Raw genomic sequence first — 55,698 nt, 5'->3', positions numbered from 1 at the left:
TTCTCGTCGATGGTGACGATCACGAGCCGCGGTACCGGCAGTTCGTCGAGGTCAAGGCCTTCGCCGAGCCAGGGTTCGAGCAGGCGGGCGGTGGCGGCGCGATCGACGATCTTGCCATCGGTGGTGCCGTTGAAGGTCAGCGCCAGATCGCGGGCGTCGGCGAGCGCCTTTTCCATGTCGAGATTGTCGTCAGGCTTGATCTGGATGGTGATCTCGCGGGAGATCTGCGACTGCCAGCTCTGGGCCGTGGCCCTCACCATGCTGACGCCACCAAGCGTGAGGCAGGCGAGGAACGACATGATGGCAATGACGCACATCAGCGCATGGCCGGAAACATTGCTCGAGGGCACGATCGGGCCGGTCGGCCGAACACGCATCTCGGTGCGGCGCTGCTGCTGTTCCGGCTTCTGCTCGGGGGCGGCATTTGGAGCCTTGCTGCGGCTGTCACTCATAGATGTCGAGCCGCCCCTGCGAAAGGATCATGCGCCGCGCCTCGACCTGATCCATCAACGACAGATCGTGCGTGGCGATCACCACCGCCGTGCCGAGCCGGTTGAGCTCGAGGAAGAGATTGAGAAGCCGTCGTGCCATCGGCGGATCGACGTTGCCAGTCGGTTCGTCGGCAAGCAGGATCTCCGGCCGATCGATCAACGCGCGCGCGATCGCGGCGCGCTGTTTCTCACCGCCCGATAGCACAGGTGGCAGGACATTGATGCGTTCGCCGAGGCCGACCCATTTCAAAAGTTCGAGCACGTCGGCGCGGTAGCTCGTTTCCTCCTTGCCGCGCACGCGCAGCGGCAGGGCGACGTTCTCATAGGTGGTGAGATGGTCGAGCAGGCGAAAATCCTGGAAAACGATGCCGACACGCCGGCGCAGCATCGGGAATTCGTCGCGCGGGATCGACGAAATGTTGCGGTCGAACATGCGGATCAATCCGCGCGTCGGCTGCAACGACAGGAAGAGCAGCCTCAAAAGCGTGGTCTTGCCGGCACCGGACGGTCCGGTCAGGAACTGAAACGACCGGCGCGGAATATCGAAGGTCAGGTCCCGGAGAATTTCCGGGCCCATGCCATAACGCAGTCCGACGTTCTCAAAATGAATCAAGGGGCAGCCCAGTCTCTCTCTCGGCCCTGACAAGTCTACAGACGGGCCGGCCCTTCGCGCATAGGACGACCGGCCCGAAAGGCAAAACCGGCAGCAGAATCATGGTTAAGCGACGATTAAATTTCCATGAAAAGACGCCGCTTTCGCGACGTCTTTCCGAAACATTAACCATTCCGGTTTACGTGTCGGAAAGATTTGATGCAATGCCTAGATTCTTGCACGTCCGAGGGGTCGAGCAGGGGCGAGCATTGCCCGATGGTTTCGCGGATGACAGACGGGTCCAGCGCCTGCGGCGTCCTCTTGCGGGACAGGAGGAAATGATCATGCAGGCTTTCCGCACCAAAACCGCCGGCGCTCCCGCCCGTCCCGACTTCCTGCCGCCCGAGCGCGGCGGCCGCAGCGGCACGCAGGCGCCAAGGCGCGCCGACTATGTCGACGCGGAGTTCGAGGTGATTACCGCTGCCGCGCGCCGCGCGCCTTATCCGGTGTTCAACGACAATGGGAAGACAGGCAGCAGGAAACGACCGACGCTGACGGTCGTGGCAGCCGCGCCATCCTTCGCCCAGCGCGTCCTGTCCCTTGCCGAAACGCGGCTACGCGATATGCCGGCACGCCGTTTCGCCGGGCTGGTTGCGGGCTTTGCGCTTGCGTCCTTCCTCACGATCGTCGGATTTGCCGGCGACGGGCAGGCCGATGTCCAGCCGCTGGCGATATCGGGCATCACCACGGCGTTCGACTATTCCGGCGGCATGCGGGTGTTGTCGGTCTACGGCTCGATCGACAACCGCTCCGACGTCGAGCAGAGATTGCCGCTCGTCGTGGTCGAGGTCGCGGCCAACGGTCGCAAGGTCACGGCCACCCGTGTGATGCCGGAGGGCGTCGTGATCGCACCCGGCGAGAGCCGCCATTTCATGACCAGACTGCCTTATGCAGGTGGAAAAATGCCTGATGTAACGGTTTCCTTCACTGAAAACGGTGTTTCGCCGCGCTGATTGTGCTAAGCGGCGCGCATGGGAAGGCGCGTGTCTTCCGGATGAAACGCTGGAGAAACCGCATGCCCGTCGTTCGCGGAAAGAATATCGAGCCCCTCTATACGGCAGAGACGATCGCTGCGCGCAACAACGAGCTTGCCGACATGATCGTCAACGGTCCGCATAAGGACCTGCTGGTGATCGCGGTGCTGAAGGGCTCGTTCATTTTTGCTGCCGACCTGATCCGCGCCATGCATTCGGCTGGCCTTGCGCCGGAAGTGGAGTTCATCACCCTGTCGAGCTACGGCACCGGCACGGTGTCGCAGGGCGTGAAAATCACCAAGGATATCGACAGCGACGTGCACGGGCGCGACGTGCTTCTGATCGACGACATTCTGGAGTCGGGCCGCACGCTGCGCTTCGCCAAGGAACTGATGTATGAGCGCGGCGCCCGCAACGTGACGATCGCGGTGCTGCTCGACAAGCGCGTCAAGCGCAAGGTCGAACTGGAGGCCGACTATGTCGGCTTCGAATGCCCGGACCACTTCGTCGTCGGCTATGGCATGGACGTCGCCTATGCATTCCGCGAGCTGCCCTTCGTCGGCGTGGTAACCGGCGACGCCGAATAGTCGTGCCATGTTGGGACGACTGACGTGAAATCCGGTCGTTCCACGTTTACCGAACACAAACGAAAAACTGGTTGGTTGGGGATGCACCGCGTGGTGATTCCCTATCGGATTCGCGGTGCTGCAGCGCCGCGCGTCTCCCTCTACGACCGACGCCCGCTGTAAGCTTTTGGATCAGGTGCGGGTGCCGGCGTGAAAGCCGCGCCCTGGAAGCGAACGCGGAGGCCATGATGGCGAAAATCCTGATTACCGAGGACGAGGATGCGTTGCGTTCCTTCGTCGCACGGGCGCTGAAACTCGACGGACATGAGACCGTCGAGGCGGGCGATGGGGCCGACGGCCTTGCCTGCCTGCAGACCGAGGCTTTCGATCTTCTGCTCTCCGACATTCGCATGCCTGTCATGGACGGCATCGAGCTGACGCACCAGGCGTCGGCAGCCTTTCCTGCCATGAAGATCCTGCTGATGACCGGCTATGCCGAGCAGCGCGAACGGGCCGACGACCTGGCCGACAAGATCGTCGACGTCATCTCCAAACCCTTCTCACTTCCCGATATCCGCAAGGCGGTCGCCTTGGCGCTTGCCGCCTGACGGAGCTTCGATACATCGCTGATCGCCACAGGTGACGGGCCGACGGTGACGGGCCGACGCAAGGGCCGGGTCGCACCGGCGTGCGGTCATGCGTCTGCCGCGTGCGGGCGTACCTATCGGTCGGCGCAACTCTGGCCACGCTGGAAAGTGCGCTCAGCGGATATCCAGCAGTCGCTCGAGATACTGCCGCTCGGCCTCCGGCGACAGGGCATCGCCAAGCCGGCGGCGGATTTCCTCCAGGATCTGCCGGGTGCGCTGCGTGTCGATCTGATCGGGGACCTCGACGGTGCTGTCAAAATTCTGACCCATGTTCTGCTGGCGGCGGCCGAGGATATCGCGGCCGTCCTGGCCATATTGCGGAACGCCCTGGCCCTGACCCGGCCCTTGGCCCTGCATCTGGTTCATCATTTCCTGGGCGCCCTGACGCAGCGCCTGCAGGGCGCGTCCCTGGCTGCCGACCGCCTGTTCGCCCTGGCCTTTGCCGAGTGAGCCGGAGGCGCTATCCATTTCGCGCTTGGCGTCGTCGAAGCCCTTGCCCGGCTTGACGCCCATGCTTTCGAGCCCCTTGTTGAGCTCTTCGAGCTGCTTGCCAAGCGCATCCTGTTGCTGCTTCAGCTGCTTCAGAGCGTCCTTCAACTGCTCGGCGGTCATCTCGTCGAGTGGGCTGGGCTCGCCGTTCGGGTCGCCGCGCTGTCCGGGTTCCTGCGGCATTTCCTGACCGAACAATTCGTTGTCCTCGCCCTGCAGCGGGTCGCCGCGCTGCATGCGGTCACGCAAGGCCTGATCGAGCTTGAACGTCTCGTCCATGAGCTTCTGTTGCTGCTGCAGCAACTTGCCGAGCTTGTCGATCTGTTGGCGCATGGCGTCGTTCTGTTCGCCCATCTGCTGCTGACCGCGACCGGCCTGCAGGTTGTTGATCATGCGCTGCAGCTCCGACAGCATTTGCCGCGCCTGATCGCGCGCGCCTGACCGCGCGAGGTTCTCGATCTCGTTCATCATCCTGTCGAGATCCTGCTGCCGCAGAATGTTGTTCGGGTCGAGATTGCGCGCCACGCGCGGGTCCTTCATCGCCTGCTGCGCCAGCGCCTGCATGTATTCGCGCATCGCCTCGCGCAGTTCCTGCATCAGCTTGGCGATCTCCTGGTCGGAAGCATTGCGATCCAGCGCATCGGCGAGTGCCTGTTGGGCATCGCGCAGGCGTCTTTCGGCGAGCGACAGATCACCGTCTTCGATACCGAGCGCGATCTCCCACAGGTATCCGGCTGCGTCCCGCAACATGTCGTCGTTGTGGGCGAGCGCCATTCGCGTGCGCGCCGATTTCAGCAGCAGGAAATGCGTGAGGTTCGGGATCCAGTCTTCAGCAAGAGCGGTGACCGCATCGTTGAGGTCGATCGCACGCGGCAGGTCGTTGGCGTTGAGGGCGAAGACCTGACGTTGCTCCGCGACTGCGGCGGCAAGCGGCTTGGTGAACTGGCGTGCGGGCAGGATCATGTCCTGCGGCGGGCTGCGGCCTTCCTGGCCGGCGGCATCGCGGGCGACGAGGGTGATCCGCACCCGCTTGCCGGCGAGCGGGTGCTCGCTGAGGTTCCGGCTGGTCGTTCCCTTGGCCTCCCGCGGGTTGCGGCGTGGCAGGTCGAGCCGGTACTCCGGCAGGGGATAGAGTGCACGGGCGTCCTTGGCTGGCTCCTCGAGCGGTTGGATGGCGGCCCAGGCACGAGCGATCCCGTAGTCGTCCGACGCCTTGAAGGTGATTTCCAAGGCGGCATTGATCGATGGGTGCGGAATGCCGTCGAAGGAGATTTGCGGGACGCTGTCGGGCGTGATCTTGAAGGCCCAGCGCTGATCGCCGACGACGAGTTCACCATCCCTAACGATCTTGTAGACATGGTTGCGCACGGCGTTCGGATTGGGGGCGGTCTCTGGCGTTGCCATTTCGGCGACTTTCGGTCCGGCCTCGCCAGGTTTCGGTTCGCCTTGTGGTTCCTTTGCCTTTTCGCCCACGGCCGGAATGGCAACCGGTTCAGCATCACCGGTCTGCACATAGCGAACGATCTCGTCGGGGCCCGCACCCGTGACCCGGACGGTCAGGTCGCTGAATTGAGGGATCGTGATGACACCGGCCTCGCCGGCCACGGATGCGACGTCCTGCTTGCCGGTCAAGAAGATCGGCGCGCGGCCAGTATAGGATGGGGGCGTCACCCAGGCGTCGACACGAATGTTGGCGGTTTCGACGGCAGCCTGGGGCAGCCTGAAGGCATCGCTGAGCAGGCCGGCACGATTGGAGTAGGAATAGGCGAAGGCAAGGCAGGCCAGGAGCACCGGCACGGCGCGCAAGGCTAAGGGGTCATGCCGGGCAATGTCGGGCCGCGGCAGGCCCGTATCGAGGGCGCCGATCATCCGCGCCATGCGCGCCTGGTGTTCGCGCCACAGGGCGTCGCTTAGGGGGCTTTCGGTCGCCGGGCGGTCGTGCTGGACGCGGATTGCCTGATGCGGCAGGGCGTTGCGCTCTTCCAACATCCGGTCGGCGTCGGCATTCGTGGGTAGGTGGATCCGCGTCAGCGAAGCGAGCGATGCGAGAAAGCCGACGGCAAAAGCGAAGAGTGCCGCTGCGTGCAGCCAAAACGGTGCGCTACGAAAGAAGCCGAGCCAGGTGAACGACAGGAACAGAAGGACGATGGAACCGGGCAGCAGGATACGTGGCAGCAGTTGTTCGGCGACCAATACTGCGCGCGCCAGCAATCGCTTCAGCGCGAGCGTTCTCGCAAACCTCGGTTGTGGCGTGTCATCCTGCCGGAATTGCGTCATCCGCCCTAGTTTCCTTTCGGCCGCTCATCACCGCTGGTGATCGACACATATAGTAACGCGAAGTGACTCCGGAAAAGGCGCAGAGTTTCGCAGGCCCTACTGGCTGTTCAGGATACCATCGTTTGTGGCGAAGACGAGGGCGCAAACACAATCGTGATCGCCCGGAAGGGCGATCCACAGATTGTCGATACTCCTCGCGCGCGTGCGGCTCGCGAGCTCCGTGCGCGATCCGAGAGTGGGAACAGACCGCAATTCAAAGTCTTAGACCAGCCGAGCGCATCTGATGCGACGCACCTTACGTCAGCCGAGCCAGTCCGGAACCGAATCGAGGCCGATCAGGGCTTCGTAGTCCTGGCGCGGGCGAACGACATGGAACCGGTCGCCCTTGACCAGCACCTCGGGGATCAACAGGCGAGAATTGTAGGTGCTGGCCTGCACGGCGCCATAGGCCCCGGCCGAGCTGATGGCGAAGAGATCGCCGGGCTTCGGCATCGCCATTTCGCGGTCGAGCGCCAGATAGTCGCCGGTTTCGCAGACCGGGCCGACGACGTCGGCGCGGATGCGCGGAGCGTTGGCGGCGGAGATGCGAACGGGGCGGATCTCGTGATAGGCTTCGTAGAGGGTCGGGCGGATGAGATCGTTCATCGCGCCGTCGACGATCACGAAGGTCTTGTCGCCACCGTCCTTCACGTAAATGACTTCGGTCACCAGAACGCCGGCATTGCCGACGATCAGACGGCCGGGCTCGGTGACGATCTTGCAGCCGAGCGATTGCAGCTGGCTCTTGACGATTTCGGCATAGGCGTCGGGCAGCGGCGGCGGGTTGTTGTCGTCCTTGTAGGGAATGCCCAGGCCCCCGCCGATATCGACGTGGTCGATCGAATGGCCGTCGGAGCGGAGCGTGTCGACGAGTTCGCGCAGGAGCTTGAAGGCGTCGTCGAAGGGCTGCAGCTCGGTGATCTGGCTGCCGATGTGCATGTCGATGCCGGTCACCTGGATGCCGGGCAGCGTGGCGGCATGCGCATAGACGGCGCGGGCGCGTTCCCAGGAAATGCCGAACTTGTTTTCCTTCTTGCCCGTCGAGATCTTCGAGTGCGTCTTGGCGTCGACATCGGGGTTGATGCGGAAGGACACATGAGCGCGCTTGCCGGCGCGCACCGCGCGCTGGTTCAGCACTTCGAGTTCCGGCTCGGATTCAACGTTGAAGCAATAGATGCCCGCTTCCAGCGCCAAGTCCATTTCCTGCGGCGTCTTGCCGACACCGGAGAACATGATCCGGCTGGCCGGTATGCCGGCCGCAAGCGCGCGACGCAGTTCGCCGCCGGAGACGACGTCGACGCCAGCGCCAAGGTTGCCGAGCGTCTTCAGCACCGCCTGGTTGGAATTGGCCTTCATGGCGTAACAGACCATCGCGTCCACGTCGGCAAAGGCCTGGGAAAAGACCGTGTAGTGACGCTCGAGCGTGGCGGTCGAATAGCAGTAGAAGGGGGTACCGACGGCGCGGGCGATGTCGGTCACCGGCACGTCTTCGGCGTAGAGAATTCCGTCGCGGTACTGGAAGTGGTTCACGGCAACAAGCTCGGTTTAGAGCAATCCCAGGAAAAGTGTGAAGCGGTTTTCCGTGCGGATTGCGTCGTTACTAGAGAAGGGGATCGAGCAGGAACGGACGATCGTCCGCTTTTTCCTTCTGCTCGACGGTTCCGGCCGGCGTCTTGGTGTTGATCGGCGCGGTCGAGCCGGGGCGGTCGAGATCGCCTTTGCGTCCGCAGCCGACAAGAACCAGCCCGGGGATCGCCAGCAGAAGCGCAAGCCGGGCCGCCTTCGTGAATGTCATCGTGATTTTCCTTCGCGGGAACTGATGCAGGTGCGATGTCTTACCGATTTTTCAGGCGCTTGTGCACCCTGTTTCTGCGGGCGAAAACCGCCCGCAGATGTCCGCGTTTCGCCTAGTTGCGGGCGCGCCACCAGGCGATCTGCTTGCGGACTTCGTTGGGTGCGGTGCCGCCGAAGGAGGTGCGGCTGGCAACGGAGGCTTCGACCGTCAGAACGTCGAAAACCTTGTCGGTGATGTCGGCATGAATCGACTGCAGGTCGGCGAGCGAAAGGTCAGCGAGGTCACAACCCTTCTGTTCTGCGAGCGCCACGGCGCGGCCGGTCACATGGTGGGCGTCGCGGAAGGGCAGGCCCGCCTCGCGCACCAGCCAATCGGCAAGGTCCGTTGCAGTCGAATAGCCGGAACCGGCGGCCGCCTTCATGCGGTCCGCACGGATCGTCATGTCGCGCACCATGCCGGTCATCGCCGCGATCGCCAGCTCGAGGCTTTCGGCCGCGTCGAAGACCTGTTCCTTGTCTTCCTGCATGTCCTTGGAATAGGCGAGCGGCAGACCCTTCATGACCGTCAGCAGGGCGATCAGCGAGCCGTTGATGCGGCCGGTCTTGGCGCGCACCAGTTCGGCAGCGTCCGGGTTCTTCTTCTGCGGCATGATCGACGAGCCGGTGGAGAAGGCGTCCGACAGGCGGATGAAGCCGAATTGCGGTGTCGACCAGATGACGATCTCTTCGGCAAGGCGCGACAGGTGCGTGGCGGTGATCGAGGCCATCGACAGGAACTCGAGCGCAAAGTCGCGGTCCGACACGGTATCGATCGAGTTGCGGGTGGGGCCGGCAAATCCGAGCGCCTTGGCGGTCATGTGCCGGTCGATCGGGAAACCGGTGCCGGCGAGCGCTGCGGCGCCGATCGGGCTTTCGTCCATGTGCTCGATGGCGTGGCGCACGCGCGAGCGGTCGCGGCCGAACATTTCCACATAGGCCATGCAATGGTGGCCGAAGGTGACGGGCTGCGCCGTCTGCAGGTGGGTGAAGCCGGGCATGACCGTGTCGGCATGCTCCTCGGCACGGTCGAGGAAGGCGGCGATGAGGCCGGTCAACGCCTTTTCGGTGCGCTGCAGTTCTTCCTTCACCCAGAGGCGGAAGTCGAGCGCCACCTGGTCGTTGCGCGAGCGGGCGGTGTGGAGGCGGCCGGCCGAAGGACCGATCAACGTCGCAAGCCGCGCCTCGATGTTCATGTGGATGTCTTCGAGGCGGCGCGAGAACTCGAACTGACCGCTTTCGATCTCTGACAGGATCGTGCTCAGACCGTGAACGATCTTGTCTTTGTCGCCAGCCGAAATGATGCCTTGATGCGCCAGCATCGTGGCATGCGCTATTGAGCCGCGGATGTCCTGGGCATAGAGCTTCTTGTCGAAGCCGATCGAGGCATTTATTTCCTCCATGATCGCGTCCGGACCCGAGGCAAAGCGACCGCCCCACATCTGGTTGGAGGATTTCGTCTCGGAATTGCCGTCAGCCATGAAGAATGCCCGCCTTGGAGAATGAAATGCCCGACCAGAAGAAATCCCCCCCGGCCATGAAACTGTTCGCGCTCGCCGCCCTTTTCGGCGTGATCGTCGGTGCGGCAGCGGTATACGTGAAGGAGACCGGGTCTGGCAATGGCGGGGCGGCTGAAACGGCGAGCGCGAGCTGCCCGCTGACATCGGCCAAGGTCGCAACGTTGACGCCCTTGATGAAGGGGCAGGTGGCGGCCATGTCACCGGCGGCGTCGCCGCGGCCAATCGCGCTCGACTTCAATGGGCCGGACGGCAAACCGACCAATGTCTCGGCCTTTGACGGAAAAACGCTGCTCGTCAACCTGTGGGCCACCTGGTGCGTGCCTTGCCGCGAGGAGATGCCGGCGCTCAACGCGCTGCAGAAGTCGCTCGGAAGCGAAAAGTTCGAAGTGGTGGCGATCAACATCGACGTCGGCGACGACGAGAAGCCGAAGGCGTTTCTCGACGAAACCGCGGTGCACGATCTCGCCTATTACCGCGACGCCTCCATGGGCGTGTTCAACAACATGAAGAAGGAAGGGCTCGCCTTCGGCCTGCCGGCGACCCTGCTGCTCGACGACAAGGGCTGCCTGATCGGCTCGATGAACGGCCCGGCCGCCTGGGACAGCGACGATGCCAAGGCGTTGATCAGCGCTGCTGTCGCGCCTGCGGCCGGCAGCTGACTGCAGCTTGCGGGAGCGCAAAAAACAAAACCCGGCGGATCGCCGGGTTTTTGATGCCAGAAGCGTACAGATTTAGCGGGTGGGAACCGGCACTTCGCCGCGGTAGTCGTAGAAACCTCGGCCGGACTTGCGGCCGAGCCAGCCGGCCTCGACATATTTCACCAAGAGCGGGCAGGGGCGATACTTCGAGTCCGCTAGGCCGTCATAGAGCACCTGCATGATCGACAGGCAGGTGTCCAGCCCGATGAAGTCGGCCAGTTGCAGCGGGCCCATCGGATGGTTGGCGCCGAGCTTCATGGCGGTGTCGATCGCCTCGACGCTGCCGACGCCTTCGTAAAGCGTGTAGATCGCCTCGTTGATCATCGGCAGCAGGATGCGGTTGACGATGAAGGCCGGGAAGTCTTCGGCGACGGTGACAGTCTTGTCGAGCGTGGCGACGAATTCCTTGGCGGTCTTGAAGGTCTGCTCGTCGGTGGCGATACCGCGCACGAGTTCGACCAGCTTCATCACCGGCACCGGGTTCATGAAGTGGATGCCCATGAAATGCTCAGGGCGATCGGTCGCCGATGCCAGGCGGGTGATCGACAGGGAAGAGGTGTTGGTCGCGAGGATCGCTTCCGGCTTCAGGATCGGACATACCTGGCCGTAGATCTTGCGCTTGATCGTCTCATCTTCGGTGACAGCTTCGATCACCAGGTCGGCCTGCGACAGGTCGTTGATGTCGGACGAGCCCTTGATCAGGGCCAGCGCCGCCTTGCGGGCCTCGTCGGTCATCTTGCCGGAGGATACCTGGCGCGCGAGGTTGCCGTTGATGGTGGCAAGGCCCGCTTCGATCCGTTCAGCGGCCAGATCATAGATCTGCACCTTGTATCCGGCGATTGCCGAAACATGCGCGATGCCACAGCCCATTTGCCCGGCACCAATAATTCCGACAGTCTTGATCATCGCGGCGAACATCCATCTTCAGAGGTTGGCGGTGAGGCCGCCATCAGATACGCAAACCGGGCCGGTTTGGCCGGCCCGGTAGATTGTTAATGCCAAGTCCGCGCTTTTGCCAGCCCTTTTCAGGCAGCGCAGCGACTGACCGTGCGAACGCTTACAGGGCCTTCTGCAACTCTGGCAACACCTCGAAGAGATCGGCAACCAGGCCGTAATCGGCGACCTGGAAGATCGGTGCCTCTTCGTCCTTGTTGATCGCGACGATCACCTTCGAATCCTTCATGCCGGCCAGATGCTGGATGGCACCGGAGATGCCGCAGGCGATGTAGAGATCGGGGGCGACGACCTTGCCGGTCTGGCCAACCTGCCAGTCGTTCGGGGCGTAGCCGGCGTCGACCGCAGCGCGCGATGCGCCGACGGCGGCACCGAGCTTGTCGGCCACCGGCAGGATGACCTCCTGGAATTTTTCCGACGAGCCGAGCGCGCGGCCACCGGAGATGATGATCTTCGCAGAGGTCAGTTCCGGACGGTCGGACGACGACAGGGCATCGGCGACGAAGGAGGAAACGCCCGGGTTGGCGGCAGCCGCAACGCTTTCGATCGCCGCCGAACCGCCTTCCGCGGCCGAGGCGAAGGAGGCGGTGCGCACGGTGATGACGCGCTTGGCCTCGGTCGTCTGCACCGTCTGGATGGCGTTGCCGGCATAGATCGGGCGCTTGAAGGTATCGGACGAGACAACTTCGATGATTTCCGAGACTTGGGAAACGTCGAGCATGGCTGCAACGCGCGGCATGACGTTCTTGCCGACCGAGGTCGCGGCCGCAATGATGGTGTCGTAGTTGCCGGCGAGCGAAACGATCAGCGCTGCCAGCGGCTCTGCCAGGTTGTTGGCAAGCGAGGCGTCGTCAGCGACGAGCACCTTGGCAACGCCGGCAAGCTTGGATGCCTGCTCGGCGGCTTGCTTGGCGCCGGCACCGGCGACGAGGATGTGCACATCGCCGCCGATCTTGGAGGCAGCGCTCAGAGCCTTGGCGGTCTGGTCGGAAAGGTGGTTGCTGTCGTGGTCAGCCAGAAGAAGAATGGCCATGATGTAATCTCCCTTTCCTGAACTTAGAGGACGCCGGCTTCGGTCTTGAGCTTTTCGACCAGCTCGGCGACCGACTTGACCTTGATGCCGGCCTTGCGGCCCGACGGTTCCTCGGTCTTCAACACCTTGAGGCGGGCGGCCGTGTCGACGCCGAAGTCGGCCGGCGACTTCTTGTCGAGCGGCTTCTTCTTTGCCTTCATGATGTTCGGCAGCGAGGCGTAGCGCGGCTCGTTCAGACGCAGATCGGTGGTGACGACGGCCGGCAGCTTGATGTCGATGGTCTGCAGGCCGCCGTCGACTTCGCGGGTCACGGTCGCCTTGCCATCGCCGATCTCGACCTTGGAGGCAAAGGTGCCCTGCGCCCAGCCGAGCAGCGCCGACAGCATCTGGCCGGTCTGGTTACTATCGTCATCGATCGCCTGCTTGCCGACGATGATCAGGCCCGGCTGTTCGGCGTCGGCGACGCCCTTGACGATCTTGGCGACGGCGAGCGGCTCGACCTGGTCTTCGGTCTCGACCAGGATGGCGCGGTCAGCACCCATGGCGAGTGCGGTGCGCAGCGTCTCTTCGGCCTTGGCCGGACCGACGGAGACGACGACGACTTCCTCCGCCTTGCCGGCTTCCTTCAGCCGCAGCGCCTCTTCGACCGAGATTTCGTCGAACGGGTTCATCGACATCTTCACGTTGGCAAGCTCGACGCCCGAACCGTCTGCCTTCACGCGGATCTTGACGTTGTAGTCAACCACCCGCTTCACCGTCACAAGTATTTTCATGGATTCTTCCCTCCAAGAGCTTTCGCAGGAAAATGCGCCTTAACGGAGCCGCCTGATTGTCGGTTGGCGACATCGATACGCGTTTTTTCTCCAATTACAATCGCTGTGCATGGCGCTAAATCGATATAACCCCGAGAATTGGAATGACGTTTACGTACACGTAAGAATGATCACTTGCAAGAGCCTAGGCGCATAACGGCGTGGTGAGCGATGTGGACAGAGGCGTCGGCTTGCAAGCCCTTGAAATCCCATCCAATCCACGCCGCCTGTCGACCGCTGGAGCCCGCAGGATCAGGTCTGGCGTCCCCAGGGCATCGGCGGTTTTGTCGCATCCGCTTGTGACGGCTGCCCCGCCGTGACCGGCTCCGCCTTGTGCTGGACGGCGCGCGGCGTGACGATCGTACGGTCGAAAAGCGGCACGTCGCGGCGTCGCAAAATGACCACCAGGATGAGGCCCGCGACGATGCCGCCGACATGGGCGCTCCAGGAGACGCCGCTGCCCGGATCAACCACCAGCATGAAGAACTGCTGGCCGATCCAGAAAGCGAGCGGAATGGCGGCCGGCAGTGGCAGGGGAATGCGGAAAAACACCAGAACCCAGACACGCACCTTCGGATGCAAGAGGAAATAGGCCGCGACCACCCCTGAGATGGCGCCGGACGCACCAATCAGCGGTGCTTCGGACGCCGGGTCGAGGAGCCCGTGCGCCAGTGCTCCGGCCGCAGCACACAGCAGGTAGAAGACGAGGTAGCGGAAATGCCCAAGCGCGTCCTCGACATTGTCGCCGAACACCCAGAGAAACAGCATGTTCATGGCGAGGTGCATGAAATCGCCATGCAGGAAAGAATAGGTGACGAAGGTGAAGCCGTCGGGAACGATGACCAGCGACGGATCGAGTTGGGCATAGTCGAAGATCAGCGCCGGAATGTAGCCGAAACCGAGAAGCGTGGCGTTGGCGAACTCCTCCGTGGCAATTGGCCCGGTGATCAGCCAGACGATGACGTTGATGGCGATCAGGCTGATCGTGACGTACTGAACCTTGATGTGCTTCAGGGTGTTCGCATCGTGCAGCGGTATGAACATGCTCTCTCCCGAAGCGTCGTTCCATGCCACGCTGCCTCAGGCCGAATCCGGCTTGAGGAGGGCTGTGGCGGCGGACGTTATCTGTTTTTTCCGGGAATCCAAAGGACGTCGGCTTGACCTTTGTCATTTGCATGGCGGGCCGCGACGAAGAGGAAATCGGAGAGGCGGTTGATGTAGGCGATCGCCTCGGAACTGACGATCTCACTTTCGACATTGGCAAGCGCCACCATCTGTCGTTCGGCGCGCCGCGCGACGGTGCGGGCGACGTGCAGGGCGGCGGAGGCCGGGCTTCCGGCCGGGAGCACGAATGATCGCAGAGGCTCGAGATCGGCGTTCAGTCGGTCGATTTCGGTTTCGAGCCACGTCACCTGTGCCGCCACGATCCTGAGCGGCTCATAGTGCGGCGGTTCGCCGGTATCGGGGGTGGCGAGATCGGCGCCGAGATCGAAAAGATCGTTCTGGATCCGCATCAACGTTTGATCGAGATCGGCGATGCTGGCGGTGTGCTGGCGTGCGAGCCCGACAAAGGCATTGGTTTCGTCGACCGCGCCATAGGCATCGACCCGCAGGTCGCTCTTCAGCCGGCGCGGACCTGACACGAGCCCGGTGGTGCCGTTGTCACCCGTCCGGGTGTAGATCTTGTTGAGCTTCACCATCTGTCGTCACGGTCCTCTAGAGCAATTCCAGGAAAGGTGTGGAACGGCTTTCCGTCCGGAATTGCGTCATTCAGCTCGGGCGGCCGCCGCCGGTGATCCACAGGGTCAGCATGATCAGCGCGATCGCGATCGCCTGCAGGACCACACGGGCCTGCATCAGCTTGTTGGATGTGTTGCCGCTTCCGCCCTTCGCCATGTTGACCAAGCCGCGGATCAGCACGATCACGACCAGGCCCATGACGAACAGGGTCAGGCCGGTAAAGAAGCTGGACATCGAACTCTTCCTTGCAATTCTGTTTCAGCCTAGTCGGCCGATGATGCGATAAAACAGAGCTGCCGGCAGGAGCTTCTTCAGAAGCGCGCCCTGCCTGGCGGGCCTTGTTACAATATAGTGCGGTTTTGGTTTCTTTGCCGTCAGCGCATGCTTCAAAACCGCGTAGACCGCATCCGGTCCGAGCTTTCCGGGGGCGGGTTTGCTTTCGCCCCTGAGACGCCGCATCTGCCGTTCATATTCGACGCGGTGCACGGAATTCTTGAGGTCGATGAAGCGCTCGATATAGGTGACCGCATTGGCGGTGAACCTCGAGGCGATCGGCCCCGGTTCAATGAGGCTGACCTCGATGCCGCTGCCGGCAAGTTCCATCTTGAGGGTCAGGGACAGGCCCTCTATCGCAAATTTTGAGGCATTGTAGGCGCCGCGCCAGCGATAGGGCACGATGCCGAGAATGGAGGAGCATTGCACGATACGGCCGTGCCCGCGCGCCCGCATCGATGGGATCACCCGCCGCGTCAGGTCGTGCCAGCCGATGACATTGGTTTCGAGTTGAAGCCGGAGCGCCTCGGTCGGCAGATCCTCGACCGCACCCGCCTGGCCGTAGGCGCCGTTGTTGAAGAGCGCGTCGATGCGGCCGCCGGAAAGGGCCAGCACCTGATCCGCCAGTGCGGCGATGGTTTCCGGCTTGGTGTAGTCCATGATGAAGGTCTCGATCCCCTCGCTTTCAAGCGATTGGCGGTCCTCTTCGCGGCGCACGGTGGCAAAGACCCGCCAGCCGTCGGCCTTAAGGGCGCGGGCACAATAGGCGCCGATGCCGGACGAACATCCGGTGACAATGATTGTGGGGCGATCAGCCATCCGATCGATTCCTGTAGAAATCCTGCCTCCGTTTCCCATATTCATCGGCGGGATACAATTGAATTGCGCAAGCCGGATCCCGCCAGCGTTGTCGCGCGGGGTCATGCTTGAAGCCGGGGAAAGACGCTGCGACGCCAGTGCGGAAGTGTCGGTCTCGGCGCCATTAGGATCGGAATGGAATGCCAGCGTTTATACGCATCACCTGGAAAGTCGTGTTCGATGCGCTCTGGCATTTCAGCCTCGATGACGGTTGGGCGATGGCAAGTCATGTGGCCCTGTCGTCGCTGCTTGCGGTCTTTCCCTTCCTGATCTTCGGCACCGCACTCGGAAGCTTCCTCGGCGCCGACCAGTTTGCCGAAACCGCCGTCCACCTGATCTTCGACGCCTGGCCGGAATCGATCGCCAAACCGGTTGCCGACGAGATCGTGCGGGTGCTGACGATCCCGCGCGGCGGGCTCTTGACCATTTCCGTTCTTGCTGCGGCCTATTTTGCCTCCAACGGCGTGGAGGCGCTGCGCGTCTCGCTCAACCGCGCCTATCGCGTCACCGAGAGCCGCTATTGGTACGTCACCCGGCTTGCCAGCCTCGGCTTCGTGCTTGCCGGCGTGCTGATCCTCGCGGCGCTCAGCATCCTGCTGGTCGCCGTGCCGCTAGCGGTGCGTTACGCCGGGGAATGGTGGCCGTGGCTCGGCGGCGTCTTGGCGACGGTTGACAACTGGAGCCTGCCGCTCGCGCTCGTCATGTTGACCGGTGGCTTGCTGGTGTCGCATCTCTGGCTGCCGGACGGTCATCGCAAGGTGGTCGACGTGCTGCCCGGCATCGTGCTGACGCTCGTCTGCTGGACGATCGGCGCCTATGCCTTTGCTTCCTATCTCGCGACCTTCGCCACCTATGTCTCGACCTATGCGGGCCTGGCGTCGATCATGATCGTGCTGGTGTTTCTCTACATGATCGCAGCGATCTTCATCATCGGTGCCGAGATCAACGCGGCGATCCTCAAATACCGGGTCAAGCGCATGGTGCGGCGCAGCTTCCAGTTTCGCAATGGCGGTGAGGCGGCCCGCGACGACCAGGATCTAGACGATTAGCGCCCGTACATCTTCGGGCGAATGACCGGCGGAGCGAAAGGCGGCAATGCCGGTATCCTGATTGCTCTTGGAGAGCTTGCGTCCATCGGTGCCAAGGACCAGCCGGTGATGGTGGTAGAGCGGCTCGGGCAGGCCGAGAAGCGATTGAAGCAGCCGGTGAACCGAGGTCGCATGATAGAGGTCGCGGCCGCGCACCACATGGGTGATGCCCTGCAATGCGTCATCGACGGTGACGGAGAGGTGGTAGCTCGACGGCGCATCGGAGCGCGACAGGATGACGTCGCCCCAGGCTGCGGGGTCGGCAACGATGATACCGTCTTCGCCCGAAGGTCCGGCGCCGCTTTCGATCCAAGTGAGGGGAGCATCGCCGAGAAGGCCAATCGCTTTTTGCATGTCGAGCCGCCAGGCGTAAGCTCTGCCGCTTTCGATGAGGTCCGCACGCTCACGTGCTGAACTTTCGCGTTCCTGCCCCGGGTAAAGCGGGCTGCCGTCCGGGTCGCGTGGCCAGCTCCGGCCGACGGCTTCGGCCTTTGCAACCGCCGCCTTGATTTCACCCCGGCTCATCGCCGCGGGATAGACGATGCCCATGCCGTCCAGCCGGGCCAGCGCGGTCGCATAGGCGTCGAGGTGCTCCGATTGCCGGCGCACGGGCTGCTCCCAGTTGAGGCCGAGCCAGTGAAGGTCTTCGAAAATCGCCGTTTCGAATTCGGGGCGGCAGCGGGTCTTGTCGATATCCTCGATGCGCAGCAGGAATTTGCCGCCCGCTGCCTTCGCCGTGTCATGGTTCAGCACCGCGGAGAGCGCATGGCCAAGGTGGAGCAGGCCGTTCGGGCTGGGGGCAAAACGGAAAACGGGTTGCGTGTCTGGCATCGTTTCCCTTTGCCATGGAAGGGGTATAAAAATCATCCGCTTTGTGGAGGCAGCATGCGCATCATCCGGACCCATGAGGATATCGAGGCCGGGCTTTCCGGTCTGGTGATGCTCGATGCGCGCCTGGAACTGGTCGTCTCCAAGGCGGGGCCGGTGCCGCTCAGGCGAACCGACCCCGGTTATCGTGGCCTTGCCAGCATCATCGTGTCGCAGATGGTCTCGAAGGCGAGCGCGGCGGCAATCTGGCGGCGGATGGAGGAGAGGCTCGGCGAGGTCACCGCGGCCGCAGTCCTATCGCTCAGCGACGAGGATTGTCGCGTGATCGGGCTGTCGCGGGCCAAGGCGGACGCCCTGCGCCGGGTGGCCGAAGTGGTTGTCGGCGGCGAGATCGATCTTGATGCGATCTGCGACGCGGAAGCCGGTGAGGCGATCCGGGAACTGACCGCGATCAAGGGCGTCGGCCGCTGGACGGCGGAGGTCTATCTGCTCTTCTGCGCCGGGCATCCGGATGTCTTTCCGTCCGGCGACATCGCGCTGCAGAACGCCATCGGCCACGGGCTCGGCCTCGAACTGCGTCCGACGGCGCGCGAAATTGATTCGCTGGCTGCCTCCTGGTCACCCTGGCGCAGCGTCGCTGCCCGGCTCTTCTGGGCCTATTACGCACAGGAAATGCGTCGCGATGCAGTTCCTGTGACACCTTGAAGGAAAAAGCGAATCCAGCGCACGCATTTTTGTTTCCGGCTTCACAATCCTGTTGCAACGGGCCTAATATAGAAGGTGCAGATGCCGAATCGATCAGGAGAATACGCTTGACGATTGCAGTCTCACCGCAGGCCTTACCAGCGCTCGTCTTGAACGCTGACTATCGGCCGCTCAGTTATTACCCCTTGTCGCTTTGGTCCTGGCAGGACGCGATCAAGGCCGTCTTCCTTGACCGCGTAAACATCCTTGCCGAGTACGAACATTCGGTGTCGTCTCCGAGTTTCTCGATGCGACTGCCGAGCGTTGTTTGCCTCAAGAGCTACGTGCAGCCCTCACGCCATCCGGCCTTCACCCGGTTCAACGTGTTCCTGCGCGACAAATTCGAATGCCAGTATTGCGGTTCGCCCGACGATCTCACCTTCGATCACGTGGTGCCCCGCGCTCACGGCGGCCAGACGACCTGGGACAATGTCGTCGCAGCCTGCTCGCCCTGCAATCTTCGCAAGGGCAGCAAGCTGCCGAAGCAGGCCGGCATGTTCCCGCACCAGAGGCCCTTCCAGCCGACGGTTCAGGACCTGCACAACAACGGCCGGCTCTTCCCGCCGAACCATCTGCATGAAAGCTGGATGGACTATCTCTACTGGGATGTCGAACTGCAGCCTTGAGGCTGTTCGTGCCTGCCTGCCGGATCAAGCCCAGAGCGGGATCGGGATAGGTGCGTGCGCTTTTGCAAGCCCGGTGCCGCTGCGGCCTCTACAGCGGCGCGCGTTCTTTCAGACGCGCAAGGTCACCCCAGATGTTTGAACTGCTGCCCCGCCGATCTTGCAATCAGCGCGCCCGTGCCGCACCGCGAAACGCGATCGCCGCAAGGATCAGGCTGGCAATCACATTCCATCCGGCAAAGGAGAGGCCAAGCACGCGCAGGGCCGCTTCGGTGCAGGACGGGCCGTGTTTCGAATCGAGATCGCCGAGCAGGTCGCCGACATTGGACGAGACGCCCTGCGCCGTCGTTGCGCAGGTGGAAGGGCCTTCCCAGAAATGCCATTCCGCGCCGGCGTGGTAGACGCCCATGCCGGCACCAACGAGCATCAGGATGCCGATGATGGCAAGCAGCAGGCGGGTCACCCAGGCGGGCAGTTTCAGCGCGCTGGCGACGATGGCGAGAATGCCGACCGGAATGCCCCAGTAGTAGGGATCACGCTGCAGCAGGCAGAGCGCGCAAGGAATGTAGCCGCCGATATGCTCGAAGCCCAGCGCGCCGCCGACGGTTGCCGCCATGCCGAGTGTCACGAGAACGGCGATGAAGAGGTGCTGGCGGGAAGTGGTGGCGGCGTCGATCATTCATACCTCACGGGCGACAGGTCTTTTGGGCCGTGCCGCAGTGCAAACTGGATGGCGCCTTTCTAGGCAGGATCGCCCGTGCTGTAAATCGTGGGCGCCACGACAGGTCCGCACGCTTTCGTGATTGTCATTGCGGCATCCTGAAAATGATGGTTGACCGCGGCGAAAACCTTCGTGTAAATCCGAGCCGCTGATATCGCACTTCCCTGAGCCCCATTGGCGGAATTGGTAGACGCGCTCGACTCAAAATCGAGTTCCGAAAGGAGTGCTGGTTCGACCCCGGCATGGGGCACCACCACACCACATGAAATCACAGACATCATTGGCGGCCGTTGATTCCGGCTTGGGCGCGCCTTGACCAGTGCTTGCCGCGCCGGTCATTGAATTGCGGCCTGTGAAGGTGTTAGGTGCGCTGCAGCAGAAATCTGTCATGGCAGTGTCATGTTACCGAGAATAGAGACCTACGACGAACTCTACCGCGCCTTCCGCTGGCAGATTCCGGAGACGTTCAATATCGGCGTTGCCGTCAGTGACGCCTGGGCTGCGCGTGCGCCGGAGCGTGTCTGTCTGCAGCATTTCGATCCCGATGGTGCGCATCTGTCGCTGACCTATGGCGAATTCGCCCGGCAGTCGTCCGCTTTTGCGAAGGGGCTTGCAGGGGAGGGTATAACCCCCGGCGAGCGCGTGGCGATCCTGTTGCCGCAGGGCTTCGAGGCGGCGATTGCGCATGCGGGGATCTACAAGCTCGGCGCGATCGCGCTGCCGTTGGCGTTGCTCTTCGGGGTCGAGGCGCTTGAGTACAGGCTGCGCGATGCGGGTGTTGCGGCAATCGTCACAAATGGCTTCGGTTTCGAGCGCATCGCCGCGATCCGTGAGCGGCTGCCGGAACTGCGTCTGGTGGTGCTGGCCGAAGGTGACGCTCAGCCGGGCACGACCCCATTTGCAGCCCTTGCGTCCGGCGACCCAACCGGCTTCGTGCCTGCCGATACCGGCCCGGATGATCCGGCGCTGATGATCTACACCTCAGGCACAACAGGGCCGCCCAAGGGCGCGCTGCATGGGCACCGCGTGCTGCTCGGCCATCTGCCGGGTTTCGAGTTCCACCATCACTTCCTGCCCCAGCCGGGTGACCGCATGTGGACGCCGGCCGACTGGGCCTGGGCTGGCGGGCTGCTCAATGCGCTGCTGCCGTCGCTGCTGCACGGCGTGCCGGTCGTGTCGTCGCCGGCGCAGAAGTTCGATCCGCATACGGCCTTCCGCATCCTCGAGGAAATGGACGTGCGCAATGCCTTCATTCCGCCGACAGCGCTGAGGCTGATGAAGGCGGTGCAGAGCCCGCGCGAGCGCTACCGGCTCAATCTGAGGACCATCGGTTCGGCCGGCGAGGCCCTCGGCCGCGAGACCTATGAATGGGCGAAGGCGGCACTCGGGCTCGAGGTCAGCGAGTTCTATGGCCAGACGGAATGCAACATCGTGCTCTCGTCAGCCGCCGATCTCGGCGTCCTCAAACCGGGATCGATGGGCAAGGCGGCACCGGGTCATAGGGTGGCGATCATCGACGGCGAAGGCCGGGAATTGCCGCCCGGAAGCGTTGGCCAGGTGGCGGTGAAGCGACCGGACCCGGTGATGTTCCTGGGCTACTGGGGCAATGAGGCGGCGACGGAGAAGAAGTTCATCGGCGACTGGATGACGACCGGCGACCAGGGGGTGATGGACGAAGAGGGCTATTTCACCTTCTTTGGCCGCGACGACGACGTCATCACCTCGTCCGGCTATCGCATCGGGCCCGGCGAGATCGAGGACTGCCTTGCCGGGCATCCGGACGTGCAACTCGCGGCCGTGGTCGGCAAGCCGGATCCTGTCCGCACCGAAATCGTCAAGGCCTATGTCGTCTTGCGTCCCGGCGTCGAGGGGGACGAGCGGCTGGCCGCGGAGATCCGCGACTGGGTGAAGACGCGGCTTTCGATGCACGAGTATCCGCGCGAAGTCGCCTTCGTCGACAGCCTGCCGCTGACGACCTCGGGCAAGGTTATCCGACGGTTCCTGCGCGAGCAGGCGGCGGCTGAGGCGCGCGGCGACGAGGTCAAGGCTTCGGCGCTCTGACGCGCCGCAGCGTCTGGCAAGGAGCCGGGTTCGCTCGTTGAAAACAGCGCAGCTCCGGACGGATAGCCACGCCACAGTTTTCCTGGAGTTGCGCTAGCGCCCCGCCAGCGCCTTGATCTTGTCGCGCAGGATCCGCGCCATGTTGCGGGTGTTGCGGTAGAGGTGAAGCTGGGCTGCCACCTGGCGCACTTCTCGGTCCCGGGTCTGCTGCAGACCGATCACCATGGTGCCCATCTCCTCACGCTCCTGCCAGAAGCGGCTCATGATCGGGTGATCGGGCACGGCGCAGGAGTCGGAGCGGGCGATGTTGGCGTCGTCGAGATGCCATTCGGTGAGTTCCGCCAAAAGCAGCTTGCCCGGCGAGAACTTCGCGTAGCGTTCGTCATAGGCGGTCTTCCAGGTATAGGCCTCGCCGGACATCAGGAATACCACCATCGAGGCAATCGCGCGGCCGTCGAGGTCGAGCGTGTGGATGCGCACGCTGTCGCCATCGGCGAGATTGGTAATCGCCTCGCGGGCGAAGGCGGCGCGGAAGCGGTCGAGCACCATGGCGCTGCGGCTCTTGCCCTTCCAGCCCGAGGCTTCGAGCGCCAGGAACTCCTCCATGCGCAAGCGAACCTCGGCAGGCTGGCGGGCGACCGAGTAGGTGAGGTGTCCCTCTTTTTCCAGCTTGTTCCACTGGCGCCGGAGCTCGCGGAAATGCGCGGGGCTGATGGCATTGCGCAGATAGGTCGGGCCGTCGAGCAGGCTTTCGAGCATCGGCCGGCTGAAAGTGTCGGTCACCGTCAGCGGCAGGTTGCGGCCGATGGCGACGGCGCGGGTAAGGCGCGCGACCTTGCCGTTCAGCCGCATGTCCGGCAGCACGAGCACCGAGGGCAGGCCGGTGGACGGAGCGGCAAAGGCTTCAAACAGGTTGTCGATGGTTTCTGCTGCATCCTCGGCGTCGAGCAAGGGCACGCCGAGCGGTCCGAACGGGTTCGACCAGGCGCGGATGATCGGCGCACCGATGGAGAAGCCGGGCTTCTCGATCGAAAATGGCATCAGGAAGCGCAGACGGCTGCGGCGTTCGTCGTTGTCGCGCATGATCGCGAGCCGAATGACGCGCTCTTCCAGGCGCGGCATGGCGGGCGCTAGAAAGCGGCCGGTGAAAAAGACATTGGGCTCGAGCGCACGGTTCGACAGGAAGTCCAATTCGCGCTGCAACTCGTAGCCGGCCTTGGCCGGGTAGATGGCAAGATGGCGCCCGGGGCGGCCGACCTCGATCAAATGCTCGGCGGTCGGTCCGCTGTCACCGGCTTGCGCCAGACCGCCCAGAACCCGTGCGGCCCGGCTGTTTGCATCGCTCGGAAGATTGGTATTGCCGATCATGGATGGACAGCCCCGTTGTTATCGTTGCCGGCCCGGGCACTTGCGAAGGCAAAGAGCGCGAAGCCGAAGGTACGCCGGACGGCGATGTGCAGCAGCATCGCCTCGACGAACATAGCACCAGCGGTTGCAAAAGCAGCACCGTTCAGTCCGAAAAGAGGGATGAGGCTAAAGTTGAGTGCAATGTTGGCGAGCAAAGCGCCGGCATAGAGAATGACGCAAAGCGTCTGCTGGCCCGCCATCGTCAGAAGCGTTTCGGCCGGACCGACGAAGGCCTTGGCGAGGATGCCCGCAAACAGGATCATCATGAGCGGTAAGCCGGTGACGAAGGCGGGTCCGAACAGCGACAGCAGGAACGGACCAGCCAAAAGGACGAGCGTGCCCAGCAGCAGGGATGGCCAGAAAGCCCAGCGCGCGCTTTCGATCGCAATGGCAGGGATCTGCCTGGGGTCACGGGCCATGGCGTTTGCGACGCGCGGGCCGGCCGCGGCCTTGACGGCGAACATGACGAAATGGACGAGCGCCATGGTCTTGGCGGCGGCGAAATAGATCGCGACGTGTGCGGGGTCGAGATAAAGGCCGACGATCACCACGTCGGAATTGGTCAAGAGGAAGCCGAAGCCATCGACCATGAAGACGGGGACCGAGACCCTGAGCCAGCGACGAAGCTCGATGCGCCGCGGGCCGGGCAGGTAGCGCGAACGAAGCCGGTAAGTCAGCACAAGGAACTGCGAGACGGTTGTCACATAGGCCGCGGCCATGGCGGCAATCATCGCGGTCTGTGCCGTGTGCGCGGCGCCCGCCGTGACCGCCAGAACCATGAAGACGAGAACGAGGATCGGCCGAATGATGAAGGTCGGGCTCATGGCAGAGACCGCCCAGCCGTGGGCCCTGGACGTTCCGTCCATGACATCGCCGAGCGATATCATCGGCAGGGTGAAGAGGCCGAGATAAAGCGGTACGAGATAATAGGCTTCGATATGGGCTCCGAAGAGCCAGAGACCGGCAAGGCCGATGACGGCAACGGTGGTTGCGGAGCTAAGCGCGAAGACGCGCACCGTCGTTGTCACGCCGCGGATCTCGTCCATGGCTGCCGTTGCCTGGTACTCCGGCAGGAAACGGATCACGACGGAATGGAAGCCGACGCAGGAGAGGCTGCCGAAGAGAATGACGAGGACCCAGACGAAGACGAAGATGCCGTATTCGAACTCGCCCATCAGCCGGGCCAGGATGATCTGCGACAGGAAGGCGATGGCCGCGCTGACGATGCGGATGGTGAAAGCGACCAGCGCCATGCGGCGCGCGGTGCTCTTGATGTCGGAACCGGTCAGAATGGCGACGAGCCCGCCGATCAGCGCACAGACGTGGTGTCTCAGCGCCGACGGCAGGATTCGTCCGGCCGTTTGACATACCGCCATGAACACGAGGACACCCTGAGATTACGCAATACAGGGTCTCAGTACTGCCAGAACAGCGTTAACAAAGGGTTCAACGCGGTTGTAACGAACGGGGGCAACCATACCGATTGGGGACAGTGTCGGCAGGCTCCAGTCGCCGTCAACTTTTGTTGACGTTGCCGGTATCGTCAACTAAAGTTGACGCATGGTCGACCTGCACGACATTACCGTTCCGACCGATCCCGACGAGGCTCTTGCCGCTGTCGTCGCTCTGCGCCGACTGGCCGACAAGATAGAGCGCCAGGCGGTGTCTTCAGCCCTGCGCCAGGGCTGGTCCTGGTCCAGGATTGCCCAAGCCCTCGGGATCACCAAACAGGCGGCCCACAAGCGACTATCGGACGTGGCCGCAGACAACAGTTCCACATAAGGGGATTGCGATGTTCCAAGGAATAAAATCGAAGCTCCATGACATGAGCACCATCAAGCTTCTCTGCGAGCGGGCGGAAGCCCACGCTCTGCAAGATCAGCAGCGGGAACCCGGGGCCGAACACTTCCTCTTGGCCGCGCTCGATCTGCCGGATGGTACCGCGCGTCTCGCCTTCGAACGGGTAGGTGTTAAGCCTGACGCGCTCAGAGCGGCGATCGAACGGCAATATGACAATGCCCTTCGCTCGATCGGTCTGAACGCGGATATGCCGGCCGATACGCCGATGTCGGCAAATGCGGGCGTCTATCAGGCTGCCCCCTCGGGCCAGGAAATCATGCAGGAACTGGCGGCAGCCCGCAGGGACCACAGCCCGCTGCTCGGTGCGCATGTCGTCGGAATTGTCGCGGGCATGTCGCATGGTGTGGCGGCGCGGGCGCTCCGCGCCTCGGGCGTCGATGCCGTCGCCCTGAAATCGGCAGCCGATGCGATAGCTGAAACCGGTCACGCGAAGGCGTTCGATCGCTAAGGACGGCTTTGAAAACAAAAAATGCCGCCACGACGGCGGCATTTTCCGGTTGAGAAAGGGCGCCGGCAGGGCCGTCGCGTTTCCTTCGCGCTGCTCAGGCTTCGTAGATGCCGTGGCAGTGCTTGTACTTCTTGCCGGAGCCGCAGGGGCAGAGCTCGTTGCGCGAGACCTTGCCCCAGGACAATGGGTTGGTCGCGTCGCGCTGCACCGGCGGTGCCGCCAGCAGCGTTCCGCCGCCGAAATCGTCTTCGCCGGTCAGCGGATCGATGTGGTGGCCGTGCATGACAGGCGGCGCCGGTTGCGGTGCTTCGGCTGCCTCGCGCACCAGTTCGACGCGCATGAGCTGTGCGGTCACCGCCTGGCGCAGATTGCCGAGCAGGGCCTGGAACAGCTCGAAGGCTTCGGACTTGTATTCCTGCAGCGGGTCGCGCTGGGCGTAGCCGCGGAAGCCAATGACGGAGCGCAGGTGATCGAGATTGACGATATGCTCGCGCCACAGATGGTCGAGCGTCTGCAGCACGACCGAACGTTCGACATACTGCATGATCTCCGGGCCGAAACGCTCGGCGCGGTCGGCGGCTTCCTTCTCGGCGGCGGCAGAGACACGCTCGAGGATATCGGCCTCGTCGATGCCTTCCTCGGCAGCCCACGCTTCGACCGGCAGGTCGAGGTTGAGGTACTGCTGCACGTCGGCCTTGAGGCCCGCAACATCCCACTGCTCGGCATAGGCCTTCTCGGGAATGCGCTTGCTGACCATGTCCTCGACGACTTCGGTGCGCATGTCGGTGACGGTTTCGGTAACGCTATCGGCATCCATCAGCTCGATGCGCTGCTCGAAGATCACCTTGCGCTGATCGTTGAGAACGTCGTCGTACTTCAGGAGGTTCTTGCGGATATCGAAGTTACGCGCCTCGACCTTCTTCTGGGCGCGTTCGAGCGCCTTGTTGATCCAGGGATGGACGATCGCCTCGCCTTCCTTCAGCCCCAGCTTCTGCAGCATGCTGTCCATGCGGTCGGAGCCGAAGATGCGCATCAGGTCGTCCTGAAGCGACAGGTAGAACTTGGAGCGACCCGGATCTCCCTGGCGGCCGGAGCGGCCGCGAAGCTGGTTGTCGATGCGGCGGCTTTCGTGACGTTCGGTGGCAAGAACGTAGAGGCCGCCGGCGGCGAGCGCCGTTTCCTTCAGCTTCTGGACTTCGGCGCGGATTGCCTCGATGCGGGCGTCGCGTTCCGGGCCGGCCTCGACGTCCGAGAGTTCCTGCTGGATGCGCATGTCAAGGTTGCCGCCGAGCTGGATGTCGGTACCGCGACCAGCCATGTTGGTCGCGATCGTGACCGCACCCGGCACGCCGGCCTGGGCAACGATAAAGGCTTCCTGTTCGTGGTAACGGGCGTTCAGAACCTGGAAGTTGTTGAAACCCGACTTCTTGAGCAGCTCGGCGAGCTGCTCTGACTTTTCGATCGACGTCGTACCGACCAGCATCGGCTGGCCGCGCTCATGCGCCGACTTGATCTCGTCGATGATGGCCTTGAGCTTCTCGCCCTGCGTCCGATAGACCTCGTCGTCCTCGTCGATACGCTTGATCGGCAGGTTGGTCGGCACTTCGACCACTTCAAGCCCGTAGATGTTGCCGAACTCTTCCGCTTCGGTGGAGGCAGTACCGGTCATGCCGCCGAGCTTGGAATACATGCGGAAGTAGTTCTGGAAGGTGATCGAGGCGAGCGTCTGGTTCTCGGGCTGGATCTGCACCTTTTCCTTGGCTTCGAGTGCCTGGTGCTGGCCTTCGGAGTAGCGGCGGCCCGGCATCATGCGGCCGGTGAATTCGTCGATGATGACGATCTCGCCATTCCTGACGATGTAGTCCTTGTCGCGGGTGAAGAGCTTGTGGGCCTTCAGCGCATTGTTCACGTGGTGGACGATCGCGACGTTTTCGATGTCGTAGAGCGATTCACCCTTCAACAGGCCCGCCTGACGCAGCAGGTTTTCGAGCTTCTCCGTGCCGTCTTCCGAGAAGTTGGCCGAGCGCTGCTTCTCGTCGATTTCGTAATCTTCGGGCGCAAGCAGCGGGATGAATTCGTTGATCGTGTTGTAGAGATCGGAACGGTCGTCGAGCGGGCCGGAAATGATCAGCGGCGTGCGCGCTTCGTCGACCAGGATCGAGTCCACCTCGTCGACGATGGCGAAGAAGTGGCCGCGCTGCACCATCTGCGCGCGCTCATACTTCATGTTGTCGCGCAGATAGTCGAAGCCGAGCTCGTTGTTGGTCGCGTAGGTGATGTCGCAGGCATAGGCGTCGCGGCGCTGCTCGTCCGTCAGGCCGTGGACGATGACGCCGGTGGTCATGCCGAGGAAGCCATAGACGCGGCCCATGGTGCCGGCGTCGCGTTGGGCGAGGTAGTCGTTGACGGTGACGACGTGTACGCCCTTGCTCGCAAGCGCATTCAGATAGACGGGCAGGGTCGCGACCAGCGTTTTGCCTTCACCGGTCTTCATTTCGGCGATCGCGCGTTCGTGCAGGATCATGCCGCCGATCAGCTGGACGTCGAACGGACGCAGACCAAGCACGCGGCGGGCGGCCTCGCGGGCAACGGCAAAGGCGGGAACCAGAAGGTCGTCGAGGGTCTTGCCATCGGCAAGCTGCTGACGAAATTCGACGGTCTTGGCGGCGAGTGCCTCATCCGACAGGGCCTTCATGTCGGCTTCAAGAGCGTTGATGGCGTCCACCCGAGCCTTGTAGCCGCGCACGCGACGATCATTGGCGGAACCAAACAACTTGCGGGCTAGGCCGCCGAGACTGACCATACGAATGGTCCTTTCTTTTGTGTTGCCACGGGTCTCATGGCCGCGCCGTGAAAAACCGCGCAATGCCGTGAAACGCCCGGAAACTGTTCTGGACGCGAGGTTGCGTGACAGATAAGAGGGGGGTCGAATTATGTCAACGCACTTGCGCTGCCGGACGGCTACAGAACCGCCACATTCTGGTGGTGTGCAGCCGCGACGAGCCGGAGGCAATTGCGCCAAAGGCCAATGTGAAAGGTTAGTGAGCATGTCCAAGTTGAAAACCCTGGCCGCTGCGGCACTGGTTGCGGCAATTGCCGTTCACGGTGCGGCGCGGGCGGAAGACGCCGATCCGGTGGTCGCCAAGGTTGGCGGCGAGGAAGTGCGTCAGTCCGAGCTCAACCTCGCGCTTGGGGGCCTCGATCCGCAGCTGCAGCAGATGCCGGAAGAACAGAAGCGCGCCGCAGCGCTCTCGGCCATCATCGACGTCAAGCTGCTGTCGAGCACGGCGGAGAAGGAAGGCCTGCAGGACGATGCAACCTTCAAGCAGCGCGTCGCATACCTGACCGAGCGCGAACTGCACAATGCCTACTTCAAGAAGCACGTCGTCGACGCGATCACCAAGGAAGAGGTGAAGGCGCGCTACGACAAGGAGATCGCTGCGATCCCGGTGCAGGAAGAGGTCAAGGCGCGTCATATCCTGGTGAAGACCGAGGATGAGGCCAAGGAAATCATCAAGGAACTCGACGCGGGCAAGAGCTTCATCGAGCTCGCCAAGGCGAAGTCGTCTGATCCGAACAAGGATGACGGTGGTGACCTCGGCTATTTCACCAAGGGTCGCATGGTGCCGGAGTTCGAAGCGGTCGTGTTCACGCTCGACAAGGGCGCCTACACCAAGACCCCGGTCAAGACGCAGTTCGGCTACCACGTGATCCTGGTCGAAGACAAGCGTCCGCAGACCCCGCCGCCGTTCGAGCAGGTCGAGCCGCAGGTCCGTCAGCTCGTCATGCGCGACAAGTACGTTGAGCTGCTTGCCGCTGCCAAGAAGGGCACGGGCGTCGAGATCTCCGATCCAGCGCTGAAGAAGGCCTATGACGAGGCCAACAAGGCGCAGGAAGCCAAGTAATCCGATTGACAGGTCCTGCCTCAGGCGGGACCTGCCATTACCGCTTTTTGTCGATGCCCGGCGGTGAAAACCGTTCGGGCATTTGTCGCAAGATCGCGGTATGAAGTCGTAGCGGGACGAAGGCGGAAAGCCGCGCAGTTTTCTTCGTCCCACTTTAGATCCAATCTCGTCACAGCAGGTTTCCCATGTCCGGCTCCGTTTCTCCGCTCGCTCCGAAAACCTTCGCCGAAATGCCTTCCGTTCGCGGTGTCCGCATGGCAACCGCTGCCGCCGGCATCAAGTACAAGAACCGTACAGACGTGTTGATGATGGTGTTCGACCGGCCGGCCGCCGTGGCTGGTGTCTTCACCCGGTCCAAGTGCCCTTCGGCTCCGGTCGATTTCTGCCGCAAAAACCTCTCCGGCGGCGTGGCCCGTGCCGTCGTCGTCAATTCCGGCAACGCCAATGCCTTCACCGGCAAGAAGGGCCGCGAGGCGACGCAGCTGACTGCGAAGTCCGCGGCAAAGGCAGTGGGTTGCGCTGAGAGCGAAGTATTTCTTGCTTCGACCGGCGTCATCGGCGAGCCGCTCGATGCCACCAAGTTTGCAGGCGTACTCGACAATCTCGCGACAGGCGGGACGGAAGACTTCTGGTTCGAAGCCGCCAAGGCGATCATGACGACGGATACCTATCCGAAGGTCGCGACCCGCTCGGCCGAGATCGGCGGCGTCAAGGTGACGATCAACGGCATCGCCAAGGGTGCCGGCATGATCGCGCCCGACATGGCGACGATGCTTTCCTTCGTCGTTACCGATGCCGACATCGCCCCTGCGGCGCTGCAGGCGCTGCTTTCGGCCGGCGTCGGTCCGACCTTCAACGCGGTCACGGTCGACAGCGATACTTCGACCTCCGACACGCTGATGCTCTTTGCGACGGGCGCTGCGGCAGCGGACGGCCAACAGGCCGTTTCCGATGCGGCCGATCCGCGGCTCGAAGGCTTCCGCCTGGCGCTGAACGATCTGCTGCGTGATCTCGCGCTGCAGGTGGTGCGAGACGGTGAAGGCGCGCGCAAGATGGTCGAAGTCACCATTGAAGGCGCGGAAAACGACGCGGCTGCCAAGCGCATTGCGCTTTCGATCGCCAACTCGCCGTTGGTCAAGACCGCCGTTGCCGGCGAAGACGCCAACTGGGGCCGCGTGGTCATGGCCGTCGGCAAGTCCGGCGAGATGGCCGAGCGCGACCGGCTGGCCATCTGGTTCGGCGATGTCCGCGTCGCTGTCGAGGGCGAACGCGACGCCTCCTACTCGGAGGCCGCCGCCACCGCCGTCATGAAGGAAGAGGACATAACGATCCGCGTCGAGATCGGCCTCGGTTCCGGTCGTGCCACGGTCTATACCTGCGACCTGACCAAGGAATATGTCGAGATCAACGGCGACTACCGGAGCTGATGCTCCAGTCTGACGATTGCAATCAGCCTGGTGATCCGGGCTGACCAGAGGTAGCAAGATGACATCGAGTGATACTCGGCCAGCAGCGGATGTTGCGGCCGAAGCTGGGGAAGTGGCGATGGTGGATCTGCCGAGCGTGCGGCGTCTTGAGGCTGTGGGCTTTCGCGCCTGGCCGGCAGCTTCGGTGCAGTATGATGGTAGCTGGCTGGTCCGGCTTAATGCGGGGCATGACTCCAAACGCCTCAACTCCGTCAATCCGCTCGATCCGTCCGACTACCGCGACATTCCGGTTCGGCTCGAAAAGGCCGCCAAGCGCTTTGCTGACTACGGCCGGCCGCTGACCGTGCGCCAGACGCCGCTGACACCGCCGCAGCTCGTTGCGCACATGGATGCCGAGGGCTGGACGGCGTTCAGCCGCAGCCTGGTGATGACGGCCGATATTGCAGAGCGTGAGTTCGGCGATGGTATCGACCACCTGCCGATCAAGGATGTCGGCCGCTTCGTCGACGCCTGCATTGGCATCGGCAAGAACGATCCGAAGAAAAAGGCAGCGCTCGCCGAGATCATCAATGCGATCAGGCCAGAAAGCGGCCTGTTCCTGTTCGAGGATGCCGAGACCGGACCGACGGCCGTGGCGCTTGTGGTGCAGGACAACGATCTCGCCGGTATCATGCAGTTTGCCGTCGACGAGCGGGTTCGCAACCAGGGCGTCGGCAAGGCCATGCTCGACGTCTGCCTGCGATGGGCGCGCCTGCGCGGCGCCAAGAAGGCCTGGTTGCAGGTCGAGGCCGACAACGCTGCCGCCGTCGCCCTTTATCGCGGCGCCGGCTTCTCGGAAGTCTACAGCTACATCTACAGAACGCCTGAGGCCTGAACATGGACGTCAACGGAAAGAAGATCGTCCTCGTCGCTGCCTGCGCGCTGGTCGACAGCGACGGGCGTATCCTTCTGGCCCAGCGGCCGCAGGGAAAGTCGCTCGCGGGTCTCTGGGAGTTTCCGGGCGGCAAGGTGGAAGCCGGCGAAACGCCGGAGGAAACACTGATCCGCGAACTGGACGAGGAACTGGGCATCCGCACCAAGGTTGCCTGCCTCGCGCCGCTCACCTTTGCCAGCCACAGCTACGACGATTTTCATCTGCTGATGCCGCTCTATGTCTGCCGACGCTACGAGGGCGTTGCGACCGGTCGCGAGGGGCAGGCGATCAAATGGGTACGGCCGAAGGCCCTGCGCGACTACCCGATGCCGCCGGCAGACGAACCGCTGATCCCGTTTCTCATGGATTTGCTCTGAACCTACCCGAAAACTGATTGATTATTAATCGATCGTTTATCTCCCTCGCGCAAAGATAGCCCCAATACAGTTTCGGTACGTATCGTTTGCGAACGGCGTGCCGATTTCAGGCAATGCGGCAGAACGAAGCTTGGGAAGGGCGCTTGCGTTCGCTGCTTTCATGCGTTTGCGAGGCTGGGATGGTGGACGACGATTTCTGGAGCACGGTTCAGGAAAAGGACCTGGTGACGAGCCAGTCCCGCCGGACGGGTGTGCTCAATCTGTCGCTGTTGTTCGGAACGGCGGTCATCGCGCTGACGCTGATCCTGACGCCGATGCTGTCTTCCAAGACCGACAAGCGCATCATGGCGAATACGCCCGTCGATTACGACAACATCTCCACCGGCTCGATCCCTTCGAACGGGACCACCAAGCGCTACACGGTACGGCGCAGCGTGCTGCAGGAAATGCCCGGGGCGGTCTGCATCATCGATGCGGATGGCCGAAAGAGCGGATGCTGAACTGAACGCCATCGGTTCTCCGGTGCTGACGTTCGTTTCGGATTGAACACGAACCGGACTGGGGATGCATGGACAAGCTGAGACGCTTCCTTCGCGACACACATGCAGGCATCGCCATCGAGTATGCGCTCATCGCTGCTCTCGTCTCCCTCAGCCTGATCCTGGGGGCTGAGCAGATCGGCGGCGTCCTCAGTGCACTCTACAACGCCGTTGCGACGGCCGTCGTAGGGGCCTGAGTTCTGACCAAAAGCAACGTCGGGTTAAAGCGGCTGTTCTTTCGTGCCGAGGGCCGCTGACAGCCGCTGCTTCGCCGAGCCCGGTTTCAATGGCTTCTGCTGGCTTTCGTGTGGCGCCCATCCGGACAGATAAATGATCGAGAATGTCGCGCGAACGCGGCCGTCCGGGTCGGAGAAGCGTTCGGCATAGATTTCGGCTGCCCTCAGGAAGAAGCGGCGCGAGACCGGGACGCGGCTGCGTGCGGCAAGCGGGCTGGTCATACCCATGGCGCGCAGGTCGCGGATCAGCGCGAACAGCGAATCGTAGCGAACCGTGTAGGTCTCGGTATCGGTGACCGGCAGCGCAAAACCCGCTCGTTGCAGCAGCGCGCCGATGTCGCGGACGTCGGCAAACGGAATGACGCGCGGGCTCGCTCCGCCGGTCAGCTCGGCTTCCGCAGCCAGCAGCGCTTCGCGCAATTCCTGCAGCGTGCCGCTGCCCGGAATGGCGGCGAGGAAAAGGCCGTCGGGCTTCAGCGCCCGCTGCACCTGGATGAAGGCACCCGGCGTATCGTTGGTCAGGTGCAGGGAGAGCGGCGACACGACGAGATTGACGCTGTCTGGCTCGACAGGCACCTCTTCAAGCGAGGCGACCGTCACCGGCGCGTTCTCGGTGCCGAAACGCGCGTCCGTCTCCACGCGCTCGATCGTGCCCACCTTGCCCGTTGCTGCAAGTTGCACTGCGGTCTGGCCGGTGTAGCCGTGCAGCTCCACAGCGCGCTCGAATTGGCGCTCGACCACGGTGACGCGTTCGGCAAGCTCCTCGGCGACGATGTCGAGCAGGAAGCCGGCTTTCGGATCCGCGTTGTTGAGGGCCCTTGCCCGGTGCGCCTCGACGAGGCTCTGGTCAAAGATTTTTTCCACGATACTCTCTCCGCGAACGGCCAGCAAAGAAACCCTTGCAGGAACAAAGTCAACCGGATGAAAGCGCTTATTCCGCAGGAAGGGTGGACACGGGCCTTGCGGCAGCTTGTTTCCGGCGCCGTTGATCTCGTCTACCCGCCGCTATGTTGCGGCTGCGGCCGGCTGGTCGGTCGACATCGGGCAGTCTGCGCCGGCTGCTGGTCGACGCTGCCACTGATCGAACGCCCCTATTGCGACATTCTCGGAACGCCGTTTTCGTTCGATCACGGCCCAGGCTCCGTTTCTCCCGAGGCGATCGCCCACCCGCCGGCTTTCGACCGTCTGCGATCCGTTGCGATCCACGAGGGCATCGCCCGCGATCTGGTGCACGGGCTGAAGTACCGTGACCGCACCGATCTCGCGCCGATGTTGGCGGAGTGGATGATCCGCGCAAGCGATGGTGCCGTCGCCTCGGCAGAGGCGATCGTGCCCGTGCCATTGCATGCGTTTCGGCTCTGGGGGCGGCGGTTCAACCAGTCGGCAGAACTGGCGCGCGCCATCGCCCAGCTTTCCGGCAAGCCCTATCACCCCAATGTTCTCAAGCGCGTTCGTCGTACCAGCCGTCAGGTCGGCCTTGCCCGGCAGGCGCGCGAGGACAATGTCCGCGGTGCGTTTGCCGTTTCGGAGCGTGGCAAGACGGATCTTGAGGGGAAACGCATCGTGCTGGTCGATGATGTCTATACGACCGGCGCAACCGTCTCTGCCGCCACCCGGGCGCTGAAGCGCGCCGGGGCCGGGCAGGTTACGGTTTTAACCTTTGCAAGAGCCATCTCCGGTCTTATATGACAATCAGATGTCCGGCATGGTGGCCGGCGAAGGAGCGTTTCAGGATCATGGCTTCGGTCGTAATTTATACGCGTCAGTTCTGCGGCTATTGTTCGGCCGCCAAGAAACTACTTGAAACCAAGGGTGTACCCTTCCTCGAGCACGATGCGACCTATGACCCCAAGGTGCGGCAGGTGATGATCGAAAAGGCCCAGGGCGGCTCGACGTTCCCGCAGATCTTCATCAACGACATCCATGTCGGCGGCTGTGACGACCTGCACGCACTGGAACGCGCCGGCAAGCTCGACGCGCTGCTGGCTGCCTGAAGCGCAGTGAACACGGAATTGCAGGAATGCGACTAGTGCGAGCATGGCGTCCCGCTCGTCACTTGCACGTGCCAGGAGTTGGGCGAAGATGACCTTCAAGGCTGCGGCCATTCAGATGTGTTCCGGCGTCGACCCGCGCAAGAACGCGGAGACCATGGTTCGGCTGGTACGCGAAGCTGCGGCGGAAGGCGCGGCCTATGTCCAGACGCCCGAGATGACCGGCGCGCTGCAGCGCGACCGCGCGACACTGCGGGCAATCCTCAGGGACGAAGCGAACGACATCATCGCCAGCGAAGCGGCAAGACTTGCCGGTGAACTTGGCATCTATGTCCATGTCGGTTCGACGCCTATCGCCGTTGATGACGGCAAGATCGCCAATCGCGGCCTGCTCTTTGGGCCTGACGGAAGCAAGATCTGCCACTACGACAAGATCCACATGTTCGACGTCGATCTCGACAACGGTGAAAGCTGGCGTGAAAGCTCTGCCTATCAGCCCGGCAGTAACGCCCGCATCGCCGATCTCGATTTCGGCAAGCTGGGTTTCACCATCTGCTACGACGTGCGCTTTCCGGAGCTGTTCCGGCAGCAGGCGGTTGCCGGCGCGGAGATCATGTCGATCCCAGCAGCCTTCACGCGCCAGACCGGAGAAGCGCATTGGGAAATCCTTCTGCGCGCCCGGGCGATCGAGAACGGTCTCTTCGTCATTGCTGCTGCCCAGGGCGGCACCCATGAGGATGGACGCGAGACCTTCGGCCATTCGATGATCGTCGATCCGTGGGGCAGGGTGCTTGCCTCGGCCGGCCCGACCGGCGAGGCCATCGTGCTTGCCGAGATCGACGTGGCCGCCGTGCATTCGGCGCGGGCTAAAATACCCAATCTTAGGAATGCCCGCAGTTTCGTGCTCGATGAAGTGGCGGTCAACGGGAAGGGAGGCGTCGCCGCGTGATCCGCTATACGCTTTCCTGCGACAACGGCCATTCGTTCGAAGGCTGGTTCTCGTCGAGTGACGATTTCGACCGACAGGTCGAACGCAAGCTGGTTTCCTGCCCGACCTGCAACTCCGCGTCCGTTGCCAAGCAACTGATGGCGCCATCCGTTGCCACCGCACGCAAGAAGGAAGCGACCCGCGCGGTGATCATGGATCAGGCGCAGAAGGAAACGATCGCCAAGATCCGCGAGCTGGTGAAAACCGTGCGCGAGAACGCCGAGGACGTCGGCGAGCGCTTTCCGGAGGAGGCGCGCAAGATCCACTATGGCGAAGCGGAAGAACGCGGCCTGATCGGCAAGGCGACGGCGGACGAGGCGGTAGCGCTTCTGGAAGAAGGCATCGCGGTTGCGCCGCTGCCGATCCTGCCGGACGACGTCAACTGACGGCCAGGCGTCGAACACCGATCGCCCTTACTGCGCAAAATTCCCCGTCGACGCTTTAAAAACAAGGCCTTGCTACCCATCTCCCGGATTTGCAGGGAGTGTTTCAGCCTATGACTTTGTCCGATATCCGCATCTCTACCGAACGCCTGATCATCAGGCCGTTCGCAGCGAATGATTTCCCGAGCTTCCTTGCCTATCATCGACTGCCGGAGGTCTATCGCTTTCTCTATCAGGCCCCCTTGGACGAGACCGCGGCACGGGCGAAGTTCGCCAAGGCGTCGGCGCCTCGTCTGGAGGACGATGGTGATGTCGCGGTGTTCGCCGTTGAGCGCCAGGACGACGGCGTCGTGCTTGGCGAAGTCCTGCTGAAGCTCGCAAGCAAGGCGGCTGGGCAGGCGGAAACCGGCTACATCTTCAACCCCGCCTTTGCCGGCAAGGGCTATGCGACCGAAGCGATGCGATCCGTGCTCAATCTCGGTTTTTCGACACTGAACTTCCACCGGATCTTTGCCCGGCTCGATGCGCTCAACAGCGGTTCGGTTGGTGTCGTCGAGCGCCTCGGCATGCGGCGCGAGGCGCATCTGATCGAGAACGACCGCTTCAACGATACGTGGGGCGACGAGTTCGTCTATGCCCTCTTGAGACGCGAATGGCTGGCAAAGGGACAGACAGCCTAGGTCGCGCCTGCGACCAGCCGATCAGAGAGCGTCAGAGCGGTCGCTTGGCGACGAGCATGTAGTTGACGTCCATGTCCTTGGACAGGTTCCACTGGTTGGAAAGCGGATTGAAGAACACGCCCGTGCGTTCCGTAACCTCCAAGCCGCTGGCGGCAAGCGGCTTTTCCAGCTCTTCCGGACGCACCAGCTTATCGTACTGGTGGGTGCCGCGCGGCAGCCAGCGCAGGACGTTCTCGGCCGCGAAGATGGCGAGCGCTGCCGCCTTCATCGTGCGGTTGATCGTGGCGACGAACATCAGGCCGCCGGGGCGCACCATGTGGGCGCAGGTGGTCATGAAAAAATCGACATCGGCGACGTGCTCGACGACTTCCATGTTGAGCACGATGTCGAAGCTCTCGCCGGCTTCGGCAAGCGCTTCGGCGGTTACCGCACGATAGTCGACGACGACGCCGCTGCCGGCCGCATGTGTCTTGGCGATGCCGATGTTCTTCTCAGAGGCGTCAGCGCCGAGCACGTCGGCACCCATGCGTGCCATCGGCTCCGACAGGAGGCCACCACCGCAACCGATGTCGAGCAGCCGGAGGCCTTTGAGCGGTTGCGGGCCCTTGGGATCACGGCCGAAATGCTCGGCGACCTTGTCGCGGATATAGGCAAGGCGGACGGGATTGAACTTGTGCAGCGGGCGAAACTTGCCGGTCGGATCCCACCACTCGGCGGCCATGGCGGAAAACCGGTCCACTTCGCTCTGATCGATGGTCGTGCGTGCGGTCTCGCTCATGTCGCCGTCTCCTTGCATCTTCCCTGGTGAAGTCGGACGATCGGGCCGCGAAGTCAAGAGGCACCGATGGGCCGGATCGGCGCAGGTTGCGCGTGGTGCGCCAGCACCAGCCGAAAGCGGCGCCCATCTTCCGACAGGCGCCGAGATCGATGCGGACCTATCCGATGTCGCTCGCCGCAGCAGAGGCGAAGAAGTCTTCCGGATCCTCCACCTCGATCAGACGCCGTTTCTCGATCAACCAGAAGCGGTTGCCGACATTGCGCACGAAGCTGCGATCATGGGAGACCAGCAGGCAGCTCGTCTCATGTTTCAACAGTTCCGCCTCGAGTGCCTCCTGCCCCTCGATGTCCAAGTGGTTGGTCGGCTCGTCGAGCAGGTAGAAGTTGGGCTCCCTCAACCGGAGTACCAACATGGCAAGCCGCGCCTTCTGACCGCCCGAGAGCCGGCCGATTGCCTTTTCCTGCATGTCGATGCCGACGCCGGCGCCGACGAGCAGAGTACGGGCTCGCTGGTCGCCGAGGGAAAAGCGACGGGAGAGGGCTGTAAGCGGCGTCTCCTCGTCCGCGAGCCCGGCGAGCGCCTGATCGCTGTAGCCAAGCACCAGCGAGGGTGTCGCCTTCAGCGTTTCCGGCGTGCGGCCGGGTTCCTCGATCGCCGTGCGGATCAGGCTGACGAGCCGGGTCTTGCCCGCTCCGTTTTCGCCCAGAAGCACGATGCGGTCGCCTTGGCAGATCCAGCGCTTGCCGGTGCGAAACAGCGCCGTACCATCAGGGGTCTCGACCTGAACGTCATCGAGCGTCACCAGGATCTTGGCGTGGGTGCCGCGATTGGCGAGCCGGATCGCGCCAGCGGAGCGCTCCTGATGCGCGGGTTTGGTCGCATCCTCCAACCGGTCCGCCCGCTGCTTCAACTGCTTCGTCTTCACCGTCAAAAGGTCACTGCCGGAGTTGATGCCGATGTTGTTGAGTTTGGCGGCCTGCCGGCGCAGTTGCTGCGCCACCTTCATGTCGCGCTGGTAGCGCCGTTCCTCCGACGCGTCGACCTCGTCGAGGGCAGCGCGTGCCCGCGAATAGGCAAGGGCGAAGATCGGCGATTGCTCGGGTCTCAGGAACAGCGTGCGGTTGGTGGTCGCATCGAGGAAAGCGCGGTCGTGGCTGGCAACCAGCACCGGCACGTCGCGCGGCAAGGCATTCAGCCAGGCTTCGAGCCGGGCGATCTTTGCGAGGTCGAGATGGTTGGTCGGCTCGTCGAGCAGCAGCGCGTCAGGATCGGTGACCCAGACGCGGGCGAGAAGCACTAGGCGCTGCCAGCCGCCACTCAATTCGGCGACAGCACGGCGGCGCAAAACCTCCGGCACGTCCAGCGAGTCGAGCACGATATCGACGCGCCAGCTTTCATTCTCCGCCTGATCGGTCGGAAGGGCGGAAAGGACGGCGTCGTGGAAGGTAAGCGGAAGGAGCGCCGACGGGACGTTCTGCTCGACATGGCCTACGGTCAGGCCGCGTGAGCGGGTGATGTCTCCGGTCGTCGCATCGAAGGTCCCGGCAATCGATTTCAAGAGGGTCGACTTGCCGCGCCCGTTGGCGGCGACGATGCCGATACGGTCACCGGCAGCAACGGAAAGGTTGAGGCTGGAGAAAAGCGGTGCGCTCAGGCTGACGCCGAGGTTGCGGATATTGATCAGGGCCATGGTCGTTCTCTGGACTGCACGAGCGACGACTGGACATCCGTGGCGGCAACTTCAGGGCCGGGTTTCGGATGGGTGGACCCGGAACAGCAAGCGCGCTGTCTAAGGGCCGCGTCGGCTCGGTATTTGAAGACAATGCAGGCAATCGAACCGAAGCGGCTCTGCACTGCATCACTCTGGGCAGACCAGGGATAGGATCGCGACGTCGCGAACGGGTATCTGATCAGCCCTGCAAACGCATCTGCAGGGCTTGGACGGGGCCACGCTGGCGGTGGTGCCGGAAAAATGTCATCACGTGCAGCCCCCCTTTCTCGAATTGAAGTGCGGCTGCGTGAATATCACTGTCGTCAGCAACTTTCAATGGCCGTAGGCGACTCTCACATCTGCAGGCCGAGGAACTTGAACGGCTCGGCCGGCTTGAAGTCGCCTGTCGCGTCGCCCGAATAGGTATGATCCTGGTTTTCGCCGAGGTCGAGTTTCATCACCTTGCCGGTCTCCTTGGCAAAATCGATCTTCTTCAGATCGATCCAGAAGGTGTTCGGCGTCAGTGCGGACTCGAAGAAATAGAGTTTTCGCTTGTGATCGACGACGGTGCGCCAGCGGGTGGAGGAAATGTTCGGCTCCTCCGGCGTATTGAGCCCATAGGGAACCGACACGTTGCGAATGACGCTGAAGACGCTGGCAAGTGCCCGGTCGGGGTTTTCGTCCTTCGGGATGGCGTTGACATAGAACGAGGCGCGGGCGAAGCGGTCCGACGCCCGGTTGGTGCCGGGCAGCATCACCGTACCGCCGATCTGCTTCCAATAGGTGTTGAGTGCCAGTTGCTGGTCGAAGACGGGTGAATTGGTCATCACCTGGTACTTGCGATCGTGGTGGATCACCTGCTTGCCGCCGATGTATTCGACGATGGCACTATCTCCGGTACTGTCAGAGATCGACAGGTGCAGCGTCGTCAGGCGGTTCTCGCCCGGCACATTGTCGGTGACGATGGTGAAAGGCTCTTTCTCGAGTGCCGAGACGGCCTCTTCGACGGTGGCGAAGCTGTCGAGCACATATTGCGCCCAGGCCGCGATCGTCAGGCCCGGCTTCGATTTATCATCGAATTTCGGGTATTCGGATTCGACCAGCCACAAAAGGTTGGCATTGAGCCCGGCTTCGTTGACGCCATCGGTGGTCGAGACATCATATCCGGTCGCAACGACGCTGCCATATTTCGCCGTCCACCTGAACGAGTTGGGGCCGGCCTGGCCCGTTCTCTCGATGCCGCGCGGCAGGACCCAGAGGTTCGTTGCGACGTCGCTCTTCCAGTCCATCGAGCGGGCGGTGATGATGTTGTCGTTGGGGCCGAGATAGACGAAGCGGGTGCAGGCGTCTGCTGTGGTCTGGCCGAGCACGACAAGGGCGGCAAGCGCCGAAGTCACCGAACGAGCAGCGGACTTTCCGATGAACAGCATGCCATTCTCCTTTGCGGGTTGAATGTGTCGTGGTGCGTCCTTCGTGCATTCGAGGATGCACGGAGCGCTAGAACAGCATGGAAAAGCCGATGACCGGGCCATGCTGGTTCACGTCCCAGCGGAACTTGTTCACTCCGGTGAAGTCGTCGCTTTCGTAATCCTGATAGAGCAGCCGGTAGCCGGCACGCAGGATGGTCGGCTGGCCGAACATCTCGGTGCGGTATCCGAGATAGGCCTGGGCATTGACGCTGAGCTTGGAGCCGACATCGAAACCGCCGACATCGGCCTCGGCGACGAGGTTCCAGCGTTCGCTGAGATCGGCGTTGACGCGTAAACCGACGAAGGGATCGGTCCAGTCGGCACCCTTGTTCGCGTTGAAGCCGGCCACGGACACGTCCGCTTCGAGCTTCGTCCAGCGCAGGCCGATCGTCGGTTCGATGGAAAGCGTCCGGGGCTTGCCGAAGGCGGTGTTGCCGCCGAACTCCTGTTCGTAGACCTGATAGAACGCCCCGAAGGCGAGGCTGGTCATGGTAATGTCGAGGCCGATCTCATGGGCGAGCAGCTGTTCGTCCTGGCTGGTGCGGACATATTGGCCGTCGAAATAAACGCCCCATTGACCGTTGGTCAGCTCGATATTGCCCATCAGCGCCAGGTCGAGGTGGTCGAGCGTATCTCTGAAGGGGACGTCGACATCGGTGTCGAAGCCCGCGAGAGAAGCGTCGCCCTTCAGGCTGGCGGCCCAGACATAGGGGCTGACGATCACCGTCCAGTCACTTTCCGGCGCCATGCGCTGGGGATCGAAGTCTGCGGTTCGAGCCGGTGCTGCGCACAGGAGCAACGTCGAGAGGGTGCCTGCAAGATAGGCGGCAGCGCGTACGGTTGCGGCTATGCGTCCTGTCTGCATGTCGATCCCCAAATCACCCATTGGCAGCCTAGCTGGCACAGGCGCAATTTCAAGTGGCACGTGCAGAGCCGACGCACGTTTCCGGTCCTCGAGCCTGGTGCCTTATTCCTGCCACCTTGCCATTGCGTGCCGCCCCCTGATCCGCTAAGAGACGCCGCGACTTTCCGCTCCCCGAAGCGGTGACTGCCGATGTCCGAGAAGTCTCCCAAGCTTTTTGACCGTCGGGCGCCGACGGGGGCATTCCTGTCACGCGCGCCGCAAGCGCGCATATTGGGTACCGGTAGAGGCACATGGCACGCATCGTGATGAAATTCGGCGGGACATCCGTCGCTGATTTGGAACGCATCCACAATGTCGCCCGCCATGTGAAACGCGAGGTCGATGCCGGCCACGAGGTTGCCGTCGTCGTTTCCGCCATGTCGGGCAAGACCAATGAGCTCGTCGGCTGGGTGCAGAACATGCCGAAGGCAACCGGCGCCAACTCGCCCTTCTACGATGCGCGCGAATACGACGCGATCGTCGCTTCCGGCGAACAGGTCACCTCCGGTCTTCTCGCGATCGCGCTGCAGTCGATGGGCATCAATGCCCGATCCTGGCAGGGCTGGCAGATCCCGATCCGCACCGACAACGCCCATGGCGCCGCCCGCATTCTCGACATCGACGGTGCCGAACTCATCCGCCGCATGGGCGAGGGCCAGGTCGCCGTTATCGCCGGCTTCCAGGGACTTGGTCCCGACAACCGCGTCGCCACGCTCGGCCGCGGCGGATCCGACACTTCGGCGGTGGCGATCGCCGCAGGGGTCAAGGCCGACCGTTGCGACATCTATACCGACGTCGATGGCGTCTACACCACCGACCCGCGCATCGAACCGAAGGCGCGGCGGCTGAAGAAGATCGCGTTCGAGGAAATGCTGGAAATGGCATCGCTCGGCGCCAAGGTGCTGCAGGTGCGCTCGGTGGAGCTCGCCATGGTGCACAAGGTCCGCACCTTCGTGCGTTCGTCTTTCGAAGATCCCGATGCGCCGGGCATGGGTGACCTTCTCAATCCGCCCGGTACGCTGATTTGTGATGAGGATGAGATCGTGGAACAGGAAGTCGTAACCGGCATTGCCTATGCCAAGGATGAAGCCCAGATTTCGCTGCGCCGTCTCGCCGATCGGCCGGGCGTCTCCGCCGCGATCTTCGGCCCCCTGGCTGAAGCCCATATCAATGTCGACATGATCGTCCAGAACATCTCGGAAGATGGTTCGAAAACCGACATGACCTTCACGGTTCCCTCGGGCGACGTCGACAAGGCATTGAAGGTGCTCGGCGACAACAAGGACAAGATCGGCTACGACGTCGTTCAGTCCGAAGCCGGCCTCGTCAAGGTATCGGTCATCGGCATCGGCATGCGCAGCCACGCCGGTGTTGCCGCCTCCGCCTTCCGGGCGCTTGCCGACAAGGGCATCAACATCAAGGCGATCACCACCTCCGAAATCAAGATTTCGATCCTGATCGACGGTCCCTATGCCGAATTGGCGGTTCGCACTTTGCATTCCGCTTACGGTCTCGATAAGAGTTAATCGACTGGTGACCGATTTGGGATTCGCGGCTGGGTTGGCCGCGGCTCCCATTGCCCCGTCTATTCTATTTCGGGAGACCCCACGCGATGAGAGACCTTTCCGCAGGTCCGCGCGTTCTCCTCAAGCGGTTGCGCGAGTTGATGGCGGAACCGCTGGAGCCGCAGGAGCGCCTTGACCGTATCGTGCGCCAGATCGCGCAGAACATGGTCGCGGAAGTGTGTTCTGTCTACGTGTTGCGTTCCGACGGTGTTCTCGAACTCTACGCAACCGAAGGCCTGAACAAGGCCGCCGTCCACCTGGCGCAATTGAAGATGGGGCAGGGCCTCGTCGGCACGATTGCCGCCTCGGCGCGGCCGCTCAATCTCTCCGACGCCCAGTCGCACCCGGCCTTTACCTACCTGCCGGAAACAGGCGAAGAGATCTATCATTCCTTCCTCGGCGTGCCGATCTTGCGCACCGGCCGCGCGCTCGGCGTTCTCGTCGTCCAGAACAAGGCGATGCGCAACTATCGCGAGGACGAGGTCGAGGCGCTCGAGACGACCGCCATGGTTCTCGCCGAGATGGTGGCGACCGGCGAGTTGAAGAAGATCACCAAGCCCGGTCTCGAACTCGACCTGTCGCGCCCGGTCTCGATCGAAGGCAACAGCTACGGCGAAGGTATCGGCCTTGGCTATGTCGTGCTGCACGAGCCGAGAATCGTCGTCACCAACCTTCTGAATGAAGATACTGACCAGGAGTTGCAGCGGCTTGCCGAGGCGCTGGGGTCGCTGCGTATCTCGATCGACGACATGCTGTCGCGCCGCGAAGTGTCGATGGAAGGTGAGCACCGTGCGGTGCTCGAAACCTACCGGATGTTTGCCCATGACCGCGGCTGGGTGCGCAAGCTCGAAGAAGCGATCCGCAACGGCCTGACGGCGGAAGCGGCGGTCGAGCGGGTGCAGAGCGAAACCAAGGCGCGGATGATCCGTTTGACGGATCCTTACCTGCGCGAGCGCATGCATGATTTCGACGACCTGGCGAACCGCCTTTTGCGCCAGCTCTCGGGCTATGGTGCCAAGCTTTCGGCGAGCGACTTCCCGACTGATGCGGTGATCGTCGCGCGCGCCATGGGGGCTGCCGAACTGCTCGACTATCCGCGCGAGAATGTGCGCGGCCTGGTGCTCGAAGAGGGCGCCGTCACCAGCCACGTGGTTATCGTCGCTCGCGCCATGGGTATCCCCGTCATCGGCCAGGCGACCGGTGCGGTCGCACTTGCTGAAAACCGCGATGCGATCATCATCGACGGTGACGACGCCAAGGTGCATCTGCGCCCGCTCGGCGACCTGCAGCGCGCCTATGAAGAGAAGGTGCGCTTCCGGGCGCGGCGTCAGGCACAGTTCCGAGCGCTCAAGGACGTCGAACCGCTGACCAAGGACGGCAAGCGCATCACGCTGCAGATGAATGCCGGCCTGCTGGTCGACCTGCCGCATCTGAACGAGGCGGGAGCTGAAGGCATCGGCCTCTTCCGCACTGAGCTCCAGTTCATGATCGCTTCGACCATGCCGAAGGCGGAAGAGCAGGAAGCTTTCTATCGCAATGTGCTGAAGCAGACAGGCGGCAAGCCGGTGACCTTCCGCACGCTCGACATCGGCGGCGACAAGGTCGTCCCTTACTTCCGGGCGGCGGAAGAAGAAAATCCGGCGCTCGGCTGGCGCGCGATCCGGCTGTCGCTTGACCGGCCGGGGCTCCTGCGCACCCAGTTGCGCGCGATGCTGCGTGCTGCGGCCGGTGCCGAGCTGAAGCTGATGCTGCCGATGGTCACCGAAGTTGGTGAGCTCAAGGTCGCTCGCGACCTGCTGCAGAAGGAAATCGAGCGGCAGTCGAAGCTTGGCGAACAACTGCCGCGCAAGCTTCAGTTTGGTGCGATGCTGGAAGTGCCGGCGCTGCTCTGGCAGCTCGACGAACTGATGACGGAAGTCGATTTTGTCTCGGTCGGCTCGAACGATCTCTTCCAGTTCGCCATGGCCGTCGACCGCGGCAATGCCCGCGTCTCCGACCGCTTCGACGTGCTCGGGCGGCCGTTCCTCAGGATCCTGCGCGATATCGTGCGGGCGGGCGACAAGCACGATACGCCGGTGACGCTCTGCGGCGAGATGGCGAGCAAACCGCTTTCGGCCATGGCACTGCTGGGCTTGGGCTTCCGTTCGGTGTCGATGTCGCCGACGGCCGTCGGGCCGATCAAGGCGATGCTGCTCGGGCTCGACGCGGGCAAGCTCGCCACCGTGCTCAATGCGGCACTGGACGATACCCGCGACCAGACGCCCATTCGCCAGATGCTGGTCGATTTCGCTGCGGAAAACGGCATTCCGGTTTAGATTGATTTGACGCGCCACGCGCCTCGTCCGGACCGCGCTCCGGCCGGGGCAAAGCGCATTTGGAGTGACACTTGGCAAAGCTTCCCGTTGAAAAGATGCGCGAACTGGAACGCCGGTTCGGCGAGATCGAGGCTCGTATGTCCGCCGGACCTGCTGCGGACGTCTACGTGAAGCTCGCGTCTGAATACTCCGAGTTGCAGCCTGTCGTGACCAAGATCCGCGCCTATGAGAAGGCAACCGCGGAGCTTGCCGACATCTCCGCCATGCTCGCCGACAAGTCGACGGATCGGGAGATGCGGGACCTCGCCGAGATGGAAAAACCCGAGGTCGAGGCTGCGATCGAAGGGCTCGAACAGGAAATCCAGATCCTGCTTTTGCCGAAGGACGCAGCCGACGAGAAGAGCGCGATCCTCGAAATTCGTGCCGGCACTGGCGGATCGGAAGCAGCACTCTTTGCCGGTGACCTCTTCCGCATGTACGAGCGTTATGCGGCCGGAAAGGGCTGGCGCGTGGAAGTGCTTTCGGCAAGCGACGGCGAAGCCGGCGGTTTCAAGGAAATCATCGCGACGGTTTCCGGTCGCGGCGTGTTCTCGCGCCTGAAGTTCGAATCCGGCGTTCACCGGGTGCAGCGCGTGCCTGAGACCGAGGCCAGCGGTCGCATCCATACGTCGGCTGCAACCGTCGCCGTGCTGCCGGAGGCTGAGGATATCGACATCGAGATCCGGCTCGAAGACATCCGCATCGACACGATGCGCTCGTCGGGCGCCGGCGGCCAGCACGTCAACACGACGGACTCGGCCGTGCGCATCACCCATCTGCCGACCGGGCTCGTCGTCACCAGTTCGGAAAAGTCACAGCACCAGAACCGGGCCAAAGCGATGCAGGTGCTGCGTTCGCGTCTCTATGACATGGAGCGCCAGCGCGCCGACAGCGAACGCTCGGCCGACCGCAAGAGCCAGGTCGGCTCAGGCGACCGCTCCGAGCGCATCCGCACCTACAATTTCCCGCAGGGGCGGCTCACCGATCACCGCATCAATCTGACGCTCTACAAGCTCGACCGGATGATGATGGGTGAAATCGATGAAGTGGTCGATGCGCTGCTTGCCGACTACCAGGCAAGCCAGTTGGCGCGACTCGGCGAGCAGCGGGGCTAAGAGATGGCCGAGACGCTTGCGAGCCTCGTTGCCGAAAGCCGCGACCGCCTGCAGGCGGGTGGCATCGCGCATGCGGCGCTCGACACGCGCCATCTGATCTCCGGCCTGCTTGGGCTTTCGTTGAGCGCAGTCGTTTCGCGCGGCAGGGATGAGGTATCGGAAGTAGATGCCGCGAGGATCCGCTCCGCGGTTGCGCGGCGGCTGGCACGTGAGCCGGTCTACCGTATTCTTGGAGAGCGCGAGTTCTTCGGTCTGCCTCTCAAATTGTCGAAGGAAACGCTGGAACCGCGCCCGGACACCGAGACGCTCGTCGACCGCATGATCCCCTATCTACGCGAGGTCATTGCCGGGAAGGGGAGCTGTGAAATCATCGATCTCGGGACCGGGACCGGAGCGATTTGCCTGGCGTTGCTGTCGCAGGTCCTTGAAGCGCGTGGAACGGCGACCGATATATCTGAGGACGCGCTGGCGACGGCGACAGCAAACGCTGCCGCCCTTGGTCTTGCGGATCGGTTCACGCCGCTCTTGAGCAACTGGTACGAAAAGGTGGATCGTCGCTACGACGTCATCGTCTCAAATCCGCCGTATATCCGGTCCAGTGTCGTTACCGAGCTTGAGCCGGAGGTGAGACTTCACGATCCGGCAGCCGCGCTTGATGGCGGAGACGATGGGCTTGATGCCTACCGTGCCATCGCTTCTCAGGCTGGTCATCATCTTGAGACAAACGGCGTGATAGGCTTGGAAATCGGTTTCGACCAGAAAGAGGCGGTGACGGCGTTGTTTGGCGCCGAGAATTTCCGTCTGCGTGAAGAAGCGATGGATCTAGGTGGCAACGACCGCGTCCTGATCTTCCAACGCGACACAAACCGTTGAAAAAAGCAGCACTGGCGCATCTTCTTTCTTGCTCAGGCAAAGAAAGGGCTTGGAATCCCAGAGGAAGCGGGCTAGTTTCACCGCGCACTGGGCAGAAGGTCATGGACCTAAGATTCGTTCCGGTATGACCTGGCCACGGGGATTGCTCTCAAGAAAGAGTTGCTAGGGTTCAACACGTGCCTTGTGCGGGTACCTGTTAATTTGACGTCAGTCGGCGCCGAAGCCGCCATTGTGCGAGCGCACCGGTGCGCGTTCTGTCGGACGTGAACGGATCCGGCCGGAAGACGAAACCACATGATCATCATTATCAAGAGAATTCGGGTGAATGTACTATGAGGCCAGGACAGCAAAACAAGCGCGGCCGCGGGCGGAATAACAACAATAACAATAACAACAACAACGGAAACAACCACAATCGCAAGGGCTCGAATCCGCTGACGCGGACCTATGATAGCTCTGGCCCGGACGTGAAGATTCGCGGTACTGCCCAGCACATCGCCGAGAAATATGCAGCACTTGCACGCGATGCCCAGAGCTCCGGCGACCGGGTCATGGCTGAAAACTACCTGCAGCATGCGGAACACTACAACCGTATCATTGCAGCCGCCCAGGCGCAGATGCAGGATCGTTTCCAGCGCGACGATCGTCAGGATTTCCGCGGCCACGATGCCGCCGAGCAGGATCAGGACGATCTGGATCAGGTTTATGTCGACGACATGCCGGCTCCGGTTGCCGCGCCTCAAGCAGCGCCTGCTGCCGAGCCGCAGCCGGTCGTTATCGACGGCACAGGCCCGCAGCCGGTAATCGAAGGCACGCCGGCGGAAGTGGCGATGGAAGAGGAAGCCCCTGCGGGGCGTGGTGCCTCGCGCCGTCGCAATGCGCCGCGCCCGCGCCGTCCGCGCCGCAGCGCTCAGGAAGCCGGAGCCGACGAAGCTCAGCCCTCGGGCGACGCCACTCCGGAAGCGCCTGCGCTCGCTGCTTCCGAGTAAGCGACCTTGTATCGCTGCCCGTTACGCACGGGCATCAAGACCCGGTCCATTGCGGCCGGGTTTTTGTTTGCGCCGTGGGTGACGATCAGGCCCTGTGGCGGATGTCAGCTTTTGGCGCTGTCGACGATCAACGCCGCAAGGTTGGTACTGGCGGCTGCTTCGCTTGTCCGGCCACGGATGAGCTCGCGCCCGATTGCTTCGGCGGCGCCGGCGATGCCGGTGCAGCGCAGGCGCAGGTCGTTGTCGGCGACTTTCGAAAAGGGCCCGAGCGCCGCGTGAATCATGGCGACGTAGTCGTCGGTCTGCTTCTGCTGTGTCGTGATCATCTCCGCGTTGCCGCGCAGCGCGCCGGAGATCGCCTGCCATTCCTGCCCGCTTTCGACGGCGCAATCGATATAGACGGAACTGATGATGCTGGCGACGGCATCGAGCTGTTTCGGCGCTTCGGCGAGCGCTGCTGTCAGTTTCGCCGCATGACGGTCTTCGATCTCCTGGGATAACGCAATCAGCAGACCCTCGCGTGTCCCGAAATGCTCGTAGGCGATCGGCTTGCTGACGCCGGCACGCTCGGCGAGGTGGCCGAGCGTCAGCGCGTCGGCGCCGCATTCGCGCAGGATTTCCTTGGCGGTCTCGATCAACTGAGCACGTCGCTGCGGCTTTGCAAGCTTCCGGCTCTTTCCCTGGGCCATCTCACATTCCTTTTCGCGCGGCGCGGGACGCCTCTTGAAAGCGGTGTTCGGCAACTTATCTACCATAAGTAACTTACTAATGGTAAGTCGGCAATCGCCGGACACCTTTCGTCTAGGAGATAAGAAGATGTCGAGCAAGTTTCAGCCTGTTTTGATCATCGGCGGATCCGGTGTGGTTGGATCGCAGGCAGCAAGGATCATCCGTCGCCTGCACCCGGAACTGCCGATCGCCATCGGCGGCCGTGATCTCGGCAAGGCCGAGGCGGTTGCGCGTGAGGTCGGCGGGGCGATCGGCGTCAGTGTCGATCTGGGGCGGGCTGATCTTGGTCTCGGCGACGATTCCAAGGCGCGGTATCGAAGCGTCGATGGCGTCGAGCTCGATGCCGTTGCCTATTCGCCATTCGACGTCATGGCGCTTTCCGCTCGCACGAATGCGGGCAACATCCGGCTGGATCTCGCCTATAGCGAATCCGCTAGCCGGCGCCGCGGCGAACCGTTTTCGACCGAAATCTTGATCGACATCGCGGGACGCGGAAAGGATGGCCAGCCACTCAGCCAGCGTCATGAGATCGTGCATCCCGAGGGCCAGGCGCAGCTGACGGCGCTTGGGATTGCGCTTGCGGTTGAGCGCATGCTCGGCCTTGCAGGCGGGAAGGCGCCGGCTCCTGGCCTCTACCTTCCGGAAGTGCTGATCGAGCCGGCCTATTATGTGGAGCGCATGAAGGAGTTCGGCGCCGCGTTCGCCGAGCGTCCGCGGACGGCCGAAGCGGCATAGCCTCGCCGGCAAACCGCGGCAATTGGGCGTTGTCCGGGCAACCGTATATCGTCCCTGGCCGTCGTTTCGCGGCCGTGCATGCCTGTCCATGCGCGGCCCCATTTGAAGGTTGCAGATTTCGCTGACGCGACGGCTGGTGGGGCTTTAATTTCCAAAACCGGTGCCCCATATTCGCTTCGAACGTGTTGATCCCACGCAAGGCGAGGGCTGATACGGAATGACAGGCTTGCCGAATGCGGGAGCCTGATCCTGAACCGCCGACAGGCGCCACGAGATGGGCCTGCCGGACTATGGAGGTAGAGTATGAACATAGAAAAATATTCCGAGCGCGTGCGCGGCTTTCTGCAGTCTGCGCAGACATATGCGCTCGCCCAGGGGCACCAGCAGTTTACGCCCGAGCATGTGCTGAAGGTGCTGCTCGACGACGACCAGGGCATGGCAGCCTCGTTGATCGAGCGCGCTGGTGGTGATGCGCGCGAGGCACGCGCCGGCAACGATGCGGCACTCGCCAAGCTGCCCAAGGTTTCGGGCGGCAACGGCTCCGTTTACCTGTCGCAGCCACTGGCTCGTGTTTTCTCGAGCGCTGAAGAAGCGGCCAAGAAGGCCGGGGACAGTTTCGTCACCGTCGAACGGTTGCTGCTTGCGCTTGCAATCGAGAGCTCGGCTGCGACATCCGGCGTTCTTGCCAAGGCCGGCGTGACCCCGACCAAGCTCAACCAGGTGATCAACGACATCCGCAAGGGCCGCACCGCCGACAGCGCCAATGCCGAGCAGGGTTTCGACAGCCTGAAGAAATACGCCCGCGACCTGACGGCCGATGCACGCGAGGGCAAGCTCGACCCGGTGATCGGCCGCGACGACGAGATCCGCCGTACCATCCAGGTGCTGTCACGCCGGACCAAGAACAATCCCGTGCTGATTGGTGAGCCCGGCGTCGGCAAGACGGCGATCGCCGAAGGCTTGGCGCTGCGCATCGTCAATGGCGACGTTCCGGAAAGCCTCAAGGACAAGCGGCTGATGGCGCTCGACATGGGCGCACTGATTGCCGGCGCGAAGTTCCGCGGCGAGTTCGAAGAGCGACTGAAGGCCGTGCTTAACGAGGTGCAGGCTGAAAACGGCGAGATCATCTTGTTCATCGACGAGATGCACACGCTGGTCGGTGCCGGCAAGGCGGAAGGCGCGATGGACGCGTCCAACCTGTTGAAGCCGGCGCTTGCCCGCGGCGAGTTGCATTGCGTTGGCGCGACCACGCTCGATGAGTATCGCAAGCACGTCGAAAAGGATGCGGCCCTTGCCCGCCGGTTCCAGCCAGTCATGGTCGAGGAGCCGACCGTCGAAGACACGATTTCGATCCTGCGCGGCCTGAAGGAAAAGTACGAGCAGCACCACAAGGTCCGCATCTCGGACTCGGCGCTGGTTGCTGCCGCGACCCTTTCCAACCGCTACATCACCGACCGGTTCTTGCCGGACAAGGCGATCGACCTGATGGACGAGGCGGCGTCGCGCCTGCGCATGCAGGTGGATTCCAAGCCCGAGGAACTCGACGAGCTCGACCGGCGCATCATCCAGCTGAAGATCGAGCGCGAGGCCCTGAAGAAGGAAACCGATGCATCGTCGAAGGACCGGCTGGAGAAGCTCGAGCTCGACCTTGCTTCGCTCGAAGAGCAGGCATCGGCCCTGACCGCGCGCTGGCAGGCGGAAAAGCAGAAGCTCGGACGCGCAGCCGACCTCAAGAAGCAGCTCGACGAAGCCCGCAATGAACTGGCGATCGTTCAGCGCAAGGGCGAATTCCAGCGCGCCGGCGAACTGACCTATGGTGTCATTCCGAAGCTCGAAAAGGAGCTTGCCGATGCCGAAAGCCAGGAGAACGCCAACGCCAACCCGATGGTGCAGGAGGTCGTGACCCCCGACAACATCGCGCATGTGGTGTCGCGCTGGACTGGCATTCCCGTCGACAAGATGCTGGAAGGTGAACGTGACAAGCTGCTGCGGATGGAAGACGAGCTGGCAAAATGGGTCGTCGGCCAGGGCGATGCCGTGCAGGCGGTTTCCCGCGCCGTCCGGCGTGCACGCGCCGGGCTCCAGGATCCGAACCGGCCGATCGGCTCGTTCATCTTCCTCGGTCCGACCGGCGTCGGCAAGACGGAGCTGACCAAGGCGCTTGCTCGGTTCCTCTTTGACGACGAAACCGCGCTGGTGCGTATCGACATGTCGGAATACATGGAGAAGCACTCGGTCGCCCGGCTGATCGGCGCGCCTCCCGGCTATGTCGGTTACGAGGAAGGCGGTGCGCTGACCGAATCCGTTCGGCGCCGGCCCTACCAGGTCGTGCTGTTCGACGAGATCGAAAAAGCGCATCCGGATGTCTTCAACGTGCTGTTGCAGGTGCTGGACGACGGCCGCCTGACCGATGGTCAGGGCCGCACCGTCGATTTCAAGAACACGATGATCATCATGACCTCGAACCTCGGTGCGGAGTATCTGACCGGGCTCGGCGAGGACGAGGATAGCGATGCGGTCCGCGATCAGGTGATGGATGTGGTGAAGGCTGCGTTCCGGCCCGAGTTCCTTAACCGCGTGGACGAGATCATCCTGTTCCACCGGCTGCGCCGCTCGGAAATGGGTGCCATCGTCGATATCCAGCTCGAAAGGCTGCGCAAGCTGCTTGCCGAGCGCAAGATCACGCTGGAGCTCGAGGATGACGCCCGCGCCTTCCTGGCCGACAAGGGTTACGACCCGGCCTATGGTGCCCGCCCGCTGAAGCGGACGATCCAGAAGTACCTGCAGGATCCGCTCGCCGAGAAGATCCTTCAGGGCGAATTCCCGGACGGTTCGGCCGTCAAGGTGATCGCCGGCTCCGATCGCTTGAACTTCAAGCGGGGCACGGCGGCGGACAAGGAAGCCGCGTAATCGCGTAAAGCCAAAGACAAAGGCCGCCTTTCGGGGCGGCCTTTTCGCATGTGCAGATTTCTGAGCAGCGGGGGAGGGGGGCCTGCAATCTTGCCGGCAACCGCCTACTTGCTTGAGACCGACTATTTGCTTGCGACCTCGGGCGCCGCACCGTCCTTGTCGAGAAGTTCGTCGATGCGGTCGCGCTCCTTCTCGAACTTCGCCAGCGCATCACCGGACAGCGACTTGCCGCCGGGCAGGCGGATGCGCAACGGATCGACCTTGTTGCCGTTGACGATCAGTTCGTAGTGCAGATGCGGCCCGGTCGAAAGCCCGGTCGTTCCGACCCAGCCGATCACCTGGCCCTGGACAACCTTTTTACCGACCTTGACGTTCTTGGCGATCGCGCTCTGGTGATTGTAGGAGGAGACGTAGCCGTTGGCATGACGGATCAGCGTCTGGTTGCCGTAACCGCCCGAATCCCAGCCGGCCTTCTCCACCGTTCCGCTGCCGGCGGCAATGATCGGGGTGCCGCGCGGCGCTGCCCAGTCGACGCCGGTATGCATGCGCGAGAAGCCGAGGATGGGGTGGCGGCGCATGCCGAAGCCGGAGCGGAAATGGCCGTTCGGCACGGGGTTGCGCAACAGGAACTGGCGGATGCTTTTGCCTTCGGTGTCGAAGTAGTCGATCGAATTGTCATCCGGATCCTGGAACCGGTAGAAAGCGGTGACTGCGTCGCCGAACTTGGCGCGAACATAGAGAAGCTCGGAATCCTCCGTCGCCATGCCGCGCTCATCGGTGACGGAGAAGAAGGCCTCGAGCGAATCCGCCGGCTTCAACTGAGCCTGGAAATCGACGTTGCTGGCGAGCAGCTTGACGACGAGGCCGACCATGTCGGCGCTCATGCCATAGGACAAGGCGGCGCGGTAAATGCCGTCATAGACCCGCGGCAGATCGTGACTGCTGGTCATGACCGGCGCACCGTTGTCGTCGAAGGCGGTGGCGACCGCGTCGAGCTTCGGCGGTTCGGCGCCCGGTACGAAGCGACCCTTGTCGTCGACGGCCATCGTCAGCACATGGCGGTTGCGCGAATAGATGGTGGCGCGCACGATGCGGGCCTCTTCACCCTTCTGGCTTTCGCCGTTCTGAATGATGCCGATGCGCAGGACATCGCCTTCGCTCAGTTCGCTTGCGCCGAGCGCTTGGCCAATATAGCCAGCGGCGTCTTCGGCCTGTGCCTTGGCGTAGCCGGCATTGACCATGACGGTCGCAATGTCCGTCTGCCGGCGCACGGGGATGATATCGTCGGCGTATTCGGTGCTTTCCTCGCCGATCGTCTCATAGGCCGCGTCGCTCTTGTTCTGCTCGACGATGCGGGCGGTGAGACCCTGAAGCAGATCGAGGCCGTCGCTCTCCGAAGCGAAGCGCTGCGGGTCGACATAATAGAGCGAGGCGACCTGGGTGCTGCCTTCGGTCAGAACCGAACCGTTGGTGCGGACGTTTTCCTCGACCTCTTCCAGCGACATTGAACTGTCGAAGATGACGCCGCGGCCCTCCAGGGGGAAGTCCACGGTCTTCAGCGCCACTTCGGAGTCGACATTCGAGCCATAGAGCGTGCCGGTGCGCGCAATCGGCGATTCCTCATCCGCTTCGTCGGTGGAGAAAATCGCCAGCGGATCGAAGTCCGGATAACTCTCGGAAGGCTGATGATTGGCAGCAAGCGCCATCTTCACATGGACGAAGGGTTGCTTGCGCACCACTTCCTTCTCGCCGTCATGGGTCATGGTGGAAACTTCCATGACGGTCTTGTCGGCCGGCTTGGCGACGAGCTTCGGTGAGAGGATCCTGCCGCCGCGCACGGCGCGCGCCTGTTCGTCACCGTTCGGCGCCGCATCGAGTGCTGCATAGGCTTCGGCCGGAATGGCGAGCTGCTGGCGTCCGTCGAGGGCGGCAAAAAGAGCAACGCCCATAAGCAGGCTAGAGGTAATGCCGGTCAGAAAGGTGCCTGAAAGCCAGCGCAGCGAAATCTCGCGCCTGTCCGGCGCGCGGCGACCATGCGCAAGGATCGGCGGCTGGTCGCCGAGCGACCTGACCATGTTCTTGTCGGTGTTCATGCCGAGCTGAGGGTCCCCGAATATCTCTTAGCCGTATTTCTTGCCTGCGATACGTTGCGCGAAGATGTGCATCTTTCGCGCAACAGAGTCAAATCACGAGGGGAGGGCGCGGGCGGATATCCCACCTATCCACGCTTGCCCGCGTGAGGCCACGCCCGAAGCATCGTTGTTTTCGCTTAGATCGGTCGATTGTGAAAAAGTGAGGGCCAAAATGTGTTTCCAACGATCTTCGAGGGCCTTCTGGGGGCTGGAAAACTTTTTTGGGGGCGCAAAGTCCTGCATTTCCGGCTTTTGTCAGAAAACTGTCATTTTTTATGAGATTGCCTGTTGACGTGTCGGAGGTGAGGGGTCTATAAGCCCGATCACTGACGAGGGCGGCGGCGCTGCTGGCGACGACGACC

53 protein-coding genes and 1 tRNA gene (1 of these 54 only partly in view) are annotated in these 55,698 nt (G+C 62.8%); 29 read left to right on the top strand and 25 right to left on the bottom strand.

The genetic code is table 11. From position 1 onward, the window contains the following. Together MKZ91_RS15335 and ftsE are read right to left on the bottom strand one after the other, a co-directional pair. Nucleotides 1-452, bottom strand: partial view of a cell division protein FtsX gene (locus MKZ91_RS15335; RefSeq protein WP_336171835.1) — the 5' end (the start) only. The gene continues 571 nt to the left of window position 1, outside the view; the window shows 452 of its 1,023 coding nt (coding positions 1-452); the start codon lies at nucleotides 450-452; the stop codon falls past the left edge of the window. Beyond that, nucleotides 445-1,104, bottom strand: a complete 660-nt coding sequence (ftsE, locus tag MKZ91_RS15330; protein ID WP_336171834.1) for a cell division ATP-binding protein FtsE — start codon at nucleotides 1,102-1,104, stop codon at nucleotides 445-447. The genes MKZ91_RS15335 and ftsE overlap by 8 nt, the downstream gene beginning before the upstream one ends. A gap of 323 nt (nucleotides 1,105-1,427) precedes the next feature. Between ftsE and MKZ91_RS15325 the strand changes: the two genes are divergently transcribed. The 3 genes from MKZ91_RS15325 (at nucleotide 1,428) to MKZ91_RS15315 (ending at nucleotide 3,291) form a co-directional block, all read left to right on the top strand. Further along, nucleotides 1,428-2,096, top strand: a complete 669-nt coding sequence (locus tag MKZ91_RS15325; RefSeq protein ID WP_336171833.1) for a hypothetical protein — start codon at nucleotides 1,428-1,430, stop codon at nucleotides 2,094-2,096. Between the two features lie 62 nt (nucleotides 2,097-2,158). Further along, entirely contained in the window at nucleotides 2,159-2,704 is a 546-nt protein-coding gene (hpt, locus tag MKZ91_RS15320) for a hypoxanthine phosphoribosyltransferase (RefSeq protein WP_336171832.1), read from the top strand. 227 nt (nucleotides 2,705-2,931) lie between these two features. Beyond that, nucleotides 2,932-3,291 (top strand): response regulator, encoded by a 360-nt coding sequence (locus MKZ91_RS15315; RefSeq protein WP_173520548.1) that lies wholly within the window; start codon nucleotides 2,932-2,934, stop codon nucleotides 3,289-3,291. Between the two features lie 153 nt (nucleotides 3,292-3,444). Here MKZ91_RS15315 and MKZ91_RS15310 read toward each other — a convergent pair whose 3' ends face one another. From MKZ91_RS15310 to argH, 4 genes are all read right to left on the bottom strand, one after another. Next, nucleotides 3,445-6,096, bottom strand: coding sequence for a TIGR02302 family protein (locus MKZ91_RS15310; protein ID WP_336171830.1), 2,652 nt, complete (start codon nucleotides 6,094-6,096; stop codon nucleotides 3,445-3,447). A gap of 300 nt (nucleotides 6,097-6,396) precedes the next feature. Further along, nucleotides 6,397-7,665: a diaminopimelate decarboxylase gene (lysA, locus tag MKZ91_RS15305; RefSeq protein WP_336171829.1), complete on the bottom strand. Its 1,269-nt coding sequence runs from the start codon at nucleotides 7,663-7,665 to the stop codon at nucleotides 6,397-6,399. Nucleotides 7,666-7,735: 70 nt separating this feature from the next. Beyond that, nucleotides 7,736-7,930: an LPS translocon maturation chaperone LptM gene (lptM, locus tag MKZ91_RS15300; protein ID WP_336171828.1), complete on the bottom strand. Its 195-nt coding sequence runs from the start codon at nucleotides 7,928-7,930 to the stop codon at nucleotides 7,736-7,738. A 112-nt stretch (nucleotides 7,931-8,042) separates the two neighbouring features. Next, nucleotides 8,043-9,446 (bottom strand): argininosuccinate lyase, encoded by a 1,404-nt coding sequence (argH, locus tag MKZ91_RS15295; RefSeq protein ID WP_336171827.1) that lies wholly within the window; start codon nucleotides 9,444-9,446, stop codon nucleotides 8,043-8,045. Between the two features lie 26 nt (nucleotides 9,447-9,472). Between argH and tlpA the strand changes: the two genes are divergently transcribed. Beyond that, a complete protein-coding gene (gene tlpA, locus MKZ91_RS15290; RefSeq protein ID WP_336171826.1) occupies nucleotides 9,473-10,144 on the top strand; it encodes a thiol:disulfide interchange protein TlpA in 672 nt (223 codons plus the stop codon). A 72-nt stretch (nucleotides 10,145-10,216) separates the two neighbouring features. On the opposite strand, the gene MKZ91_RS15285 is transcribed toward tlpA, so the two are convergent. From MKZ91_RS15285 to MKZ91_RS15255, 7 genes are all read right to left on the bottom strand, one after another. Further along, complete coding sequence (locus MKZ91_RS15285) at nucleotides 10,217-11,089, bottom strand: 3-hydroxybutyryl-CoA dehydrogenase (protein ID WP_065375356.1); 873 nt, start codon at nucleotides 11,087-11,089, stop codon at nucleotides 10,217-10,219. Nucleotides 11,090-11,240: 151 nt separating this feature from the next. Further along, entirely contained in the window at nucleotides 11,241-12,170 is a 930-nt protein-coding gene (locus MKZ91_RS15280; protein WP_336171824.1) for an electron transfer flavoprotein subunit alpha/FixB family protein, read from the bottom strand. 23 nt (nucleotides 12,171-12,193) lie between these two features. Next, a complete protein-coding gene (locus MKZ91_RS15275) occupies nucleotides 12,194-12,943 on the bottom strand; it encodes an electron transfer flavoprotein subunit beta/FixA family protein (protein ID WP_275020989.1) in 750 nt (249 codons plus the stop codon). Nucleotides 12,944-13,234: 291 nt separating this feature from the next. Continuing rightward, a complete protein-coding gene (locus MKZ91_RS15270; RefSeq protein WP_336171822.1) occupies nucleotides 13,235-14,026 on the bottom strand; it encodes a rhomboid family intramembrane serine protease in 792 nt (263 codons plus the stop codon). Nucleotides 14,027-14,103: 77 nt separating this feature from the next. Continuing rightward, nucleotides 14,104-14,682, bottom strand: a complete 579-nt coding sequence (locus MKZ91_RS15265) for a cob(I)yrinic acid a,c-diamide adenosyltransferase (RefSeq protein ID WP_336171821.1) — start codon at nucleotides 14,680-14,682, stop codon at nucleotides 14,104-14,106. A gap of 70 nt (nucleotides 14,683-14,752) precedes the next feature. Further along, complete coding sequence (locus tag MKZ91_RS15260) at nucleotides 14,753-14,956, bottom strand: twin transmembrane helix small protein (protein WP_336171820.1); 204 nt, start codon at nucleotides 14,954-14,956, stop codon at nucleotides 14,753-14,755. A 24-nt stretch (nucleotides 14,957-14,980) separates the two neighbouring features. After that, entirely contained in the window at nucleotides 14,981-15,814 is an 834-nt protein-coding gene (locus MKZ91_RS15255; RefSeq protein WP_336171819.1) for an SDR family oxidoreductase, read from the bottom strand. A 179-nt stretch (nucleotides 15,815-15,993) separates the two neighbouring features. Between MKZ91_RS15255 and MKZ91_RS15250 the strand changes: the two genes are divergently transcribed. Continuing rightward, on the top strand, nucleotides 15,994-16,902 hold the full coding sequence (locus MKZ91_RS15250; protein ID WP_336171818.1) for a YihY/virulence factor BrkB family protein: 909 nt from the start codon (nucleotides 15,994-15,996) through the stop codon (nucleotides 16,900-16,902). Here MKZ91_RS15250 and gluQRS read toward each other — a convergent pair. Continuing rightward, on the bottom strand, nucleotides 16,891-17,772 hold the full coding sequence (gene gluQRS / locus MKZ91_RS15245; RefSeq protein ID WP_336171817.1) for a tRNA glutamyl-Q(34) synthetase GluQRS: 882 nt from the start codon (nucleotides 17,770-17,772) through the stop codon (nucleotides 16,891-16,893). The genes MKZ91_RS15250 and gluQRS overlap by 12 nt on opposite strands. A gap of 54 nt (nucleotides 17,773-17,826) precedes the next feature. On the opposite strand from gluQRS, the gene MKZ91_RS15240 reads away from it, so the two are divergent. Together MKZ91_RS15240 and MKZ91_RS15235 are read left to right on the top strand one after the other, a co-directional pair. Then, nucleotides 17,827-18,474, top strand: a complete 648-nt coding sequence (locus MKZ91_RS15240; RefSeq protein ID WP_336171816.1) for a DNA-3-methyladenine glycosylase family protein — start codon at nucleotides 17,827-17,829, stop codon at nucleotides 18,472-18,474. A 107-nt stretch (nucleotides 18,475-18,581) separates the two neighbouring features. After that, complete coding sequence (locus MKZ91_RS15235) at nucleotides 18,582-19,139, top strand: HNH endonuclease (RefSeq protein WP_034797858.1); 558 nt, start codon at nucleotides 18,582-18,584, stop codon at nucleotides 19,137-19,139. A gap of 163 nt (nucleotides 19,140-19,302) precedes the next feature. Here MKZ91_RS15235 and MKZ91_RS15230 read toward each other — a convergent pair whose 3' ends face one another. After that, nucleotides 19,303-19,815 (bottom strand): disulfide bond formation protein B, encoded by a 513-nt coding sequence (locus MKZ91_RS15230; protein ID WP_336171814.1) that lies wholly within the window; start codon nucleotides 19,813-19,815, stop codon nucleotides 19,303-19,305. Nucleotides 19,816-20,025: 210 nt separating this feature from the next. Here MKZ91_RS15230 and MKZ91_RS15225 point away from each other — a divergent pair. After that, nucleotides 20,026-20,110 (top strand) — tRNA-Leu (locus MKZ91_RS15225). Between the two features lie 146 nt (nucleotides 20,111-20,256). Beyond that, entirely contained in the window at nucleotides 20,257-21,918 is a 1,662-nt protein-coding gene (locus MKZ91_RS15220; RefSeq protein WP_336171813.1) for an AMP-binding protein, read from the top strand. Between the two features lie 93 nt (nucleotides 21,919-22,011). On the opposite strand, the gene MKZ91_RS15215 is transcribed toward MKZ91_RS15220, so the two are convergent. Continuing rightward, nucleotides 22,012-23,286 (bottom strand): GNAT family N-acetyltransferase, encoded by a 1,275-nt coding sequence (locus MKZ91_RS15215; RefSeq protein ID WP_336171811.1) that lies wholly within the window; start codon nucleotides 23,284-23,286, stop codon nucleotides 22,012-22,014. After that, nucleotides 23,283-24,701, bottom strand: a complete 1,419-nt coding sequence (locus tag MKZ91_RS15210; protein ID WP_336171810.1) for a lipopolysaccharide biosynthesis protein — start codon at nucleotides 24,699-24,701, stop codon at nucleotides 23,283-23,285. Before MKZ91_RS15210 ends, MKZ91_RS15215 begins: the two co-directional genes overlap by 4 nt. A gap of 184 nt (nucleotides 24,702-24,885) precedes the next feature. Here MKZ91_RS15210 and MKZ91_RS15205 point away from each other — a divergent pair, with 184 nt between their 5' ends. Together MKZ91_RS15205 and MKZ91_RS15200 are read left to right on the top strand one after the other, a co-directional pair. Further along, nucleotides 24,886-25,107, top strand: a complete 222-nt coding sequence (locus MKZ91_RS15205; protein WP_336171809.1) for a hypothetical protein — start codon at nucleotides 24,886-24,888, stop codon at nucleotides 25,105-25,107. A gap of 43 nt (nucleotides 25,108-25,150) precedes the next feature. Next, nucleotides 25,151-25,633, top strand: coding sequence for a Clp protease N-terminal domain-containing protein (locus MKZ91_RS15200; protein WP_336171808.1), 483 nt, complete (start codon nucleotides 25,151-25,153; stop codon nucleotides 25,631-25,633). A 94-nt stretch (nucleotides 25,634-25,727) separates the two neighbouring features. Here the strand turns inward: MKZ91_RS15200 and secA are convergent, their stop codons facing one another. Continuing rightward, nucleotides 25,728-28,436 carry a preprotein translocase subunit SecA gene (secA, locus tag MKZ91_RS15195; protein WP_336171807.1) on the bottom strand — a complete coding sequence of 903 codons (2,709 nt, stop codon included), beginning with the start codon at nucleotides 28,434-28,436 and terminating at the stop codon, nucleotides 25,728-25,730. 244 nt (nucleotides 28,437-28,680) lie between these two features. Between secA and MKZ91_RS15190 the strand changes: the two genes are divergently transcribed. The 6 genes from MKZ91_RS15190 (at nucleotide 28,681) to MKZ91_RS15165 (ending at nucleotide 32,991) form a co-directional block, all read left to right on the top strand. Continuing rightward, nucleotides 28,681-29,538, top strand: a complete 858-nt coding sequence (locus tag MKZ91_RS15190; protein WP_336171806.1) for a peptidylprolyl isomerase — start codon at nucleotides 28,681-28,683, stop codon at nucleotides 29,536-29,538. Nucleotides 29,539-29,723: 185 nt separating this feature from the next. Next, nucleotides 29,724-30,965, top strand: coding sequence for a bifunctional glutamate N-acetyltransferase/amino-acid acetyltransferase ArgJ (gene argJ / locus MKZ91_RS15185; RefSeq protein ID WP_336171805.1), 1,242 nt, complete (start codon nucleotides 29,724-29,726; stop codon nucleotides 30,963-30,965). Nucleotides 30,966-31,023: 58 nt separating this feature from the next. Further along, the gene (locus tag MKZ91_RS15180; protein WP_442892289.1) at nucleotides 31,024-31,839 is read left to right on the top strand and encodes a GNAT family N-acetyltransferase; all 816 of its coding nucleotides are present in this window, start codon (nucleotides 31,024-31,026) and stop codon (nucleotides 31,837-31,839) included. Between the two features lie 2 nt (nucleotides 31,840-31,841). Then, nucleotides 31,842-32,255: an 8-oxo-dGTP diphosphatase MutT gene (mutT, locus tag MKZ91_RS15175; RefSeq protein ID WP_336171804.1), complete on the top strand. Its 414-nt coding sequence runs from the start codon at nucleotides 31,842-31,844 to the stop codon at nucleotides 32,253-32,255. Between the two features lie 179 nt (nucleotides 32,256-32,434). After that, entirely contained in the window at nucleotides 32,435-32,755 is a 321-nt protein-coding gene (locus tag MKZ91_RS15170) for a hypothetical protein (protein ID WP_336171803.1), read from the top strand. Nucleotides 32,756-32,823: 68 nt separating this feature from the next. Then, complete coding sequence (locus MKZ91_RS15165; protein ID WP_336171802.1) at nucleotides 32,824-32,991, top strand: Flp family type IVb pilin; 168 nt, start codon at nucleotides 32,824-32,826, stop codon at nucleotides 32,989-32,991. A gap of 24 nt (nucleotides 32,992-33,015) precedes the next feature. Here the strand turns inward: MKZ91_RS15165 and MKZ91_RS15160 are convergent, their stop codons facing one another. Further along, nucleotides 33,016-33,894, bottom strand: a complete 879-nt coding sequence (locus MKZ91_RS15160; RefSeq protein ID WP_336171800.1) for a methyltransferase domain-containing protein — start codon at nucleotides 33,892-33,894, stop codon at nucleotides 33,016-33,018. A gap of 57 nt (nucleotides 33,895-33,951) precedes the next feature. Here MKZ91_RS15160 and MKZ91_RS15155 point away from each other — a divergent pair, with 57 nt between their 5' ends. From MKZ91_RS15155 to MKZ91_RS15135, 5 genes are all read left to right on the top strand, one after another. After that, on the top strand, nucleotides 33,952-34,719 hold the full coding sequence (locus tag MKZ91_RS15155) for a ComF family protein (RefSeq protein ID WP_336171798.1): 768 nt from the start codon (nucleotides 33,952-33,954) through the stop codon (nucleotides 34,717-34,719). A gap of 47 nt (nucleotides 34,720-34,766) precedes the next feature. Next, nucleotides 34,767-35,024, top strand: a complete 258-nt coding sequence (gene grxC, locus MKZ91_RS15150) for a glutaredoxin 3 (protein WP_336171797.1) — start codon at nucleotides 34,767-34,769, stop codon at nucleotides 35,022-35,024. Between the two features lie 88 nt (nucleotides 35,025-35,112). Next, nucleotides 35,113-35,970 (top strand): carbon-nitrogen hydrolase family protein, encoded by an 858-nt coding sequence (locus tag MKZ91_RS15145; protein WP_336171796.1) that lies wholly within the window; start codon nucleotides 35,113-35,115, stop codon nucleotides 35,968-35,970. Next, nucleotides 35,967-36,395, top strand: a complete 429-nt coding sequence (locus MKZ91_RS15140) for a DUF1178 family protein (protein WP_336171795.1) — start codon at nucleotides 35,967-35,969, stop codon at nucleotides 36,393-36,395. Before MKZ91_RS15145 ends, MKZ91_RS15140 begins: the two co-directional genes overlap by 4 nt. 110 nt (nucleotides 36,396-36,505) lie before the next feature. After that, a complete protein-coding gene (locus tag MKZ91_RS15135; protein WP_336171794.1) occupies nucleotides 36,506-37,072 on the top strand; it encodes a GNAT family N-acetyltransferase in 567 nt (188 codons plus the stop codon). A gap of 31 nt (nucleotides 37,073-37,103) precedes the next feature. Here MKZ91_RS15135 and ubiG read toward each other — a convergent pair whose 3' ends face one another. The 4 genes from ubiG to MKZ91_RS15115 all read right to left on the bottom strand — a co-directional run bounded on the left by ubiG (nucleotide 37,104) and on the right by MKZ91_RS15115 (nucleotide 41,895). Beyond that, entirely contained in the window at nucleotides 37,104-37,850 is a 747-nt protein-coding gene (gene ubiG / locus MKZ91_RS15130; protein ID WP_336171793.1) for a bifunctional 2-polyprenyl-6-hydroxyphenol methylase/3-demethylubiquinol 3-O-methyltransferase UbiG, read from the bottom strand. 157 nt (nucleotides 37,851-38,007) lie between these two features. After that, nucleotides 38,008-39,540: an ABC-F family ATP-binding cassette domain-containing protein gene (locus tag MKZ91_RS15125; protein WP_336171791.1), complete on the bottom strand. Its 1,533-nt coding sequence runs from the start codon at nucleotides 39,538-39,540 to the stop codon at nucleotides 38,008-38,010. A 374-nt stretch (nucleotides 39,541-39,914) separates the two neighbouring features. Beyond that, complete coding sequence (locus tag MKZ91_RS15120; RefSeq protein WP_336171790.1) at nucleotides 39,915-40,991, bottom strand: linear amide C-N hydrolase; 1,077 nt, start codon at nucleotides 40,989-40,991, stop codon at nucleotides 39,915-39,917. A gap of 67 nt (nucleotides 40,992-41,058) precedes the next feature. Then, complete coding sequence (locus tag MKZ91_RS15115; protein ID WP_336171789.1) at nucleotides 41,059-41,895, bottom strand: hypothetical protein; 837 nt, start codon at nucleotides 41,893-41,895, stop codon at nucleotides 41,059-41,061. Between the two features lie 290 nt (nucleotides 41,896-42,185). Here MKZ91_RS15115 and MKZ91_RS15110 point away from each other — a divergent pair, with 290 nt between their 5' ends. From MKZ91_RS15110 to MKZ91_RS15090, 5 genes are all read left to right on the top strand, one after another. Beyond that, entirely contained in the window at nucleotides 42,186-43,460 is a 1,275-nt protein-coding gene (locus tag MKZ91_RS15110; protein WP_327495076.1) for an aspartate kinase, read from the top strand. A gap of 86 nt (nucleotides 43,461-43,546) precedes the next feature. Beyond that, nucleotides 43,547-45,814 (top strand): phosphoenolpyruvate--protein phosphotransferase, encoded by a 2,268-nt coding sequence (ptsP, locus tag MKZ91_RS15105; RefSeq protein WP_336171787.1) that lies wholly within the window; start codon nucleotides 43,547-43,549, stop codon nucleotides 45,812-45,814. 71 nt (nucleotides 45,815-45,885) lie between these two features. Beyond that, entirely contained in the window at nucleotides 45,886-46,968 is a 1,083-nt protein-coding gene (gene prfA, locus MKZ91_RS15100; RefSeq protein WP_336171786.1) for a peptide chain release factor 1, read from the top strand. 3 nt (nucleotides 46,969-46,971) lie between these two features. Next, nucleotides 46,972-47,841: a peptide chain release factor N(5)-glutamine methyltransferase gene (gene prmC, locus MKZ91_RS15095; RefSeq protein WP_336171785.1), complete on the top strand. Its 870-nt coding sequence runs from the start codon at nucleotides 46,972-46,974 to the stop codon at nucleotides 47,839-47,841. Nucleotides 47,842-48,173: 332 nt separating this feature from the next. Continuing rightward, nucleotides 48,174-48,830, top strand: coding sequence for a DUF4167 domain-containing protein (locus tag MKZ91_RS15090; protein ID WP_336172015.1), 657 nt, complete (start codon nucleotides 48,174-48,176; stop codon nucleotides 48,828-48,830). Between the two features lie 104 nt (nucleotides 48,831-48,934). Here the strand turns inward: MKZ91_RS15090 and MKZ91_RS15085 are convergent, their stop codons facing one another. Then, complete coding sequence (locus MKZ91_RS15085) at nucleotides 48,935-49,657, bottom strand: TetR/AcrR family transcriptional regulator (protein ID WP_336171784.1); 723 nt, start codon at nucleotides 49,655-49,657, stop codon at nucleotides 48,935-48,937. On the opposite strand from MKZ91_RS15085, the gene MKZ91_RS15080 reads away from it, so the two are divergent. After that, nucleotides 49,647-50,294 carry a hypothetical protein gene (locus MKZ91_RS15080; protein ID WP_336171782.1) on the top strand — a complete coding sequence of 216 codons (648 nt, stop codon included), beginning with the start codon at nucleotides 49,647-49,649 and terminating at the stop codon, nucleotides 50,292-50,294. The two genes, MKZ91_RS15085 and MKZ91_RS15080, sit on opposite strands and share 11 nt — an antisense overlap. A gap of 303 nt (nucleotides 50,295-50,597) precedes the next feature. After that, nucleotides 50,598-53,204 (top strand): ATP-dependent chaperone ClpB, encoded by a 2,607-nt coding sequence (gene clpB / locus MKZ91_RS15075; RefSeq protein WP_336171781.1) that lies wholly within the window; start codon nucleotides 50,598-50,600, stop codon nucleotides 53,202-53,204. A 122-nt stretch (nucleotides 53,205-53,326) separates the two neighbouring features. Here the strand turns inward: clpB and MKZ91_RS15070 are convergent, their stop codons facing one another. Next, nucleotides 53,327-55,297 carry a M23 family metallopeptidase gene (locus tag MKZ91_RS15070; protein ID WP_336171780.1) on the bottom strand — a complete coding sequence of 657 codons (1,971 nt, stop codon included), beginning with the start codon at nucleotides 55,295-55,297 and terminating at the stop codon, nucleotides 53,327-53,329. Between the last annotated feature and the right edge of the window lie 401 nt (nucleotides 55,298-55,698).

This window comes from Ensifer sp. MJa1 (assembly GCF_037026475.1).
GTDB lineage: Bacteria > Pseudomonadota > Alphaproteobacteria > Rhizobiales > Rhizobiaceae > Ensifer.
This window is presented reverse-complemented; position numbering and strand designations above follow the sequence as displayed.

What these genes read in the sequence shown, in the direction of transcription:
- MKZ91_RS15280 (WP_336171824.1), bottom strand. Translation starts at nt 12,170, where the DNA reads ATGGCCATTCTTCTTCTGGCTGACCACGACAGCAACCACCTTTCCGAC.
- MKZ91_RS15255 (WP_336171819.1), bottom strand. Translation starts at nt 15,814, where the DNA reads ATGGCTGATCGCCCCACAATCATTGTCACCGGATGTTCGTCCGGCATC.
- grxC (WP_336171797.1), top strand. Translation starts at nt 34,767, where the DNA reads ATGGCTTCGGTCGTAATTTATACGCGTCAGTTCTGCGGCTATTGTTCG.
- MKZ91_RS15275 (WP_275020989.1), bottom strand. Translation starts at nt 12,943, where the DNA reads ATGAAAATACTTGTGACGGTGAAGCGGGTGGTTGACTACAACGTCAAG.
- MKZ91_RS15230 (WP_336171814.1), bottom strand. Translation starts at nt 19,815, where the DNA reads ATGATCGACGCCGCCACCACTTCCCGCCAGCACCTCTTCATCGCCGTT.
- MKZ91_RS15165 (WP_336171802.1), top strand. Translation starts at nt 32,824, where the DNA reads ATGGACAAGCTGAGACGCTTCCTTCGCGACACACATGCAGGCATCGCC.
- MKZ91_RS15215 (WP_336171811.1), bottom strand. Translation starts at nt 23,286, where the DNA reads ATGATCGGCAATACCAATCTTCCGAGCGATGCAAACAGCCGGGCCGCA.
- secA (WP_336171807.1), bottom strand. Translation starts at nt 28,436, where the DNA reads ATGGTCAGTCTCGGCGGCCTAGCCCGCAAGTTGTTTGGTTCCGCCAAT.
- MKZ91_RS15250 (WP_336171818.1), top strand. Translation starts at nt 15,994, where the DNA reads ATGCCAGCGTTTATACGCATCACCTGGAAAGTCGTGTTCGATGCGCTC.
- prmC (WP_336171785.1), top strand. Translation starts at nt 46,972, where the DNA reads ATGGCCGAGACGCTTGCGAGCCTCGTTGCCGAAAGCCGCGACCGCCTG.
- MKZ91_RS15285 (WP_065375356.1), bottom strand. Translation starts at nt 11,089, where the DNA reads ATGATCAAGACTGTCGGAATTATTGGTGCCGGGCAAATGGGCTGTGGC.
- MKZ91_RS15110 (WP_327495076.1), top strand. Translation starts at nt 42,186, where the DNA reads ATGGCACGCATCGTGATGAAATTCGGCGGGACATCCGTCGCTGATTTG.
- MKZ91_RS15325 (WP_336171833.1), top strand. Translation starts at nt 1,428, where the DNA reads ATGCAGGCTTTCCGCACCAAAACCGCCGGCGCTCCCGCCCGTCCCGAC.
- MKZ91_RS15220 (WP_336171813.1), top strand. Translation starts at nt 20,257, where the DNA reads ATGTTACCGAGAATAGAGACCTACGACGAACTCTACCGCGCCTTCCGC.
- argH (WP_336171827.1), bottom strand. Translation starts at nt 9,446, where the DNA reads ATGGCTGACGGCAATTCCGAGACGAAATCCTCCAACCAGATGTGGGGC.
- MKZ91_RS15190 (WP_336171806.1), top strand. Translation starts at nt 28,681, where the DNA reads ATGTCCAAGTTGAAAACCCTGGCCGCTGCGGCACTGGTTGCGGCAATT.
- MKZ91_RS15145 (WP_336171796.1), top strand. Translation starts at nt 35,113, where the DNA reads ATGACCTTCAAGGCTGCGGCCATTCAGATGTGTTCCGGCGTCGACCCG.
- gluQRS (WP_336171817.1), bottom strand. Translation starts at nt 17,772, where the DNA reads ATGCCAGACACGCAACCCGTTTTCCGTTTTGCCCCCAGCCCGAACGGC.
- MKZ91_RS15270 (WP_336171822.1), bottom strand. Translation starts at nt 14,026, where the DNA reads ATGTTCATACCGCTGCACGATGCGAACACCCTGAAGCACATCAAGGTT.
- MKZ91_RS15265 (WP_336171821.1), bottom strand. Translation starts at nt 14,682, where the DNA reads ATGGTGAAGCTCAACAAGATCTACACCCGGACGGGTGACAACGGCACC.
- MKZ91_RS15315 (WP_173520548.1), top strand. Translation starts at nt 2,932, where the DNA reads ATGGCGAAAATCCTGATTACCGAGGACGAGGATGCGTTGCGTTCCTTC.
- MKZ91_RS15070 (WP_336171780.1), bottom strand. Translation starts at nt 55,297, where the DNA reads ATGAACACCGACAAGAACATGGTCAGGTCGCTCGGCGACCAGCCGCCG.
- MKZ91_RS15080 (WP_336171782.1), top strand. Translation starts at nt 49,647, where the DNA reads ATGTCGAGCAAGTTTCAGCCTGTTTTGATCATCGGCGGATCCGGTGTG.
- argJ (WP_336171805.1), top strand. Translation starts at nt 29,724, where the DNA reads ATGTCCGGCTCCGTTTCTCCGCTCGCTCCGAAAACCTTCGCCGAAATG.
- MKZ91_RS15180 (WP_442892289.1), top strand. Translation starts at nt 31,024, where the DNA reads ATGACATCGAGTGATACTCGGCCAGCAGCGGATGTTGCGGCCGAAGCT.
- ptsP (WP_336171787.1), top strand. Translation starts at nt 43,547, where the DNA reads ATGAGAGACCTTTCCGCAGGTCCGCGCGTTCTCCTCAAGCGGTTGCGC.
- MKZ91_RS15205 (WP_336171809.1), top strand. Translation starts at nt 24,886, where the DNA reads ATGGTCGACCTGCACGACATTACCGTTCCGACCGATCCCGACGAGGCT.
- clpB (WP_336171781.1), top strand. Translation starts at nt 50,598, where the DNA reads ATGAACATAGAAAAATATTCCGAGCGCGTGCGCGGCTTTCTGCAGTCT.
- ubiG (WP_336171793.1), bottom strand. Translation starts at nt 37,850, where the DNA reads ATGAGCGAGACCGCACGCACGACCATCGATCAGAGCGAAGTGGACCGG.
- mutT (WP_336171804.1), top strand. Translation starts at nt 31,842, where the DNA reads ATGGACGTCAACGGAAAGAAGATCGTCCTCGTCGCTGCCTGCGCGCTG.
- hpt (WP_336171832.1), top strand. Translation starts at nt 2,159, where the DNA reads ATGCCCGTCGTTCGCGGAAAGAATATCGAGCCCCTCTATACGGCAGAG.
- MKZ91_RS15310 (WP_336171830.1), bottom strand. Translation starts at nt 6,096, where the DNA reads ATGACGCAATTCCGGCAGGATGACACGCCACAACCGAGGTTTGCGAGA.
- MKZ91_RS15155 (WP_336171798.1), top strand. Translation starts at nt 33,952, where the DNA reads ATGAAAGCGCTTATTCCGCAGGAAGGGTGGACACGGGCCTTGCGGCAG.
- MKZ91_RS15170 (WP_336171803.1), top strand. Translation starts at nt 32,435, where the DNA reads ATGGTGGACGACGATTTCTGGAGCACGGTTCAGGAAAAGGACCTGGTG.
- lptM (WP_336171828.1), bottom strand. Translation starts at nt 7,930, where the DNA reads ATGACATTCACGAAGGCGGCCCGGCTTGCGCTTCTGCTGGCGATCCCC.
- MKZ91_RS15240 (WP_336171816.1), top strand. Translation starts at nt 17,827, where the DNA reads ATGCGCATCATCCGGACCCATGAGGATATCGAGGCCGGGCTTTCCGGT.
- MKZ91_RS15200 (WP_336171808.1), top strand. Translation starts at nt 25,151, where the DNA reads ATGAGCACCATCAAGCTTCTCTGCGAGCGGGCGGAAGCCCACGCTCTG.
- MKZ91_RS15210 (WP_336171810.1), bottom strand. Translation starts at nt 24,701, where the DNA reads ATGGCGGTATGTCAAACGGCCGGACGAATCCTGCCGTCGGCGCTGAGA.
- MKZ91_RS15125 (WP_336171791.1), bottom strand. Translation starts at nt 39,540, where the DNA reads ATGGCCCTGATCAATATCCGCAACCTCGGCGTCAGCCTGAGCGCACCG.
- tlpA (WP_336171826.1), top strand. Translation starts at nt 9,473, where the DNA reads ATGCCCGACCAGAAGAAATCCCCCCCGGCCATGAAACTGTTCGCGCTC.
- MKZ91_RS15260 (WP_336171820.1), bottom strand. Translation starts at nt 14,956, where the DNA reads ATGTCCAGCTTCTTTACCGGCCTGACCCTGTTCGTCATGGGCCTGGTC.
- MKZ91_RS15120 (WP_336171790.1), bottom strand. Translation starts at nt 40,991, where the DNA reads ATGCTGTTCATCGGAAAGTCCGCTGCTCGTTCGGTGACTTCGGCGCTT.
- MKZ91_RS15115 (WP_336171789.1), bottom strand. Translation starts at nt 41,895, where the DNA reads ATGCAGACAGGACGCATAGCCGCAACCGTACGCGCTGCCGCCTATCTT.
- MKZ91_RS15135 (WP_336171794.1), top strand. Translation starts at nt 36,506, where the DNA reads ATGACTTTGTCCGATATCCGCATCTCTACCGAACGCCTGATCATCAGG.
- MKZ91_RS15090 (WP_336172015.1), top strand. Translation starts at nt 48,174, where the DNA reads ATGAGGCCAGGACAGCAAAACAAGCGCGGCCGCGGGCGGAATAACAAC.